Consider the following 56,168-nt stretch of genomic DNA (forward strand, 5'->3'; position numbering starts at 1 on the left):
AAGCTGCTCACCATCCTCAACGCGATGATGCGCGACCGAAAACCCTATCGGGCGGCTCCTTCAACATAACAGTTGCCGGCCTTCGCCGGGACGACGCGCGGAAGGAGCCGTGTGCTCACCACACTCCGGTGTGATCGCCGGGCGATGACACCGGAGATGAGTGGCGTAGGACAGCGAATAGCATGCCTCACAAATTGATCACCCCGCGCCGCGCGGCATGCGCGACGGCGTCGGTGCGGCCGGTGGCGTCGAGCTTGTCGAGCAGGGAGCCGACATGAAATTTGGCGGTGTGGACGGAAATTCCGAGCCGCTGCGCGATCATCTTGTTGGATGCGCCTTCGGCCAGCAGCGCCAGCACGTCGAGCTCGCGCGGCGTCAGCTCGAAGTCGCCGCCGGCGGCCTCGCGGTTACGTGCGACGATCGCGGCCGCCGCCTGCTCGCCCGGCGCGGCGAGCCGCAGGCCGGCGACGCTGCCGAGCAACGTCGCCAGCCGGTCGGCGAGGACGGGGTCGTCGATCTCGAGCGCGACGACGATGTCGGCGGCAGGCTCGCTGCTCACGTCTCGGGCCTCTCTCCGACTGTGACCTTGAAGGTCATCGGCTCGCCGCCGCGATGCACGGTGAGTTCAACGACGCTGCCGACGCTCTGCGGCCCGAGGCCGCGCGACAGCGCCCGCACGCCCGACAGCTTCTCACCGTTGACGGCAATGATCACGTCGCCCTGGCGGATGCCGGCTGTGGCCGAGGGGCCGGCCTTGTCGACATTCATCACCATCGCGCCGAGGCCGTCGTCGAGGCGGACCGGCTGCAACCCGACGCCGAGATACCCGCGCGCGATGCGGCCGCTCTTCTCGAGCTGGGCTGCGACCCGCTCGATGGTCGCGGCCGGGATCGTCAGCACGCGGCGCGGGCCGAGCACCGCCATGCCGAACGGCGCGCCCGCGGCATTCAGCGCCAATCCGCCCTGCTGGCTGTGCCGCAGCCGGACGTCGAGCTCGATCCGTGCGTCGATCTCGCCGCCGCGCAGGCTGCGCCAGGCCGGGCCCGACCGCGCGACCATGCCGAGCCGTGCGATCGGGGCGCCGCGGTCGGCCGCGACGAGCACCGCGAGCGATCCGAGCGCCGGAACTTCGGTCGATAGCTTGATCGGCGCGACGTCGCCATCGACGCGCAGCAGTGCGACGTCGGTGGTGTGGTCACGTCCAGCGACGGTCGCTGGCCGGCGGCTGCCGTCGGCGAACTGGATTTCGATCTCGCCCTCGTCAGCCAGCGCTTCGTCGGCGGTGACGATCAGGCCCGCCTTCCAGACAAAGCCCGAGGCGCGCGCGCGATGCGAATGCACGGAGACGACCGAGGGCGCAGCGCGCGCAATGGTCTCCGACAGGGCTGACGACAGCGAGGCAAGGATGTTCGGTTCGGTCATGAGAAACTCCGTTGGCTTCCCGCAATCTGGGATGTTGCGGCTGGCGGCGAAACTGGCCGGATGGGCAGGGCCAGGACGCGTTGCCCGGAACCGTCGCTCAGCTCAACCGCTGCAGGGTCGCCTTCGGGCTTTCGCCGAACTTGGCGCGGTAGGCGCTCGCCATGCGGCTCAGATGGGTAAAGCCGAGGTCGAATGCAATATCGACGATGCGCTCGCCCGGTCGCGCCGTCTTGAGACGGGCGTTGAGCTGGGCGAGGCGGATGTCGAGCAGCATCTCGGAGACGGTGGTGCCGAAGTGACGGCGGAAGCCGAGTTGCAGCGCGCGGATGCCGGTGCCCGCGATCTCCGCAAGCTCGGCGAGATCCAGCGGCTCGGTCGCGCGGGTCTCAAGATAGGCCCGCACGCGCTTCAGCGCCGCCGGCTGGGCCTCGGTGCGGCCGTTGAAGACATCGATCGCCGAGCTCAGGCTGTGCCGCTGCCCGTCGAGCAGGACGTTGAGAAACTGTTCGCGCCAATCGGCCGCCGCCACCGCGGACAACGATTTGCGCGGCCCGACCTGCTCGGCCGTCGTCACGAGTTGCTCAATCCTGGCCGAGAGCATCTCGCCGAGCGGCCCGCTCAGCGCGACGGCCGGATCGAACTCGACCGGCCGCACCGCCACGCCGCCAAGCGCCGCGGCACGATGCTCGACCAGCTTGCGGTCGAGCAGGACGATGAGCTGGGCGCAGTCGTCGCGCCAGGTCATCTCGGTCGGAATCGTCGGCGACAGCAGCGAAGCGCAGTGTTGCGGTCCGGTGGTGAGCTCGCGCGCGGCGGTCCGGATCGAGGCCGAGCCGGACAGCGGCAGCTGCAACAGGAAGAACCGGTCGAGGCAGCCCGGATTGATCGCGACCGACCCGCCATAGGCGACGTAGTTGACCGAGAAGCCGTCGAAGTCTGCGCAATTGTGGTGCGCGGAGAAATCGCGCTCGGAATGATCGACCGGCGTCAGCTGGTGCGGACAGAAGATGCGGCCGATCGCTTCGGCCGCATCGTCGACGCGCGCGGTCGCGACGCGCGCGAAATCCTTCAGCCTTGCCGAACTTGCCCTTGCCGAAACCTCGTTGCCAACAGCAGTCACGCCGGCCGTCCGAGTTGTTTGAGGTCTAAAATATCGAGCAGCCTAGTCCATTCGCGGGCAAAGGGGAACGCCGTTTCGTCGCGCAAACTGCCCGATCGGCGCGCAGGCGGATGCAGCGACTTTGGGCAGAAAGTTGCTCCCGCATTGCAGCATGATCGCGCGCGGTGCGGATTCGTTTATCGGCTAGACAGCCCCGCCGGCTGGCGACAGGCTCCGTGTCCGCAATACGCATCAAAACTGGAGAGGCTGACATGGGCACGCTCGAAAAAGGCATTACCCGCACCGGCACCGGCTACGGCGGCAAGACCTGGAATATCCTCGGCCAGGTCTACTATCCGAAGGCGGTCACCGACTCGACCTTCGCGTTCGAGACCAACAGCGATCCCGGCCAGTTCGTGCCGGTGCACATCCATCCGACCCAGGACGAGTTCATCCTGGTGCAGGAGGGCGTGCTCGACCTCAAGCTCGACGGCGTCTGGGTGCAGGCCAAGGCCGGCGACCTCGTGCGCATGCCGCGCGGCATTCCGCACGGCTATTTCAACAAGTCGGACAAGCCGGCGCGGGCGCTGTTCTGGGTGTCGCCGATGCAGAAGCTCGAGGCGCTGTTCGACAAGCTGCACAATCTGCAGGATCCCGTCGAGGTGGTGCGCATTTCCGCCGAGCACGAGGTGGACTTCCTGCCGCCGGAAGCCAACGACTAGGCCGGCTGCCAAACAGACGACGCACACGAGGCGGCGATCGTCGGAGCTTGCTCCGGCGATGACGGGGATGTGCGCGCCGACGAAATTTGCATCTGTTCATTCATATGGGAGCGGTTTCATGGTCAAGCAGAAGCATGTGTGTGTGATCGGCGCCGGCATTTCCGGGCTCGCCGCCGGCAAGGCCTTTGCCGGTCGCGGTCACAGGGTGACCATCATCGAGCGCAGCGGCGATCTCGGCGGGGTCTGGGAGCCGGCACGCTCCTATCCCGATGTGCAGACCCAGAGCCCGAAGGAGCTCTATCGCTACACCGACAAGGCGATGCCGGAAGCTTATCCGGAATGGCCGAAGGGGCCGCAGGTCCATGCATACTTGCGCGATTATGCGCGCAGCCATGGGCTCGACGGCGCGATGCGGTTCAACACCAGGGTCGAGGGCATGAAGCGCCGTGCCGACGGCAAACCGGGCTGGACGCTCGCGCTGCGCTCGACTGATGGTGCCACCGGCCATGAGGATTTCGACTTTGTTGTGGTCTGCACCGGGCAATTCAACGAGCCGCAGACGTTGCCGCTTCCCGGCGAGGACGGCTTCAAGGCGCAGGGCGGCCAGATCCTGCACTCGTCGCAATATGGCGACCCTGATCTCGCCAAGGGGCGCAAGGTGGTCGTCCTCGGCGGCTCCAAATCGGCGACCGATATCGCGGTGAATGCGGTCAATTCCGGCGCCAGCGAAGTCACCATTGTGTTTCGCGAACCGGTGTGGCGGATTCCCTACTTCATCGGCGGTCTCGTCAACTTCAAGCGTATCCTCTACATCCGCGCGCAGGAGCAGATGTTCGCGAGCTGGGGCATCGGGCCGATGGCGCGCCTCGCGCACGTCGTGGCAAAGCCGTTCGTCTGGGCGAACTGGCGCGGGCTCGAGAGCATGCTGAAGATGCAGCTCAAGCTGAAGCAGTGCGGCATGGTGCCGAAGGAACGGATCGAGGACGGCGTCAACTGCTCGGTGCCGATCGCGACCCCCGGCTTCTACCCGATGGTGGCCGACGGTCGGATCAAGGCGGTGCTCGGGACCTTCGACCGTTATGACGGCAACACCATCGTGATGAGCGGCGGCCAGCGTGTCGCGGCCGATGTTGCGGTGCTCGCGATCGGCTACAAGCTCGGGGTGCCGTTCCTGCCCGCGGAGTATCAGAACAAGCTGGTCGAGCCCGACGGGCAGTACCGGCTCTATCGGCTGATCGCCAATCCCGATCTGCCGGACATGGGCTTCGTCGGCTTCAATTCGAGCTTCTGCACCGTGCTGTGTGCGGATCTCGCCGCGAACTGGCTGGTGCGCTACGCCGACGGACAGCTCGCGCGGCAGCCGAGCGCGGCCGAGATGCACGACAACATCGCGATGATGCTGAACTTCAAGCGGGTCGAGCGTCCGGCGGCGGGCGTCTATGGCGGGCTGTGCGTCGCGCCCTATCACTTCAAGCATTTCGACGAGCTGCTCGCGGACATCGGCACCAAGGCGTCGCGCCGCAACCGGCTCGTCGAAAAGTTCACTCCGCCGGACGCGGACGCCTATGCGCGCTTCCTCGCGACCGCACCTGTGTACATGGCGGCCGCCTAATCGCGGCCGGCGTCGAGGAAGGCCTGCGCCAGGCGTTCGGGATTGGAGAAGCACAGCTCGTGGCTGCCCGGTACCTGGACCAGGCGGAACAGCCCGAGCTTCTCCGACAGCCGCGGATGCCAGGGCAGGCTGTGCGGCATCGCCGTATCCTCCGTGCAGTTGACGTAGGATTTCGCGATTGGCATCTCGGCCGGATTGGTCCGCAGCACGATCTTGTCCTCGAAGGTCTTCAGCGGGTGCGGGTTGAGCACGTCATAAGCCCGCTGCGCCGTCTCGAGGTCGGCGTCGTTGATGAAGGCCTCACGCCAGATCGGGAACGGCAGCACCACCGAGCCGTCGCCGCGCTCGGCATGGATGGCGTCGAACAGGCCGCGATAGTGCGGCGGCACCATATCGTTGAGGCACTCGCCATTGTTCGGCACGAACGCGTTCCAATAGACGAGGCGGCGGATGCGATTGGCGGCGGCGTCGGCAACGCCTGTGATGACCATGCCGCCATAGCTGTGGCCGACCAGCACGATGTCGTTCAGATTGTGCTCGGCGAGATAGTCCACGATGGACTGGATCGCCTCGGCAAGGCCGGAATCCTTCCGGTCGCCGGGCCGGTTGCCCTTGATGGTCGGGGTATGGACCACATGGCCGGCCTTGCGGATGGCTGCCGCAACCGGCTCAAACTCGGCGCCGGTATGCCAGGCGCCATGGACGAGAACATAGGTCGACATGTTGTACCTCCCTGCGTGGTTTGGTTAGATCGGTTGCGACGTCCGGGACGGCCCGGGGCACGCACCGAGTTCAAGCAGTTCCCGATGGATATTGACCCGGACCTGTGGAACGCGCTTGGCTGTAAGCGAACCGGACTTGGCTCGGAGTGAACTGATGCAGCAAATCGCCGCCGCGGATCGCTCGCGCAGGGTGAGCTGGAATACCGCGGACACCAGGCCGGGCGAGCAGTTCGCATATTATCGCGAGGCGATCTGCCAAGCCTTCATGAACCTGACGCCGGAGCCGCCGGCGACGCCGGGCTTCATTGCGCGGGTCGAGACCGTCGGGCTCGGCGACGGGGCGGTCAACCGGGTCAATTTCCCGGAGCATGTGGTGCGGCGCTCGGCTGCCGACATCGCCGCATCCAGCCGGCGCTGCTACTATCTCAACCTCAAGCTCGCCGGCCGCTGCCGCATCCAGCAGGCCGGCCGCGAGGTCAGCCTGTCGCCGGGGCAGGTCGGGATCTTCGACAGCGGTCGGCGCTTCGCGCTGCTGCACGACCGCGGACCCGCGCTGCAGGTCGCCTCGTTCTGGGTGCCGGCCGAAGCGCTGGATGAACGGCTGCCGTCGGCGCCGGAGGTGGCCCCGGCGCGGGTGTCCGATGATGCCTTCGTCGGTCATCTCATCACCGAGACCGCGCAGGTCCTGAACAATTCGGCACTCCGTGCAACTGATGCGGACAATGCCCGGCTGTTCGGCGTGCTGCTCGATCTGGTCGCGCTCAGCCTGTCGCGCAGCGGCCGCCAAGGGGTCGCCGAGAGCGCGGGCCTGGCGGATGCGACGTGGCTGGCGCTGCGCCGCGCCGTGGACCGCCGGCTGCGCGAGCCCGGGCTCGGCGTTGCCGCCATCGCGACTGCGATCGGCATCAGCGAGCGCTACGTCCATAAATTGTTCGAGCGCGCCGGCACCACGTTCGCCAGCCACGTGATGGATCGTCGCCTCGACGGCGCGGCGCGCGACCTGAGGGATCCGGCGATCGCCGCGCGCGCGATCGGCGACATTGCGTTCGACTGGGGCTTCTCCGACCTGTCGCATTTCACCCGGCGGTTCCGGCATCGCTTCGGCTGCACGCCGCGCGACTGGCGTCGCGGCTGACCAACGTTTTCGGAAATCACCATGCCGCAGCCGTTCACCTATCAAGTCAGCCCGATGCGGGTCGTATTCGGGGGCGGCACGGTCGCGCAGCTGGCGGAGGAACTCGACCGGCTCGGCATCAGGCGCGCGCTGGTGCTGGCAAGCCGGCGGCAGCAGGCCGAGCTCGGCGATCTCGCCGATTTGACCGGCGGCCGCATGGCCGGTGTGTTCGATGGCGCGGTGGTGCACACGCCGGTCGCAGTCACCGAACGCGCCATGCAGATGGTTCGCGAGTTGAAGCCCGACGGCGTGGTTGCGATCGGCGCGGGCGCGGCGACCGGATTGAGCAAGGCGATCGCGCTGCGCACCGACCTGCCGCAACTGATCGTGCCGACCAGCTATGCCGGCTCCGAGATGACGGCAGTGCTCGGCGAGACCGTGGATGGCGTCAAGACCACGCAGTCCTCGCCGAAGATATTGCCGGAGGCCGTGATCTACGACGTCAACCTGACGCTGTCGATGCCAGCGAAGTTCTCCGCGATCTCAGGCCTCAACGCGATCGCCCATGCGGCCGAGGCGCTGTATGCGCGGGACGGCAACCCGATCACCTCGCTGATGGCGGAGGAAGCGATCGCAAAACTCGCGTCATCGCTGCCGGAGGTGATCGCGCGGCCGCGCGATCTCGATGCGCGCTTCGATGCGCTCTATGGCGCGTGGCTGTGCGCGGTGTGTCTCGGCACCGTCGGCATGGCGCTGCATCACAAGCTCTGTCACACCGTCGGCGCGCTGTTCGACCTGCCGCACGCCGAGACCCATGCGGTGCTGCTGCCGCACACCATCGCCTACAACACGCCGGCCGCACGGGATGCGATCGGCCGCGCCGCGCGGGCGCTTGGCGCATCTGACGCGGCCGACGGCCTGTTCGGTCTGTCGGCAAAGCTCGGAGCGCCGCGCTCGCTCGCCGAGATCGGCATGCCCGAGGACGGCATCGCGAAGGCGGCCGCGCTTGCTACCAAAAATCCCTACTGGAATCCGCGGCCGATCGAGGAAGGCGGCATCCGTGACCTGCTCAGGCGCGCATGGTCGGGCGCGCGGCCGCAGGCCGGATAGATCACACCCCGATCGCGTTGCGCGCGATCACGTCGCGGTAGAACGCCACGCTCAGCTTCGGCACCCGCGCCTGGGTCTCGAAATCCACGCGATAGAGGCCGAAGCGCTTCGCATAGCCGAAGATCCATTCGAAATTGTCCATCAGGCTCCACAGGAAATAGCCGTGGATCGGGACGCCGTCGGCGGTCGCGCGCTGCAGCTGGGCGAGGTAGTTGCGCAGGAACATGATGCGGTCGAGATCGTAGACCTGCCCATCGGGCTCCACCTTGTCCTCGCCGGAGGTGCCGTTCTCGCTGATATAGATGCTCTTGATGTTCCACAGCTTGGCCGCGATCCGCGGCGCCCAGTAGATCGTCTCCGGCGCGATCCGCAGCCAATCCGAATTCATGTGCGGGAATGAGGCCGGCATCGGCAGCGGCTTCCAGCCCGGGGCGCTGTCGGTGGCGAGAACATAGCAGTGCGGCGCATAGATGTTGAGCCCGACGAAATCGTTGGGCTGCGCGATGATCTTCAGATCCTCCGCGGTGAATTTGGGCGCGTCGGTGCCGGCATATTGCAGGAAAGCCTCGGTGTACTTGCCTTCGAGGAGGACGCCGAGGAAACCTGCATTGAGCTCGCGCGTCGCGATCTCGGTGGCGCGGATGTTCTCCGGCGTGTTGAACGCGGGCACGCAGGCGGTGATGTTCTCGGCCGGGCCGACCCGCGTGCCGGCGCGGCCCTTGGCACGGATCGCCTGCACCGCAAGGCCATGCGCCAGCGCGACGTGGTGGCGTGCCTGGTTCACCTCGGCCGGCGGCAGCGTCAGCCCCGGCGCATCGACGCCGAGCGCATAGCCGAAGGGCAGGAAACGCCCGACCTCGTTGAGGGTGAAGATGTTCTTGACCCGGTCGGTTAGCCGCTGCGCCACATAGCCGGCATAGTCGCCGAATGCTTTCGAGGTGTCGCGCGAGCGCCAGCCGCCGACGCGGTCCTGCAGCGCCTGCGGCAGGTCCCAGTGATAGAGCGTGGCGTAGGGCTCGATGCCGTTAGCCAGGAGCTCGTCGACCAGGCGGTTGTAGAAGTCGAGGCCCTTCGGGTTCGGCGCGCCGCTGCCATCGGGAAATACCCGCGGCCAGGCGATTGAAAATCGATACGCCTTGGCGCCGAGCTCCCTGATGAGGCGGACATCCTCCTTGTAGCGGTGGTAGTGCTCATTGGCGCGATCGCCGGTCGAGCCGTCCTCGATCTTGCCCGATGTGTGGGTGAATGTGTCCCAGATCGACGGGCCGCGGCCGTCCTCATTGACCGCGCCCTCGACCTGGTAGGACGAGGTCGCGGTGCCCCAGACGAAGCCGGCGGGGAAGTTCGCGCCGTCCGGCCGTGGAGCGTGGTTCGCCGCCTGTGCCGGGGCCGATAGGCCGAGCGCCGAAAGGCCTGCGAGGCCCGCAAACTGCCGGCGCGAGAACTTACCGAACATCATTGTCTCCCGTCGACGGACGCTGCGGCTGGAATGCCAGCGGCAGGTTAGCCCTCCACCCCGCGGTTGAGCAACAACGGCCGGGAGGCCGCAGCGCGGTGGCGAACGGCGCACCAATCAACGCGACCCGTCGTGATGTCAATGTCGCGGAGTTGTCAGTTTTGTGGCGACATTTTCTCTACTAGATTGCCTGCTACGTCCTTCCGCAATGACATCCGAAAATCCCTGTGAGCCGCGCCCAATGAACAAGCCTGCCAGCGATGTCCGAGTTGCGTTGCCGCGTCGTCTTGCCACGGCAATCTGCTTGCTGCTGGTCACGGTTGTGGGCGCGCAGGCCGAGCAGACTTTTTCGTTCGACAGCACACCCGGAAAGCTGCCGAAAACGGTTGTCCCGCTCAACTACGCGATCGAGCTGACGCCTGACTTCACCAGCCTCGCGTTGCCGGGTATCGAGACCGTCGACATCGAGGTGCGCGAGGCCACCGCGCAGCTGACGCTGAATGCGGTCAACACGACGTTCGCCGAAGCCACGATCGATGACGGCGCACAGCGCGCAGAGGTTTCGACCGACGCCACTACGCAGACCGCGACCTTGACCTTCGCCAAGCCGCTCGCGGCGGGCCGGCAGAAGCTCCGCATCGCCTTCACGGCGCAGATCAACAAATTCGGCACCGGCCTGTTCTCGGTCGATTATCCGACCCCAAGCGGGATCAAGCGGCTGATCTCCAGCAAGCTCGAGCCGGCCGATGCGCGGCGGATCTTTCCGTGCTGGGACGAGCCGTCGTTCAAGGCGAGCTTTGCGCTGACCGTCGTGATCCCGCGCAATCTGCTCGCGATCGGCAACATGCCTATCGCGAGCGAGGAGCCGGTCGCCGGCGATCTCAAGAAGGTTGCGTTCGCACCGACGCCGAAGATGTCGAGTTATCTGTTCGTGCTCACGGTCGGCGAACTCGAGCGCGTGACCGCGGATGCCGGCGGCGTCACCGTCGGCGTGGTGACGACGGCGGGCAAGAGCGGGCAGGGCCGGTTTGCGCTGGATAGCGCGGTGAAACTGCTCGCCTATTACAACGACTATTTCGGCGTGAAATATCCGCTGCCGAAGCTCGATCTGATCGCCGTTCCCGGCGGGTTCGGCGGGGCGATGGAGAACTGGGGCGGCATCACCTTTTTCGAAAGCCGGCTGCTGTTCGACCCCGCGACCAACGCCGAGACCGCGCGGCGCGGCATCTTCGCCATCATCGCGCATGAGATGGCGCATATGTGGTTCGGCGATCTCGTCACCATGGCATGGTGGGACAATCTCTGGCTCAATGAAGGCTTTGCCAGCTGGATGGCGACCAAGGCGTCGGAGCAGTTCTATCCGCAATGGCAGAGCTGGCTGAACGGCTATGGCGCCAAGCAGTTTGCGATGACCCTCGATGCACGCCGGACCTCGCATCCGGTGCAGCAGCCGATCGCCGATCACAGCGAGGCGGTCACGGCGTTCGATGCCATCACCTACAACAAGGGGCAGGCGCTGATCCGTATGCTCGAGACCTATCTCGGCGAGCAGGCGTTCCGCGACGGCATCCGCAAATACATGGCCGCGCATGCCTACAGCAATTCCACCACCGCCGATCTCTGGCAGGCGCTCGAGACGTCCGGCGGCAAGACGATCACCGGCATCGCCGCCTCCTTCACCGAGCAGGACGGCGTGCCGCTGGTCGTGGCCGAGACGAGCTGTGATGGCACAGCGCAGCGCCTGACCCTGCGGCAGGACCGCTTCGTGATCGCGCCGGCCAATGATCCGCCGCTGCCGGCGCACGGCTGGCAGATTCCGGTCGCGACCGGGCCGGCGCACGGCAAGCCGTTTGACGAGATCCTGCTGAAGGGCAGCGCCGATATGCCGGCCGGCGCCTGCGGCGATGCGATCAAGGTCAATCTCGGCGACGTCGGCTATTACAGGGTGGAATACGGCCTGAAGAACCGTGCGGCGCTGCTGAACGCCTTCCCGCAAATGCAGGTTATTGACCGGCTCAATGTCGTGACCGACAGCTGGGCGCTGGTGCAGGCGGGCCGCGCCGAGCCGCCGTCCTACCTCGCGCTGCTCGACGCGCTCGATGCCGGCGATCATCGCGCAGTGTGGGACCAGGTGATCTCGACATTCGCTACGCTCAACCGTCTGTCGCGCGACCGCAGCGAGCGGCCGGTAATCCAGGCCTACGCCCGCGCCAAGCTGCGCCCGGTGCTGGATCGGATCGGATGGGACGGACGCGGTCCGGCCGATGACGACACGGCCTTGCTGCGTGCGAGCCTGATCTCGGCGCTTGGCGATTTTGGTGATGCGGCTGTCGTAGCGGAAGCGAAGCGACGCTTCGCGGCGTTCCTCGACGACCCCAGCTCGCTGCCGACCACGCTGCGCGATGCGGTCACCCATGTCGTCGGCATCACCGCTGACCGGGCCACCTATGACAGACTGCTGACGCTCGCGCGGAGCAGCACGGCGACCAATGAACGGCTGCGCTATTATTATGCCGCGGCCAGTGCCCGCGACGCCGAACTGGCGCGCGCGACGCTGGCGTTGACGCTGACCAATGAACTGCCCGACACGATCGTCACAGGGATGATCAGCACGGTTGCATCCGCAGGCGAGCAGCCGCAGCTTGCGTGGGACTTCGTCCAGGCCAATTTCGACACGCTGCTGGCCAGGCAGGGGCCGAATTTCCGCGACCAGTTCGTGCCGAACTTCATGACCAATTTTACCGATGAGGCCCATGCGGCGCAGCTCGCCGCCTTCGCGCCCTCGCAATCGACCAGCGGCGGGCGGGTGATGGTGGCGCGATCCGTGCAGGCGATCGCGATCTCGGCCGATCTCGCCGCGCGGGTGCTCCCTGCGGCGGACGCCTGGATCAGGGCGCACAAGCCGTGAGATCGCGAGGGAGTTTCCGGCGGCGCGCGATGCGGCTATGCTGCGCGGGCGGCATGCAATCAACGATGCGAGGCTGAGATGGTCAAAGGTTCCGATTTGCTGGTCGCGGCCCTCGAGAATGAGGGCGTGGAACGGGTGTTCGGCGTCCCCGGCGAGGAGAATCTCGACGTCGTCGAGAGCCTGCGCAAATCCTCGATCAAACTGATCGTGACCCGCCACGAGCAGGCCGCGGCGTTCATGGCCGCGACCTATGGCCGGCTGACTGGAAGGCCCGGCGTCTGCATCACGACACTCGGCCCGGGCGCGCTCAATTTGACCACCGGCGCGGCCTACGCGCTGCTCGGCGCGATGCCGATGGTGATGCTCACCGGGCAGAAGGGCATCCTGAGCAGCCGGCAGGCCAAGTTCCAGATCGTCGACATCGTCAACACCTTCCGACCCCTGACCAAGCTGTCGCTGCAGATCGTCAGCGGCGCGACCATTCCGACGCTGGTCCGCGACGCCTTCCGGATCGCGACCCAGGAGCGGCCCGGGCCGGTTCTGCTCGAGCTGCCGGAGGATATCGCGGGGGAAGAGACCGAACCGGTCGAGCTGGTTCATCCGCATCCGATCGAGATTCCGATCGCGCACGCCGCCGCGCTTGATCGGGCCGCCGACATGATCCTCAAAGCGCAGCGACCGCTGATCATGCTCGGTGCCGCGGCATCGCGCCCGCGCTCGACCGCGGGGATCGGCGACTTCGTGCGGCGCACGAAAATTCCGTTCTTCACCACACAGATGGGCAAGGGCACGGTGTCCGGCGGTACCAATCAATACATGGGGACCGCCGCGCTGAGCGAGCGCGACTATGTGCATGAGGCGATCGACCGGGCGGACCTGATCATCGCGATCGGTCACGACACGATCGAGAAGCCGCCCTTCATCATGGGCCCGAAGGGGCCGCAGGTGATCCATGTCAGCTACATGCCGGCCAATGTCGAGCAGGTCTATTTCCCGCAATGCGAGGTGATCGGCGATGTCGGCCCGAGCCTCGAATTGCTGGCCGATCGGGTCGAGGGCAAGCTGCCGCATGCCAGTGCGCTGCTCAGCCTGCGCGAAGGCATTTTGGCCAAGATCACCGATCGCGCCACCGAGGGCCGCTGGCCGCCGACGCCGCAGCGCATCGTGCACGATGTGCGGCAGGTCATTCCCGAGGACGGCATCGTCGCGCTCGACAACGGCATGTACAAGATCTGGTTCGCGCGCAACTACCGCACGCTGCTCGCGAACTCGCTGCTGCTCGACAACGCACTCGCCACCATGGGCGCCGGCCTGCCGTCGGCGATGATGGCGGCGATGCTTTATCCGAAGAACCGGGTGCTCGCGGTGTGCGGCGACGGCGGCTTCATGATGAACTCGCAGGAGATGGAGACCGCGGTCCGGCTCAAGCTCAATCTGGTGATCCTGATCCTGGAAGATTCCGCCTACGGCATGATCCGCTGGAAGCAGGCGGTCGACAACTTCCCCGATTTCGGCCTGACCTTCGGCAATCCGGATTTCGTCAAATACGCCGAGAGCTACGGCGCCAAGGGTTCGCGGATCGAGAGCACGGAGGCGATCGTCCCGACCCTCGAGCGGGCCTTCTCCGGCGGCGGCGTGCACCTCGTCGTGGTGCCGATCGACTATACCGAGAACAAGCGGGTGCTGGTCGACGAGCTGCGCGAGAAAGTGCAGCAGATCGACGTCGAATAGCGGATTGCCGCTGACGGCACGGAACGAAATGCCCTCGGCTTGATTGAACGTAAGCCGCCATGGTAGCACGCCGAGCGATCAAGCCTCGGCCTCACTCGTTGTGCTGACGGTCGGCGATACCAGATCTGAGAGGTCACGTGACTGCACCAAATCCTGCCGCCGGCAAACCCATCGATCCCTTAGCGCTCGCCAATGTGCCGCGGCTTGTCACGGCCTATTTCGCCGGCAAGCCCGACGCCGGCGATCCAACCCAACGTGTCGCGTTCGGCACTTCGGGCCATCGCGGCTCGTCGCTGAAGAACTCCTTCAACGAGGACCACATCCTCGCCACCACGCAGGCGATCTGCGATTACCGGCGCGAGAAGGGGCTCACCGGGCCGCTGTTCATCGGCATCGACACCCATGCGCTGGCGGAGCCGGCGCTGGCCAGCGCGGTCGAGGTGTTCGCGGCGAACGGCGTCGAGATCATGATCGACGCGCAGGGCGGCTACACCCCGACGCCGGTCATCTCGCACGCCATCCTGAGCTACAACAAGGGACGTAGCACGGGCCTTGCCGACGGCGTCGTCATCACGCCGTCACACAATCCGCCGGAGGACGGCGGCTACAAATACAATCCGCCGCATGGCGGTCCGGCCGACACCGACGTCACCGCCGTGGTCGAGAAGAACGCCAACCGCCATATCGAGGCTGGCCTCAAGGGCGTCGCGCGAATGCCGTATGATCGCGCGCGCAAGGCCGCGACCACGCATCTGCATGACTACATCACGCCCTATGTCGCCGATCTCGGCAACACCGTCGATCTGGCATCGATCAAGTCTGCCGGCGTCAAGATCGGCATCGATCCGCTCGGCGGTGCGGCGGTGCATTACTGGCAACCGATCATCGCGCGCTACGGCATCAACGCGACGGTCGTCAACAATGCAGTCGATCCGACCTTCCGCTTCATGACCGCGGATTGGGACGGCAAGATCCGGATGGACTGCTCGTCGCCTTACGCGATGGCGAGCCTGATCGGGATGCGTGATCGTTTCGACGTCGCCTTCGCCAACGACACCGACGCCGATCGCCACGGCATCGTCACCCGCTCGAACGGACTGATGAACCCGAACCATTTCCTCGCCACCGCGATCGCCTATCTGTTCGCGCACCGGCCGCAATGGAGCAAGGACGCCGCGATCGGCAAGACCATCGTGTCGAGCTCGATCATCAATCGCGTCGCCAAGAAGCTCGGCCGCAAGCTGGTCGAGACCCCGGTCGGCTTCAAATGGTTCGTCGACGGGCTCGGCAGCGGCGGCTTCGGCTTTGCCGGCGAGGAAAGCGCCGGCGCATCGTTCCTGAAGCGCGACGGCTCGGCATGGACCACCGACAAGGACGGCATCATCCTCGGCCTCTTGGCAGCGGAGATCATCGCGAAGACTGGCCGCGATCCCAGTGAATTGTTCAAGGAGCTGACCGCGGAGCTCGGCGTGCCCTATTACGAGCGCATCGATGTCGCGGCGACACCGAAGCAGAAGAACGCGCTGAAGGCGCTCGGGCCCGAGCAGCTCAACATGACCGAGCTCGCCGGCGATCCGGTGCGCGCGGTCAGGACCAAGGCGCCGGGCAACGATCAGCCGTTCGGCGGCATCAAGGTCGAGAGCGAGGCCGGCTGGTTCGCCGCGCGTCCGTCCGGCACCGAGGATGTCTACAAGATCTACGCCGAGAGCTTCCGCGGGCCGGATCATCTGAAGCAGATCCAGGGCGACGCGCAGGCCGCGATCGCCAAGGTATTCTGAAGGCGCGAGGCGGGGCGGAAGTCATGCGCGTGTTGTTGACCGGCTCTTCCGGCTGGCTCGGCCGCTTCCTTGCGCCGCGGCTCCAGCGGGCAGGCCATGATGTGGTCGGCCTCGACGTTGTCCCGGGTGCGGCGACCGATGTCATCGGCTCGGTAGCTGACCGGTCCGTGATCGACCGTGTCTTCGGCGACCACGGCATCGAGGCCGTGATCCATGGCGGCGCGCTGCACAAGCCAGATATCGCGCGGTTCGCGCCGCAGGCCTTTGTCGACGTCAATGTATCAGGCACGCTCAATCTGCTGCAGGCGGCCGCGGCCGCCGGCCATGAGCGTTTCGTGTTCACCTCGACGACCTCGCTGATGATATCGCAGGCGATCCGCGACGAGGAAGGCCATGCGGCGGTCTGGCTCGACGAGGCCTCGGCGCCGCTCGAGCCGCGCAACATCTACGGCGTGACAAAACTCGCCGCCGAAGCGCTGTGCCGGCTGTACAGCCGCGAGCATGGGTTGAACTGCGCGGTGCTGCGCACCAGCCGCTTCTTCCCCGAGGATGACGACACCATCCGCGACATCCATGGCGAGAACCTGAAGGCGACCGAGCTGCTGTACCGCCGCCTCACGGTCGAGGACGCCGCCGATGCCCATGTCGTGGCGCTGCAGAATATCCGCGGCTTCGAGGTCTTCGTGATCAGCGCGCCGACGCCATTTGCGCGCGGCGATGTTGCTGCCCTGAAGACGGACGCGGCCGGCGTGATCGCGGGCTATTTCCCCGATGCGCCGGCGCTGTTTGCAAAGCGCGGCTGGCGGCTGCCTCAATCGATCGGCCGGATCTATGACGCGAGCAAGGCCGAACGGCTGCTCGGTTTCCGTGCGGTAACCGACTTTGCAGCGGTGCTCGGCGCCCTGCGCAGCGGCGAGCCGCTTCCCTTTGCGCACGATCCCGATTATGTCTCGCCGTCAACGAGGCTTGCAAATGGCTGACTTCCACGGCGTCTTTCCATATCTGGTGTCTCCGGTCGATCCCGCAGGCCATGTCCGCACCGAGGTGCTGGGCCGGCTCTGTGACGATCTGATCAAGGCCGGCGTCCACGGCTTGACGCCGCTCGGCTCGACCGGCGAATTCGCCTATCTCAACAATGCGCAGCGCATGCAGGTGGTGGCGACCACGATCGAGGCCGCGCAGGGCCGCGTGCCGGTCGTGGCCGGCGTCGCCTCGACCTCGACGGCCGATGCAGTGGCGCAGGCCAAGGCCTACCAGAAGCGGGGTGCTGCCGGCATTCTCGCGATCCTGGAGGCGTATTTTCCGCTCAGTGATGCGCAGGTGGAATCCTATTTCCGCGCCATCGCCGACGCGGTCGATATTCCCGTCGTGATCTACACCAATCCGAATTTCCAGCGCTCCGACCTGACGCTCGATGTCATCGCGCGTCTCGCCGAGCATCCGCGGATCGGCTACATCAAGGATGCTTCGACCAATACCGGCCGGCTGCTGTCGATCATGAACCGCTGCGGCGACAGCCTGAAAGTGTTCTCGGCATCCGCTCATATTCCGGCCGCAGTGATGCTGATCGGCGGCCATGGCTGGATGGCAGGCCCCGCCTGCATCATCCCGCGGCAGAGTGTCGAGCTCTACAATCTCTGCCGCCGCACCCGCTGGGACGAGGCGATGACCGTGCAGCGCAAGCTCTGGCGCATCAACGAGGCGTTCGCCCGCTTCAACCTCGCCGCCTGCATCAAGGCCGGGCTCGCGATCCAGGGCTACGATGTCGGCGACCCCGTGCCGCCGCAGGCGCCGCTCACCGCCGAGCAACGCAAGGTGGTCGAGGCCGCTTTGCGCGATCTTGCCTGAAACTGGCTTGCGCGTTGCCTCTGGCTTGCGGGATGCATAAAGCGCATTACGCCGTCTTTCCCGGGCGTGTTGTCTCGCGCCGAAAATCCGTTAAAACCCGCCGAAATTTCTGAACTCAAGGACCATTCGATGAACATTCTTCCCGGCAATATGCGTTTTGGTGCGGGCCAGCCCGTCAAGCGTCTGGAAGACCAGCGGCTGGTCACCGGGAAGGGGCATTTCATCGACGACAAGCCGCAGGACGGCGCGCTCTGGCTGCACGTGCTGCGCTCGCCGCATGCCCACGCCAACATCAAGGCGATCGACGCCAAGGCGGCGCTGGAGATGCCCGGCGTCAAGGCGGTCTATACCGGCGCCGACCTCGTCAAGGACGATATCGGCACGCTGCCGACGCTCGCGATCTTCAAGCGGCCCGATGGCTCGCCGATGACCGTGCCGCCGCGGCGCCTGCTGGCGCATGAGGTGGTTCGCTACGCCGGCGAGGGTGTCGCGGCCGTGGTCGCGACCTCGCGGACGCTGGCGCAGACCGCGGCGGAGGCGATCGAGGTCGACTACGAGGTGCTGCCGTCGGTGGTCGATCCGGTCGAGGCGATCAAATCAGGCGCGCCGGCGGTCTGGCCGGAGGCGCCCGACAACATCGTCGCTGCGATGAGCTACGGCGACGCCGCCAAGGTCGAGCAAGCCTTCGCCAGCGCCGCCCACAAGGTGTCGCTCGATCTCATCAGCCAGCGCCTGGTGCCGTCGGCGATGGAGCCGCGCTCGACCATCGCCGAAATCGAGAAGAAGACCGGACGGCTGATCCTCCACGTGCAGTCGCAGACCCCGGGCTCGACCCGCGATCTCCTCGCGGAATCGATCCTGAAGCGGCCGAAGGACAGCGTGCGCGTGCTGGTCGGCGATATCGGCGGCGGCTTCGGCCAGAAGACCAGCCTCTATCCGGAAGACGGCATCGTCGCCTATGCCGCGACCAAGCTGAACGAGAAGATCCGCTGGCGCGGCGACCGCACCGACGAGTTCGTCGGCGGCACCCACGGCCGCGACCTCACCTCGACCGGCGAGTTCGCGCTCGACGCCAAGGGCCGCGTGCTGGCCTATCGGGTGCGCTCGATCGGCGGCACCGGCGCTTACTCGTCGGGCACCGCCAACATCATTCCGCTGGTGCTCGGCCCGTTCGTGCAAACTGGCGTGTACGATCTGCCGCTGGTGCATTTCGAGGTGAAGTCGGTGATGACCCACACCGCGCCGGTCGGTGCCTATCGCGGCGCCGGCAGGCCGGAGGCGGTGTTCATCGTCGAGCGGCTGTTCGACGCCGCCGCGCGGCAGATCGGCATGGACCCGCGCACCATCCGCAAGGTCAACTACATCAAGCCGGCGCAGCTGCCCTACACCAATGCGGTCGGGCAGGTGTACGACTCCGGCGCCTTCGCCCACATGCTGGAGCGCGCCTCCGATCTCGCCGACTGGAACGGCTTTGCCGCGCGCAAGAAGGCGGCCAAGAAGAAGGGCCTGCTCTACGGCCGCGGGCTGACCAGCTACATCGAATGGACCGGCGGCCGCGCCCACACCGAAAACGTCTCGCTGCATGCGACCGCCGAAGGCCGCATCGTCCTGCATTCCGGCACCATGGCGATGGGGCAGGGCCTCGCCACCACCTACACCCAGATGATATCAGATACGCTCGGCATTGCCATGGACAAGATCGACGTCATCCAGGGCGACACCGATCTCGCCACCGGCTTCGGCAGCGTCGGCTCGCGCTCGCTGTTCGTCGGCGGCACCGCGGTCGCGGTCTCCGCCAACGACATGATCAACAAGGCGCGCGACAGGGCATCCAACCTGCTGGAAGCCTCCGTCGAGGACATCGAATATCGCGACGGCTTCCTCACCGTGGTCGGCACCGACAGGCGCATCAGCCTGTTCGAGATCGCGAAGAAAGAAAACGGCGCCAAGCTCTCGGTCGAGAGCGAGGGCAATGTCGACGGCCCGAGCTGGCCGAACGGCACGCATATCTGCGAGGTCGAGATCGATCCCGAGACCGGCGTCACGCGGGTGGTGCGCTACACCACGGTCGACGACGTCGGCGTCGCCGTCAATCCGATGCTGGTGACCGGGCAGGTGCATGGTGGCGTTGTCCAGGGCATCGGCCAGGCGCTTTACGAAGGCGTCGCCTACAGCGAGGAAGGCCAGCTTCTGACCGCAAGCTATCAGGACTATTGCATCCCGCGCGCCTCGGACATTCCGCCGATGTCAGTGACGCTCGATCCCTCCGCGCCCTGCAAGACCAATCCGCTCGGCGCCAAGGGCTGCGGCGAGTCGGGCGCGATCGGCGGGCCGCCCTGCATCACCAACGGCGTGATGGATGCCTTGAGCGAGGTCGGGATCGCTCAGCTCAACACACCGCTGACGCCGGTGAAGATCTGGCAGGCGATCCAGGACGCGAAGGCGGGGGCCTAGCCCTGCTGTCATTTCCGCCTCGAACGTAGCCGGTAAGGCAAAGGGCCGCTAACGCGGGGGGTATTTCCAACACCTTGGCCCTAGTCGTCGCGCTCGCTTCCGTCACGCGTCCGGTTCGACAGCTCGTCGTGGCGCGCGGCGCGGGCTTGGAGCTGTTCGCCGCCCGGTGTTCCCCCAAGAATCTGGTTGACGCCGACGCATACCCCGAGCGCCGACATTGACAGATACTCCAGCGTTTCCGCGACCTCGTTGGGCCGGACGATGGGATTGGTGTCAAAGCCGGGCCCCTGGAGATCAGCGACAACGTAACGGTTGAGCGCCGTTACGGACGGGTGGGCTGAGTCCGATGAGAGCTGCGCATAGAAGATATAGCTGCGCTTGAAGTCGCCCCGGATGCCCGCGACAGCTTTCGGATTGAGCACCTTAGTAACCGGCCCATTCCGGTTGAGGTCGCGCATCTGGGTGCGCAGCCGTTCCTCAACTTTTCCGTCAAGCTGGTGCTCGCCGGAGAATATGGCCTGTCCCATGGAACGGCGATGGCTCAGTTCATCGTCGCGCATCTGTTTGACGAACGTATCACCGTCCTCCACGAGGCCGACAGTCCAATAGAGATTTTCGAGAACACAGCGCGTGATGGTGCGCGCCTCGACTATCCTGCTGGCATGCAGGAGGGTGAGCGCTGCTTTGAGGTTTGAGACTGTACGCGCGAGTAGCGTCAGGCTTAGATATGTGGGATCGGCGAAGCCTTTTTCCGTGATTTTGACGTCGGCAGTTGCGAAGATCGCATCGGCCGTTCCGCCAATCTGTTCGCAGTGTGCCTTCCAGTCCTCGATGAGAGGCGCCATCTTTCCCTGGGAGGCCATTCAAAAAACTGCCTTCAGGAAAGTGAAAGCTGCCGCAACGAGTACGCCCAATGCAACCAGGGGGCCCTTTTCGTATTCGGCGACGCGTCTTGCGACGAACTCAATGGCTGACAGCGGAAGCAGCAAAGCCGCGACGGCTACCACCGTAACGGAGAATAGGAATCCTTTCATCCCCGTAACCACACCGAAGAAAGAGACACTGGCCATTACGCTGTACAGCGCGATGAGTTGCATGTCCTTGTTGTCTAGTACCCTGCCATCATACGCGAGGAGAAGGCCACCTAGGACGGCCGCAGAGCTCACTGCAAAGTAACAGAAGAAGACGGCAACTGAAATTGCCCCGGTCAGGAGCATAGCGATGGTCATCAAAGTCGTGACGACCGGAGAGTCTTCGCGCATAGCTTTGGCAAAGCGTGTGGACAGCGCGGTAGCGCGACATTCATCCAAGAAAGACCAAGCCCGGATATTCCACAGTGCCAACGCATGCTGCTGGGCATCGGAAAGCAGAATGCTGAGGCTTGTCAAAACGAACGCCGTTGCGCTCAGCGGCATCAGACCTTTGTTCAGCATCTGACCAGCCTCCTCGTAGTCCGAATGCTACACGATTCGCCTTCCGATTTGGGCGTTCAACGCCGGATATGCCCGAGCCAAGACATAGTCGCTCTTGCGGCGCTTGCCAGTCCTGGGAAGCTACATAGACGGCTAAGGCCCTGGAATTGCCGGACATGTTCAGTGAAAGCACATCGCGGCCTTGACGCGCCTAGCCTGGCACAGCACTGGGCTTTCCATGCGCCAAGCCGGAATCCGGCTTAGTCAGCCAGTCAGATAGAAAAGCCGCTGGCCCTGTGAGGCAATTAAAAATCGCGCTAGAACGTTTCCTGCCTAATTCAACATCTGTGTTACGCATAGGCGGACTGTTGCGCGGCGGCGATGATCACAGGGGGCAGGGTCGTGGAAGACGCTTCGGATAGCTCGTCCTATCGGCTGGTAAAGCTTTGGTGGCGTCGGGCCTATAAGTGGGTGCCGATTGGCGCTGCGCTCATTGCTGGTTTGGCGGCGCTGCTGGCTAACGTACGCGCCATCGGTGAGTTTTTCGGCTTGACGCCAAGGGATGAGCCGAAACTGAAACTCGTCTTGAAAGAAGATCGGGACATGAACAACATACGGCCGCACGATACGCCGGAAGGTTTCGTTTTCAGCTTCACACTGACGAAGGTTGGCGCAGAGCTGGTGAGAAACTGCCGTATTGAAATGCTATACGACCGCGAGCCGCAGACCATTAAAGAGACGACCTGAATCGTTCTCACTTCCCTCAGGAGTCGTCAGAAGAGATATCGGCGTTACATTGGTTCCGTTCGAGTATAGGGGCTTAAGGGGTCCCTTTTATGCCTACGTCCTGTGCGACAATGTTGGCTCAGAGCAAATTGTGGCCGATGGGCGCTAGCGCGGTGTTGCCCTTGAGGAGCCGCGATGTTAGCCGCTTAAGGCCTCTCCGGCTTTAGTTTATCGAACAGGTCGGGCGTTTTCTCAGGCGGGTCGGGCAAATCCTGCAACCGGATAACCTCGAAGCCTTCCGCCTTGCCGAACCGGAAAATGTCGTCGTCGTTCGAATATATCCGCTCAGCGCCCTCGACCTGGGCAATCGCGATGATTTGCCGATCGAACTTCACCTTGGCCCAGCTTTCCGTGCCTTCCTTCTTATCCTTATTGCGCACCGCCTGGCGGTGCCGTTCAGCGGCCTCGACCGCTGCGCGCGGCCCGAACGATGCGATACGGAAGCGCGGCGTCTTGCTGAGGATCTCCAGGTACTGCGGCGCCGCATCACCCGCGCCAATCAGCACCTCGCTCAGTGCTGGCGTCGGGATGATGACGACGTCCTTCTGCCTATCGAGGGTTTCGATAAGGTGCGTGAGTTTTGCATCGACCTCGCCGACACCTTTTACGCGGGGGTCTAAGAGCGGCACCAGGAACGATGTATCGAAGACCACCACCGCCATTTAGTGACGGCCCTTGTCATCGCGCCGCAGGCCAAGAATGTCGCTTAGCGCGTCGTCGCTTTCGTGCCAGGTGCCGCCCTCGACCGCCCGCAGCTTGCCGACCACGTCGGCCATCGGGCTGTCATCTAGCACCTCGAAATCATTGATGTCGAATTGTTCGAGATTCCAGGCGCCGCTTTCCTCGCGCACCCACTTGCCGCTGCCATGCACGCGGATGACGCCGTTCAGGTAATAGGGCGCGAGCCGACGCGCGACCTCTTCGCCGCGCACGTTGCAATGATACTCAACGTCACCGTCCTTGAGCCAAACCGGAATCGTCTCATCGCGGCCGCCGATACGGATAATCCGGCCGTCGAGTGTGCCGACCTCGCGGAACGGCCCGTACTTCACGGGCTTCGGCCGGGTGCGGCCGGGGAATTCAATCACCTGGCCGACCGTCGGTCCGGTCAGCGTCGCAACGGCGCCGTCCTTGGCCAGGAGGTTGTCGATCTTCTTGAAGGCCTGCATGGCGTCTTTTGGCCCGTCGCCCCGGCTGACGCGGCTCACGCGCTCCTCAACCTTCGGGAAGGCGACCGGCTCAATGGTCGAGACGAGTACCGCGCTGCCCTTCTCCATGTGCGAGAAATGCACTCGCTCGCACTCGCCCAGCAGAACGGCCAGCTCCGCCATGTACTCCGCCAGGCGGGCCATAGGCAGGCTATCGACGCTGAAAACGTCGATTTTCAAGCGATATTGCTGCTGTTCTGCCACGTCGAAGCGTTCCTTAATTGTTCCTAAAATAACACCATCCTGGCCGAATGGTATGAGGGGGATGTCAATTTTTTCCTGACGCTGGGCGGGCGGCCACGCTGGCCTGCCTATGGCGATGTGGCGCTGGGGACCCCAAAAGGAATCTCCCTGGAGTAGCGGGGGGATGTCGTCGTCTTCACAGGCTGTAGATGTTGCCGCTGATCTTCGCGTCGGAATTGTCGAGCCCGGCAGCACGAGGTGGCTGCCGACCGCTGTCCGGCAACGACCGCGCTGGCGCGGGCCCCGGATTGACGGGGGCAGCGTTACAACCCCAACACCATCTTCGCGATGATGTCGCGCTGGATCTCCGACGAGCCGCCGAAGATCGTGTACGCCCGCCCGTTGAGATATTCCGGCACCACCGGCAGCAGCTCCTCGGGAATCGCCGGCTCGTGGTTGAGCCGGTAGAACGGCCGCGCCGGCTCGACCGCAAGGCCGTCCTGGCCGATCACGTCGACGCCGAGCCGCGTCACCGCCTGGCGGATTTCGCTGACGCGGAGCTTGATCAGCGACGACACCGCGCCGGGATTCTGCCCGGTCTGCAGCGCCGACAGCACCCGCAGCTCGGTCATCTCCAGCGCGTCGATGTCGACCTCGACCTCCGACATCCGCATCGCGATATCGGGATCATCGATGGCGCGGCCGGTGACATCTGACTCCGCGAGATCGGAGATCGTCTTCAGCGCCTCGCGCAGTTTTGCCGATGCGATGCCGGAGCCGCGCTCGAATTCCAGCAGGTACTTGCCGTAGGTCCAGCCCTTGCCTTCCTCGCCGACGCGATTGGCGACGGGCACGCGGACGTCGTCGAAGAACACCTGGTTGACCTCGTGGTCGCCGCCGATGGTCAGGATCGGGCGCGTGGTGATGCCCGGCGTCTTCATGTCGATGAGAATAAAACTGATGCCGTCCTGCTGCCGCTCGCCCTCATTGGTGCGCACGAGCGCGAACATGCGGTTGGCGTGATGCGCATGCGTGGTCCAGATCTTGGTGCCGTTGATGATGTAGTCGTCACCGTCGCGCACTGCGCGGGTCTTCAGCGAGGCGAGGTCGGAGCCGGAGCCCGGCTCGGAATAGCCCTGGCACCAGTAATCCTCGCCGGAGAGAATCCGCGGCAGATAGAAGTTCTGCTGCTCGGGCGAGCCGAAGCCGATGATGACGGGGCCGACCATCTTCACGCCCATCACGTTGACATTCGGCACGCCGGCGCGGGCGCACTCGGCCTCGAAGATCCATCGCTGCGCCGGCGTCCAGTCCGGGCCGCCATGTTCGACCGGCCAGCCCGGCGCGCCCCAGCCCTTCTTGTGCAGCGCGCGCTGCCAGGCCATGCCGATGTCGGGATCGGAGAACACCGACGGCGTCAGCGCGGTGGCGCGCTTCATCTCCGGCGTCAGACTCTCGGCGATATAGTCGCGGACTTCCTGTTCGAAGGCGCGTTCCTCGGCACTGAAGGTGAGATCCATGTGCGCTCTCCGTTATGCGTGGACGCGGCCGCTCAGCGCGGCGTGGCGGCGATAATGATGGGCGCTGCCGCCGAACAGGGTGTCGAAGGCGAGCAGCCGCTTGAAATAGGCACCGATGTCGAGTTCCTCGGTGACGCCCATGGCGCCGTGCAGCTGCACCGCCTGCTCGGCGACGAAGCGCGCGCATTTGCCGATCTTCGCCTTGGCGCCGGAGGCGGCACGGCCGCGGGCGACCGGCTCGGCATTGGCCATCAGCGCGGCGCGCAATGCCATCGAGCGTGCCTCGTCGACCTGCATCGCCACATCGGCGAGGCGATGACGGATCACCTGGTTGGCCGACAGCGGCCGCCCGAACTGTTTCCGAATTTTGGTGTATTCGAGCGTTGTGTCGAGCAGCGTCTGCATGATGCCGACCGCTTCCGCGCCGAGCGCGGCCATCGCACGGTCGACCACGGTTTCGATCGCGGGCAGCGCATCGCTGCCATCGCCGAGCAGCGCGTCGGCAGGCAGTTGCACATCCCTGAGGTCGAGATTGCAGCCGCGCCCGCCGCCGAGCCGCGCATAGTCGCGCGAGGTGAGGCCGGGCGCACCGGCCGGCACAAGGAACAAGCCAAGCTTGCCGGATGCGCCATTGGCGTTCGCGATGCGGGCGGAGACGATGATCTGGCCAGCGGCGGCGCCGTCGAGCACCGCGACCTTGCTGCCGTTCAGCCGCCAGCCGCCGGCGGATTTGGTCGCCGTCGTGTCGACATGGGCGAGGTCGAAGCGCGCAGCGCGCTCCGAATGTGCGAAGGCGAGCGTGAGCGCGCCCTCGGCGATCTTGGGCAGGATCGCCTGCTTCTGCGCCTCGGTGCCGCATTCGGCGACCAGCGCAGCACCGATCACGACGGTGGAAAGGAACGGCTCGGACACCAGGCCGCGGCCGAACGCTTCCATCAACAGCCCGATCTCGATCGCGCCGCCGCCGAGCCCGCCATGGGCTTCGGCGATCGGCAGCGCCAGCCAGCCGAGCTCGGCGAATTGTTTCCAGATCGCGGGCGAATAACCCAGTGGGTCATTCGCCGCCTTTTTGCGATGCTCTGATGTGAAGGTCTCCGCCACGAAGCGGTCGGCACTTTCGCGCAGCAGGCGCTGCTCGTCGCTGAGGGTGAGGTCCATCTGGCTTTCTACACGTTGGCGGTTTTCTTGACGGAGGGATGCAGACCGGCGGGGTCTACCACCATTCCGAATTCCTGGAGATTGTGCGCGTGGCAGAGCTGATGCAGCGCGAACGCCTGATCGATCGCCGCGGGCTGCCCCATGATGTCGATCGAGCGGTTCACCGCCTCCTTGGAGAGCTTCAGCGCAAAAGTTGGTTTTGCGGCGATCCTGCGCGCCAGCGCCAGCGTGAACGACGAGAGATCGCCGCGCGGCACCACGTGATTGACCATGCCGAGGCGATGCGCCTCGTCGGCGCTCCAGACATCGGCGGTGAACAGCATCTCCTTGGCCTTGCGCGCGCCGAGCTCCCAGGGATGCACGAACCACTCGACGCCGCAGACGCCCATCGTCACCACGGGATCGCAGAACTCGGCATCATGGCTCGCGACGATCAGGTCGCAGGCCCAGGCCAGCATCAGCCCGCCGGCGATGCACTTGCCGTGCACCTCCGCGATCGTGGGCTTGGCGAGATTGCGCCAGCGTCGCGTGATCTGCAGGTAGATCTCCTGCTCGCGCGCGAAGCGGCCATGCGCGTTGGGTTCGGCGAAGCCGCCCCAATTTCCGACAGGCGGGAAATCGACGCCCGCCTCATTCTTGGCTCCTGGCCTGAGATCGTGACCGGCCGAGAAATGCGGGCCGTTGCCGGCGAGGATGATGACCTTGACCGCGTCGTCCTGCACCGCCCGATCGAAGGCGGTGTTGAGGTCGTAGGTCATCTGCAGGTTCTGGGCGTTGCGCGCCTCAGGGCGATTCATCACGATCCGCGTAATCGCGGGGTCGGGCCGCTCGACGACAATCGTCTCGAATTGTTCAGACGCCAATGGATCCTCCCGCGATCGATTTTTTCGCCATGATGAACGGCGCAGGGAGGGATAGGCAAGGGCCATCATCCGCAAAAGCGCGCGCGAAATCCGCGCCACGGGATTATCAGGCGGAAATCTGTTACCGTGAGCGAGAATCCACCGGGAGGACCATCTTCATGCGCAAGCTTTGGACCGTGCTGGCAGCGCTGGCGACCTTGAGCCTGACCAACTGCGGCTACAACGCGATCCAGACCAATGACGAGCAGGTCAAGTCGAGCTGGTCGGAGGTGGTGAACCAGTACCAGCGGCGTGCCGACCTGGTGCCGAACCTGGTCAACTCGGTGAAGGGCTTTGCGCAGCAGGAGAAGGACGTGCTGCTCGGCGTGACCAATGCGCGCGCCAAGGTCGGCAGCATCCAGGCGACGCCCGAGGTGCTCAACGATCCCGCAGCGTTCCAAAAGTTCACGCAGGCGCAGGGTGAGCTGACCAGCGCGCTGTCGCGGCTGCTGGTCGTGACGGAGAACTACCCGCAGCTGAAATCGGATGCGCTGTTCCGCGACCTAATGGCGCAGCTCGAAGGCACTGAGAACCGCATCACGGTGGCGCGCAATCGCTACATCAAGTCGGTGCAGGACTACAACGTCGGCATCCGCACCTTTCCGAACAATCTGACCGCGATGGCGTTCGGCTATAAGGAGAAGCCGAACTTCACGGTCGACAATGAGAAGGAGATATCGACCGCGCCGAAGGTCGATTTCAATCCGGCACCGTCGCCGTCGCCGTCGAAATAGCAACGGCGGGCGCCGATCGCGATGACCGCCGCACGCGTCATCTTGTTCGCCTTGCTGCTGGGCTTCGTGTGTCCGGCGTGGGCCGAGGTTGCAGTACCTCAGCTCACCGGCCGCGTCGTCGATCAGACCGGGACGCTGTCGGCTGCTGATGTCGCATCGCTGAACGACAGGCTGAAGGATCTGGAGACCCGCAAGGGCAGCCAGATCGCGGTCTTGATCGTGCCGACGTCAGGCGAGGAGACGATCGAGCAGTTCTCGATCCGCGTCGCCGAGGCCTGGAAGATCGGGCGCAAGAAAGTCGACGACGGTGCGCTGCTCGTCGTTGCCAAGAACGACCGGCATCTGCGCATCGAGGTCGGCTACGGCCTCGAGGGCGTGCTGAGCGACGTCGTCACCCATCGCATCATCGACGAGGACATCACACCGAAATTCAAGGCCGGGGATTTCGCCGGTGGCATCTCGGCCGGCATCGACCGGATGATCCGGCTGGTCAATGGCGAGCAATTGCCGGCACCGGAGCCCGAGCATTGGCAGGCGCCCAATCTGGTCGACTTCGCCAACCCGGTGGTGATTTTCGGCGTCATCATCGTGGCAGGCTTCCTGCGCGGCCTGCTGGGGCGGCTGTTGGGCTCGGTCGCGACCGGCGGCATCGTCGGCGCATTCACCTGGATGCTGGCCGGCTCGCTCGCCACCGCGCTGGTGGTCGGCCTGTTCGCCGGCATTGCGGCGCTGATCTTTGGCGGCTTGAATTTCGGCGGTCCGGCGGCGGGCTCGGGACCGTACCGGCGCGGCGGCGGTTATTCCGGGGGCTGGTCCGGCGGCGGGGGCTGGAGCAGCGGCTCGAGTTCGAGCGACAGCGGCGGCTTCAGCGGCGGAGGCGGCAGCTTCGGCGGCGGCGGCGCTTCGGGGAGCTGGTAGGGATATGAGCATCAAGCGCATCGGCAAGCATCTGATCGAGCATCGCTGGCGCGTGCGGCGTGAGTTCCCGCCGCGCGTGCTCGATTCGATCGAGCAGGCGATCAAAGCGGGTGAGGCCACTCATTCGGGCCAGATCCGTTTCGTCGTCGAGGGCGCACTCGACGGTGTGCCGCTGTTTCGCAATCAGCCGGCGCGGGAGCGGGCACTCGACGTGTTCTCGCATTTGCGGATCTGGGACACCCATCACAACAATGGTGTGCTGATCTATCTCCTGCTCGCCGACCGCGACGTCGAAATCGTCGCCGATCGCGGCATCGACGCGAAGGTCGGCCACGCCGGCTGGGAAGCGATCTGCCGCGCGATGGAAACGGACTTTCGGGCCGGCCGGTTCGAGCAGGGCGTGATCAAGGGGATCGCGGCGGTGTCGCGGGAGCTGGCGAAGTATTTTCCGCACGCCGAGGGCGGCCCGAACGAGCTGCCGGACAGGCCGGTGGTGATTTGAGTCCGGCTCTCTCCGCGTCATTGCGAGCGAAGCGAAGCAATCCATAACTCCACTTGCGGAGAGATGGATTGCTTCGTCGCTATTGCTCCTCGCAATGACCGAGGGAGCATCTACGCCTTCACCGACGGCCGCGCGGCGACGCGGTTGAACCAGGCGACGATGTTGGCGTTCGACTGGTCCAGCGGCTGGCCGACCTGGTTGCCGAAATCGATCCAGCAGTAGAGCAGCATGTCGGCGAGCGTGAAGCGATTGCCGCAGATGTAGTTGCGGCCGTCGGCCATCTGGCTATCAAGCCACTTGATGCGGTTGGCGGCGATCATCTTCAGCCCCGGCGAGGCTTCGGGCGCGACGGGAATTCGCTTCTCGAAGAATTTCAGCGCCTCGCCGAAGCGATACCCGTTGGCAAGCGGTTCGGCGATGTTGAGGTCGACCCGGCGCGTCCACATCCGGCACTCGGCGCGCTCTTCCGGCGTGCTGCCGATCATCGCGGGCGAGGGGTGCTTCTCCTCGAGATATTCGCAGATCGCCGTGATCTCCGAGAGGTAGTTGCCGCAGTCGAGCTCGAGCGCCGGCATCTGGCCGTGCGGATTGCGCTTCAGATGCGCTTCCTCGCGGTTCTCGCCCTTGCGCAGGTCGACGGTTTCTTTGGGTATCTCGATGCCCTTTTCCGCCATGAACATGCGCACGATGCGCGGATTGGGTCCGATCGAGTCGTAAAGCTTCATGGTCCTCGCTCCCTGTTCTTCAGCGTTATTCTTGCCGCTGTTGAACAGCGCACAAGCGGGATTGTCAAATACAGCGCCGCATGCCCGGTCGCGCAAGCTCGGGCGTCAGCCGTCGTACCGGTCGCGGTCATTGCGCCGGTTGAGTTGCTACTCCCGGCACCGACGGTCGTCCGCGATAGACCGACAGACCAACGAGGCCCACCGCTGCGGCGAAGAGGATGTAGTAGACCGGAGCAGCCTTGTCGCCCGTGACCTGGACCAGCCAGGTGTTGATGAACGGCGCCAGCCCGCCGAACAGCATCACGGCAAGATTGTACATCAGCGATGCCCCGGTCGAGCGTACGCCGACCGGGAATATCTCGGTCATGAAGGCCGGCATCGGCCCGGCCAGGGCTCCGAGCAGGACCGCGACGATCTGCAACTGCCAGAGGTTCGCTGTGGTCGGCGCGGCGACGAGCCGCTGCAAGATCACATAGAACAGCAAGCTGTAGATGATGAGCGCCGGAACCAGGACTGCGCGGCGACCGATCCGGTCGGAGAGGGCACCGCAGGCCACCGCCACCGCCGCATTGATGAGGCTGACGACGAGCAGCCCGAGCTGCGCATTCAGGATCGGCAGCTTGAGCTCGGCGACCGCATAGGTCGGCAGAAAGATCGCATTGACATAGTTGATCGCCGTGCCGGCCGCGATCAGGCAGAACGAGGCAATCAACTCGCGTGGATGTTCGGAGAACAATTGGCCGAGCGTGGTCTGCCTGCCCGGCTGCGCCGTCGCGGCCCTCTCGGCGAGATAGGCCTTGAATTCGGGCGACTCGTCGCACCTTTGGCGCAGGTACCATCCGGTCGGCCCGATCAGAATGCCGAGGATGAACGGTACGCGCCAACCCCAGCTCGCGAAGGCGTCCGCCGACAGGCCGAGATTGAGGCCGATCGCCATCGCGGCGCCGAGGCCGAACGCCAGCGATTGCGACACCATCTGGAACGAGCCGTAGAAGCCGCGCCGGCCGGGCGGCGCGAACTCGATCAGCATCGCGCTGGCGCTGCCGAACTCGCCGCCGGCGGAAAAGCCCTGGATCAGCCGCGCCAGCAGCAGCAACAGCGGCGCGGCGATTCCAATCGCGCCATAGGTCGGCAGGACGCCGAGCAGGCCGGTGCCGACAGCCATCAGCGATATCATCACGACCAGCGCCTTCTTGCGGCCGTGCTTGTCGGAGTAGAGCCCGAACACCAGGCCCCCCAGCGGCCGGGCTGCAAAGGCGATCCCGAATGTCGCGAAGGTGAGCAGCAGCGAGGAATGCGGATTGTCAGCGGGAAAGAACAGGTTGCTCAGGATGCCGGCGAACAGGCCAAAAACGGTGAAGTCGAACCATTCCAGCGCATTGCCGATCGTGGAGGAGATCACCACCCGGCGGCGCATCAGCGCCATCGTGTCAGCCTGCATCCGCTTCGTCTCCCCGCTGTCGGCAACGGCTTGCATCGCCGCGGCTGTGATTCTTATCGTTGCGAGCCGATCCTAGTGCAAAGTCATGGCAGGTCACAACGGGCGGCTTCGGCTGGGACCGAGCCTCAATCGTCGAGCTTGTTGAGGTCGCGCACCGACTGCATGATCGGCTCGAAGTTCGAGCGCGCATCGAGGGCGTCGAACAGTTGCGCGGTGTCCTCGAGCAAAGCGTGCGAGCGTTGCAGTGCGATCCGCACGTCGTCCTGCGGCGTGTCGGACAGCCGGCCGTGCCCCGACAGCAGGATCTTCGAATTGAGGCCCTTCAGCCGCTCCAGCGACTGGATGTAGTCGGCAATCGAGCCGGAGCCGAACACGCCGCCCATCACGCCGCCGGGCATCAGCGTGTCGGCGGCGAACAGCAGGCCCTTGTCCTGATCGAACAGCGAGATGCAGGCCGAGGTATGACCCGGCGTGTACATCACGTTGAGGCGGAAATTGCCGAGGTCGATCAGGTTGCCTTCCTCGAGCCAGATGTCGATGTCGATCGGCACGTTCGGTTCGTTGAACATCTTGCGCAGCATCGAGAAGTCGTCGCGCAGCATGATCTTGTTGGCGGCGAGCCGGTGCGCGGCGATATAGGCCGAGCCGTGGAAATGATAGGCCGCGCCGATGTGATCGAGATGCTCGTGGCTCAGCACCACCATGTCGATCATCTCGGGCGTGACCCCGAGGTGATTGAGGCAAGCGACAAGCGACGGATAATTGGTCGACAGCCCGACGTCGATCATGATGGTCCGCTTGCTGCCGCGCACGAGATAGGCATTCGCCGCGCGGTTCTTGAAGCGGATCTGGTAGACATCGTCGGCCGCCTGGATCAGCGTGGCGACGTCGGCGTCGAACAGCGTCTTGAACGGGCTCGGCTTGCGCTCGCTCATGGTGCGGCTGCCGCTCGGTAAGTGACGGCGTTGGAGGCGCGCAGGCGTTTCGAGAGCGCATCCATCACCATCAGCGCGAAGGCCGGCTGCTGGCTGACCAGATAGACGAAGCGGGCGTGGTTGATCCGCATCACGCGCGTCGCGGGCGCGGCCGCGATGGCGGTCGCCGAGCGCGCCGAGCCGTCGATCACGGCCATCTCGCCGAAGAACTCGCCCTTGCCGAGGCTGACGATGACCGTCTTGTTGCCGCCATCGATCTTGGCGATGTCGACAGTGCCGTCGAGCACGACAAATAGTTCGCGGCCGGTCGAGCCTTCCTCAAAAATGACGTCATCGACACCAAATTCATTGATGCATTTCTCGATCGTCATGGTGCTCCCCTGCCTTCTGGCTGGAAGATGACGGCATGTTAATCGGGAAAGCGCCGCGCGCAAACGGAGCTGTCGCAGATTGCCGCAGGGCAGCATCGCCCAAATCCGGCCCGGAAAACTCCCTAAAATTTAGGTAATGGCGGAGCGGGGTAACCATTTCGCAAGCAATAAAAGTTACCGAATTCTCAACCCAGTCTGGAGACTTTGAACGTGAGTGTGCAGCAGAGCGAGCCGGTCAGCGGTCAAGCCGGCGCCGAAATGGCGGCGAAGAGCGAGCCCGCGATGGCCGTGGCCGGTGTCGAGGCTCCGCGGCTCGCGCCCGAGCAGGAAGAGACCTCGCCGAAGGCGGACGCGCCCGGCATGGATGCGCCGAAGGCCGAAGCTTCCAAGGTTGAGCCGTCCCGGCTTGATCCCGCGATCGAGGCCAGGATCGACGCCAAGATTGACCCCAAGATCGAGCCGACCAATATGGCGGTGCCCAAGGTCGAGACCGGCAAGCGTGAAGAGCCACGTTTCCCGGGCAGGCTGATGATCATGGCGCCCGGTGACCGGACCTGGGACCATGAAGCGACCGCCTCCAAGCCGGGTGCCGAGCAGGCCGGCAAGACCGCCGGCAAACCGGCCGGCACGCGCCGGTTCGGGGCGATGGCCGCGGTGATTGCCCTGGCGACCGTGGCAGGCGCCATCGGTGGCGCGCTCGCGACCGCAGGGCTCGGCCATCTCGCCGCCCCCGCCGCTGCCTCCGTCAGGGATGTGGCTGCCAACAACGACGCCGCGGCCAAGGACGCTGCAAAGGAAGCGGCCGACGCCGCGCTCGCCCGGGTCGAATCCGAGATCGCCGCGCTGAAGGCCACCGTGGAGCAGACCGCCAAGGCCGGCCAGGCCCAGTTCAGCAAGGCCAGCGACCGGATCGAGAAGGTCGAGAAGGCCCAGGCCGAACCGATCGCCAAGCTCAACAAGCTCAGCGAGACCGTCGACAAGCTCCGCGCCCCGCAGACGACCGTCGCCGCGGCGACGCCCGCCCGCGAGGTCACCGGCTCGGTCCCGCCGGCGACTGCCGCGGCAGCGCCTGCCGCCCCGAAGCCCGAGGTCGGCCGCCTACCGGTGGTCGATGGTTGGGCGCTGCGCGACGTCGGCAATGGCGGCGCGCTGATCGAGGGCCGCGGCGGCATCTACGAGGTTTATGCCGGCGATCCCGTCCCCGGCCTCGGCCGCGTCGACGCCATCCGCAAGCAGGACGGCCGCTGGGTGGTCGTCACCAGCAAGGGCCTGATCGTCTCGCGTTAAAGTTTTGACGCGTTTTCTTCACGCGAACCGGTGCCCACTTCGCTCGAAAACGCTATGATTGCCCAGAGGCGACAACACCAAGGCGCTTCACCGCGATGTGAAGCGCCTTTTTTCTTGAATAGGATTTGCCGTGCGGTGTTAGTGGGGCATGGGCCGCGCGCTGAAATGCCTCCTGCTGATGTCCGTTCTGCTCGGCGGCGTCGTGGCCGCACGTGCCGCCGAGGATCGCGCGCTCGAACGCGGCGCGGCGGTGATCGATCCCGCTGTTCTGCGCGAGCTCGATCATGGCCGCTTTGGCCTCGGCCGGATGCTCGCGCCGGAGCGCTCCGCGGATACGCCGCTGTCCAATCGCGAGTTGTTCGCCTTGCCTGCGATGGTGCCGGTGCGCGAGGCGCTCGATCGCGAATTCGATCGCTACGTCTCAAAGCACAAAGCGAGCCTGCCGGACGAGAGCATCGGGGTCGGCGACGGCTTTGCGTTCCAGCTGTTCGATCGCGGCCTGTTCGAGTCTTCTGACGTCCGCTTCGTGCTGGCCGGCATCGTCAACCGTATGGATCGCGCCTATGTGGCGCTGAAAGACTGCGGCGAGATCCGGCTGATCTACCGGCTGACCCGCACCGATGTTCCGCTGATCGGCGAGAACGCGGTGTCGCAGCGGCTGCCGATGACGCTGAACCTGGTGCTGAAGGCGAAGGGCGACGGCAATGACGCGTCGCTCAGCTGCCGCGAGATCGCACGGCGCTGGCTCACGACCGCCGGCGCTCAGCCTGCGATGGACAAATTGTTCGGCAAGGACGGGCCGCTCGATTTGATCGACGTGCGGAATATCGATCGCATCGAGACCAATCTGCAGATCGCGCACGCGCCGAAATCCGCGGTGCGCGACTTCCGAACCGATTATCTGCTGAAGGTGTTCGACTATGACGGCGCGGCAAAGCGCTTTGCCGAGGCGCCGCTCGAGAACCAGATCGATCGCGACCGCATTCTCGCGGACGACGGATTGAAGCGCGACTTCAAGGCCTGGCTGCTGGATCCCAGACATTTCGCCGAACTCGATCGCGGCACCTTGTTGGTTCCCGATCGCTTCCTGGCAACCGGCGCGGTGGCGCCGACCCCGATCGGTTTCGACATCAGCGATCTGCAGCCGGAGTTCGGGATGGTGCAGGGCGAGGGCGGGGCCGGCGATGCGGTGTTCTCGGAGGGCGACGTCGTCGGGGCCTTGCAGAAGGCTGCTGCCGACGGAACCAAGCTGCAGAACATCCAGTCACTGGCCGGCTTCGAGCGGCGCCTTAACGACGTCACCTGCGCAGGCTGCCATCAGACCCGCGGCATCGGCGGCTTCCATTTCCCCGGCGTCGACTGGATGGCGGCAAAGCCGTCGAACTCCACCGTGGTGCCGGCCTCGCCGCATTTCTTCGGCGACCAACCTCGCCGCCGCGATATCCTAGCGAGCTTACGCGACGGCAAGGCGCCGGATTTCTCACGCGGCTTCTCAAACCGGCCGCAGCAGCGCGCCGGCACCGAGCTCGCGGGCACCGAATACAGCGACGGCTGGGGCGCGCACTGCTATCTGCCGGGCGCCAAGCCGGCCGAGACCGACCGCAGCTTCCGCGGCTGGACCTGTGCCGAGGGGCTTGCATGCCAGGTTGCCGGGAAAACATCCCGCATGGGCATGTGCTTCGTGAAGGGGCGCTGATCCGCCAGCCGGAACCGGAGCGGCTGCGCGTCAATATTTGATGCGAGACTGCAGGTACGACCTGACACCGTGTAACCGGGATCGTCGAAGCGACGCCACTCGAAGACGTCTTGCGCTTGTCGACGCCGCAATTCGGCCGGACGGTCGAGTTGCGCAGTTTGTTTGAAACATGCTATAGTTGCATATGGCTTTCATGGTTGCATGAGGTGGACATCATGTCTGATGACAATCAAGCCTTCTCGTTGCCGGATCAGGTTGTTCCTCTCAACGAAAGCGATGGCGCAGTTTTCGAGGCGCTTCGGAACGTCTTGATCAAGCACGATGCAACAGATCGATTCGGGATAACGCTTCTTCACAGTCATTTTCCTCTCGACAATGACGAGACGCTGCTTGAGTCGACTGACGACGTTAATCGTGTGATCCAAATCGCGCCGCATCGAGGTGCTTTGCCAAAGGATGCGGTAGAAACGGCGTGGCGTTTTACCAAAGCCAGTGCCGCTCCGATCGCAATGCAAGCGTGCGAATGGTACTGGGACTATTCGACCAATCCGCCTACCCAACGCCACCGGGTTCGGTGACGCGACGAATTGCGGTTAAGCGGTAGCTCGGTTCGGCGACGCGATCTCCGGGACATCCGTTCGGGAGCGAACGGGCCCCCATGTCGCCGCGCTCACGCCGGTTACCGGCTGCCAGGTGACAAGCCGACGCTGACCGGAGTTTTCAGGCCTGGACATGTGCCGAAGGCTCGGTCGCCGGGAAAACATCCCGCATGGACATGTGCTTCGTAAAGGGCCGCTGATTTCAGCCGGAACCGGAGCGGCTGCGCGTCATTATTTGATGCTACACCCGAGTTGCCTGGACCTGACAGCTCTGACCGGAGACCGGCCCGATGAGTGCTTCCGAGGACAACAAGCAGCGCAACCGCGAGATCGCGGCCAACGAGGCCGAGCGTCAGGCGGTCAGCGCCGTCCGCGTCAGCAGCTGGGCGATCGGGCTCACGGTTATCATCGGCATCATCGTGGTGGCCATCGTCTGGGCCTGGATGAAGCGATAGCCAAAGCGTTTTCGAGCGAAGTGGATACTACGTAGCCCGGATGGAGCGTAGCGCAATCCGGGATCGCAACCCGTTGCGAGATCTGTCCCGGATTTCGCTTCGCTCCATCCGGGCTACTCGCAGCGGTGGTCGGTTCGCTACGCCACCGCGCCCGACGCGCGCAGCTTCTGGATCATGGCCTCGTCGTAGCCGGCTTGGCGCAGGATCTCGTCGGAATGCTCGCCAACCTCGGGCGGCTTGCGCGGCTGCACCTTCTTGGCGCCGTCGATGAAGATCGGGCTGTTGACGGTCAGCATGGTGTCGTTCTCGAAGCGCACCAGCACCTCGTTCTCGATCATCTGCTTGTCGTTCGGGATGTCGTCGAGGATGCCGACGACGCCGAACACCAGGCCGTTGCCATCGAGGATCTTGCGCCATTCGGCGAGATCCTTGCTGGCGAACACCTCGTCGAAGATCTTGATCAGCTCGACCGAGCGCCCATGGCGGTCCGCCTTGGTGGCAAAGCGCGCATCGGCAACCAGATCCTCGCGGCCCATGCAGCGCGCCAGCGTCGGCCACTGCCGGTCTTCATTGAGCAGCGACAGGATCAGCCAGCGGCCGTCCTTGCACTTGTAGTGGTTGGTGACGGCGTTCAGCGCCTCTTCGCGCGGCTTGCGCTTCTTGAACTTGGCGCCGGCGAGCTTGGCCTGCGCCAGCACGCCGTTGGCCCAGACGCCGTTGGCCATCAGATTGGTCGAGACGTGCGAGCCCTTGCCGGTCTTCTCGCGCTGGAACAGCGCGGTGACGATCGCGCCGTAGAACGCCATCGCGCAGGGATGGTCGCCCATGCCGGCGACCGAGCGCGCCGGCGTGGTGTCCTCGTCGGCGCGCACCAGATCCATCAGGCCGGAGCGGGCCCAATAGGCGTTGGAATCGAAGCCGGGCTTATTGGCTTCTTCGCCCTTCTCGCCATAGCCGGTGAAGGACGCGTAGATCAGCCGGTCGTTGAGATGGGCGAGGTGATCGTGGGTGATGCCGAGCTTCTGGCGCACCTGCGGCGGCATGTTGGTGATGAACACGTCGGCTTCGGCGACGAGCTTGTACAGCACCTCGCGCGCTTCAGGCTTGGTGAGATCGAGCGCGAGGCTCTTCTTGTTGCGGGCCTCCAGCATCCACGCGAAATTGTGCTCGCTTGCGGGATAACCCGGCAAATTGGGCAGATTGCGGTAGGGGTCACCGGCGCCGGGCGGCTCGATCTTGATGACGTCGGCGCCGAAGTCGGACAGCACGGTGGCGGCCGCGGGCGCCGCAATGAAGCTCGCGCAGTCCAGGACCTTGAGCCCGTCAAAAATGCCTTTTTCCATCGTGCCGTCGCTCCCGTGGCGCTTGTTGGTGTTTTTCCGGTAGCTGGAATTATCGTGTGCGATGATCCCGTTGAGCGGCCATTTGACCCATCTCGGGGTGATGATGCAACGGGTTGTTGACCGTCATTGCGAGCGGAGCGAAGCAATCCATACCTCATCTCGGGGATAGATGGATTGCTTCGTCGCTTCGCTCCTCGCAATGACGCGTCCGACTACTCCATCCCCGCCATCAGCGCGGCGTTGCCGCCGGCAGCGGCGGTGTTGATCGTGATCGTCTGCTCGGTCGCGAAGCGCGCAAGGTAATGCGGGCCGCCGGCCTTGGGGCCGGTGCCGGAGAGGCCGCTGCCGCCGAACGGCTGCACGCCGACGACCGCGCCGATCATGTTGCGGTTGACATAGATGTTGCCGACCTGGAGGCGCTCGATCACGTGTTCGATCGTGTCGTCGATGCGGGAATGGACGCCGAGCGTCAGTCCGAAGCCGGTCGCCTCGATCGCGGCCAGCACGTCGCCGAGCCGCTCGGCGCGATAGCGCACGACATGCAGGATCGGGCCGAACACTTCTTCGGCTAACTGGCTTGCCGACGACAGCTCGAAGATATGCGGCGCGACGAAATTCCCGGCCGGCGTCTCGCCGGCGAGATGCACCCGCGCCTCCTTTTTCATTCGCGCGATGTGCGCGTCGAGCCGCTGCTTGGCCTCCGCATCGATGACAGGTCCGATATGCGTCGACGGCTGCGATGGATCGCCGATCTTCAATTCGCGCGCGGCGCCCGCGATCATCTCGATCATGCGGTCGGCGACGTCGTCCTGCACGAACAGCAGCCTGAGCGCCGAGCAGCGCTGGCCGGCGGAGCGGAACGCCGAGGTGACGACGTCGTCGGCGACCTGCTCGGGCAGCGCGGTGGCGTCGACGATCATGGCGTTGATGCCGCCGGTCTCGGCGATCAGCGGCACGATCGAACCGTCCTTGGCCGCGAGCGTCCGGTTGATCGTGCGCGCGACCTCGGTCGAGCCGGTGAAGACGACGCCGGCAATCGCGGGATGGCCGACCAGCGCGGCGCCGATAGCGCCGTCGCCCTGGACCAGATGCAGCGCCGACGCCGGCACGCCGACCTTGTGCAGAAGAGCGACAGCTTCGGCCGCGATGCGCGGCGTCTGCTCGGCCGGCTTTGCGATCACCGCATTGCCGGCCATCAGCGCCGCCGTGACCTGGCCGAGGAAGATCGCGAGCGGGAAATTCCATGGCGAGATCGCGACGAACGCGCCGCGGCCGTGGAGCTCCAGCACGTTGCTCTCGCCGGTCGGGCCCGGCATCGTCTCGCCTTCGAACAGCTTCCGGCCTTGTGCCGCATAGTAGCGGCAGAAGTCGATCGCCTCGCGCACCTCGGAGAGTGCGTCGTCGAGCGTCTTGCCGCCCTCGCTCTGCAGCAGAGCGAGGAAGTGGGGGCGACGCTGCGCGAGCAGATCGGCAGCCTTGTCCAGCATGGCCGCGCGTTGTGCGGCCGGCGTCGCGTTCCAGGCCTTGAAGCCACCGCGCGCAGCGGCGACGGCGGCATTCGCCTGCTCGATTGTCGACGTCGCGACCGCACCAGACGCCGGTTTGGTTTCTGCTGCTATCGCCGATGTCAGCGCATCGAGCGCCTTTCGCTCGCCGAACTCGATGCCGTGCGAATTCTCGCGCTGCGGCCGATAAAGATCGGTCGGCAGCGGAATTCCGGAATGCGCCGCATTGTTGTCGGCGCCGATGATGTCGGCAGGGCGGCGCAACAGGTCCACGATCGAGACGCGATTGTCCGCCGCCAGCGCCACGAACGACGAGTTGGCGCCGTTCTCGAGCAGCCGCCGCACCAGATAGGCGAGCAGGTCGCGGTGGCTGCCGACCGGTGCATAGGTGCGGTGGGCGATCTCAGGGCGATCCTGACCGAGCTGGGCGTAGAGTGCCTCGCCCATGCCGTGCAGCCGCTGGAATTCGAAGCTATTGGGATCGTCTGACAGTTCGAGGATGGTCGCCACCGTCAGCGCGTTGTGGGTGGCGAATTGCGGAAACAGCCGCGGCCGCAGCGCCAAGAGCTTGCGCGCGCAGGCGATGTAGTTCAGGTCGGTCATCGCCTTGCGGGTGAACACCGGATAGCCGTCGAGCCCGCGCTCCTGTGCGCGCTTGATCTCGGTGTCCCAATAGGCGCCCTTGACGAGGCGCACCATCATCTTTCGGTCGAGCGCGCGCGTCAGTGCATCGACATAGTCGATCACGTCGGTGGCGCGCTTCTGATAGGCCTGGATCGCAAGCCCAAAGCCGCTCCAGCCGGCGAGCGACGGGTCGGCGAAGGCGGCTGCGATGACGTCGAGCGAGAGCTCGAGCCGGTCGGCCTCCTCGGCATCGACGGTGAAGTTGAGGTCGTAGGCCTTGGCGCGGCGCGCCAGGTCGATCAGCTGCGGCGCCAGCTCGCTCATCACCCGCGCATGGCTGACCGCCTCGAAGCGCGGATGCAGCGCGGAGAGCTTGACCGAGATGCCGGGCCGGTCGGGCAGGGGCTGATCGCCGGCCGCCTTGCCGATCGCCTCGATCGCGCGCGCGTAGGATTCGAAATAGCGGCGGGCATCGTCGGCGGTGCGCGCACCCTCACCGAGCATGTCGAACGAATAGCGCGAGCCGCGCGCGGTGTGCGATTGCGCGCGCGACAGCGCCGCCTCGATGGTCTCGCCGAGCACGAAATGGCTGCCCATCAGCCGCATCGCCTGCCGCGTCGCGGCGCGCACCGCCGGCGCGCCGAGCCGCTTGGTCAGCCGGCCTATCGTTCCCTGTGGTGTTTCACCGGGCTGGATCACGCGCGCCGACATGCCGAGCGCCCAGGCCGAGGCGTTGACCAGGAACGCGCTGGATTTGGTCTCGTGATTGACGAAGTCGCCCTGGCCGAGCTTGTCCTCGATGAACTGGTCGGCGGTGCGCGCGTCGGGCACCCGGAGCAGCGCCTCGGCCAGCACCATCAGCGCCAGCCCCTCCTTGGTCGACAGCGCGAACTCCCGCAGCATGTCCTCGACCCCGCCGAGCGGATCGTCATTGGCCCTGATTGCCTCGATCAGGCGCGTCGCGGTGCGGTCGACCCTGGCCTCCTGGTCCGCACCCAGCCTGGCGTCCCGGCGCAGGCGGCCGGCGATCGCCGTGTCATCGGGGGCGTAGGGCGCGCTGAACGGGGGCGGGAGCGGGTCTGGCATGGCGGTTCCTCGGGCAGTTCCTTGGACGGGTTGCACGGGAACACCTACGCGCCCGTGGACCGTAGTTCGATAGACAAATTAGCAGATTTGCCTTAGAAAATCTGGAGAATCTCAGTTTTGGCCGTAGGTATGACAGAGATCGACAAGACCGACCGCAAAATCCTCTCGATCCTGCAAGGGGATGGGCGGATTGCCAATGTGGAGCTGGCCGAGCGGATCGGCCTGTCGCCGACCTCGGTCGGCGAGCGGCTGAAGCGGCTGCAGCGCGACGGCTTCGTCGAGGGCTACGGCGCGCGGCTCAACCCGCACCGGCTCGGGCTCGGTCTTTTGGTGTTCGTCGAGGTGCTGCTCGACAAAACCACGCCGGACGTATTCGAGAAGTTCGCCAGGGCGGTCCAGACCGCGCCGGAAGTGCTGGAGTGTCACATGGTGGCCGGCGGCTTCGACTATCTGGTCAAGGCGCGAGTCGCCAACATGACCGCCTATCGCCGGTTTCTCGGCGAAACGCTGCTGGCGCTGCCGGGCGTGCGCGAGACGCGAACCTACGCGGTGATGGAGGAAGTCAAGCGCGATGCGCCGCTGCCGGTCGGCTGATCTGATCCACAGCCATGCGCCGGATGTCTTGGCATAGCCGCGCACCCGCGATAATTCTCCCCCAGTTTGGGGGCCGCGACATGGACGATACCAATCAGCCGATACGTGCGAAGCGAACCGGGGCTGCCGGCGCGTTATGCGCAGCGATGTTGTCCCTGTTCGCGATGACGCCGGCTCCCGCGGCCGAGCTCAGCGCCGGCGTCATGCAGCTTTATTCGTCGGTCTCGATCTATCCGCCAACGGCGTCGACGATGACGGTCTGCTACGGCTTCGTCTGCCGGCGCCGCGAGATGCTCGACTTCAGCGCGGCCGACAGAGCCGCCCTGACCCGGATCATGGCCACCGGCCGTGCCAATGCCGCCGCCGAACGCGCGGCCGTGCAAAAGGCCGTGATCTGGTTCGACCGCCGGATGGGCCCGATTCTCGGCACCAACAAGCGCGTCGCGAAAGCGGACTTCCGCGCCAACGACGACCAGCACAATTACGACTGCTGGGACACGACCCGCAACACGACCAGCCTGATGCTGGTGATGCAGACCTGGAACCTGTTCAAGTTCCACGACGTCGGGAATCCGCACTACCGCGGGTTTTCGCTGGGGCAGACGCCGCACAACACCGCCGTTCTGCTCGAACGCGCCACCAAGGTGGAGTGGGCCGTCGATCTCTGGCCACGCGGCTATCTGCAACCGCCCGACGTCATGACCGTTGCGCAGTGGGTGACGGAAGATTGAACGGCTGATCGCTTCTGCCGTGCGCGTTCCGTGGTGTTCCATCCGCATTGATTGTAGGGATGGCGGTCTGCGTCATTGACGCTGGAACCGAACTCCAGGATTCGGGTCAACATACCGCGCCGCATCACCATAAGAACCAACTGACGCGTTAAGACGGGCAGCATTCGGTCAACCCGAGGCTACGACATGCGTTCACGTTCGATTTGCATCGATGCCGCGATCAGCGGTGTTCGTTTCCCATTGTTGCCGATGCTTGCGCTGTTGTTGTGGCCTGCCTTCGCCGACCCGGCCCGCGCGGGTGACGTCGAGGATTGCGGCGGCCCACCGACGGAAAAGGCCGAGGCCGCGTGTTCGGGCATCATCAACGATGCTGCACGTTCCACTGAGGATCGGACCAAGGCGTTCACCGGCCGCTCGCGGTTCTACATCGCTCGCAACAAGATCGATCAGGCCTTGAGCGATGCCGATGCGGCGTTGCAGCTGAACCCGCAATTCGTGCCCGCGCTGATCGCGCACGGCTATCTTCGGCAGCGCAAAGGCAGTCTCGATCAGGCGCACGCCGATTTCGATCGCGCGATCGAGCTCGAGCCGAAGAATCCGTTCGGCTTCCTGGCTCGCGGCAATCTGCGCGCCGACCAGCACGCCTGGACCGAGGCGATCTCCGATTACGGCGAGGCGATCACGCTGCGGCAGGATCTTCCCGCCGCCCATGTCGGACGCGCGCGGGCCTATGTCGAATCCGGCCAGCCCGATGCGGCGCTGGCCGACGCCAATACCGCGATCGCCGTCAATGCCAGCACGCCGAACGCGTTTTACTGGCGCGGCCAGGCTTATCGTCGCAAGGGCGACATCGATCATGCGATCGAGGATTTCTCGCGCGCAATCGCGCAGGCGCCGCAGACTGAACGCAACGCCTATTTCGCCCGCGCCCAGCTCTACAGCGCCAAGGGCGACTACGTCAGAGCCATCGGCGACTTCGATCTACTGTTGAAGGTTCTTCCCGACAACAAGGAGATCCAGCAGCAGCGCCAGCAGGCACTCGCGATGCAGGCCGAGTTGGCCAAGTCAGGTGCGGCCGCGTCATCGCAAGCCGCACCTGCTCCTGGCGCAACACCCGGACGGCCAGCCACGCCGGCGCCGGCCGCGGGCAACGAGCAGATCGAGCAGGCCAGGCAGTTCGTTGCGCAGGGCAACCACGCGGGTGCCGTCGCCAATCTCACCCAGGTGCTGAGGGGCGATCCCCGCAACGAGGCCGCGCTGCGGCTGCGCGCGCTGGCCTATTCGCGGCTCGGACGGATGGCGGAGGCGCGCAACGATCTCACGGAATTGCTCAAGCTCAAGCCGAACGATCCGCAGCTGCTGGCCTTCCGCGCGCTCAATGCCGCCGGCATGCGGCAGTTCGATGACGCCATGACTGATGCCGGCCGCGCCATCACGCTCGATCCGAACAATGCGCTGGCCTATCTGGCGCGCGGCCTCGTCAAGGCCGGCACCGGCAAGGTGCAGGATGCGCTCGCCGACTACGACCATTCGATCTCGCTCAATGCCAAGGAGGCGCTGGCCTACACCGAACGCGGGCTCGTCTATGTCGGGCTCAACCAGCTCGACAAGGCGCTGCTGGATTTCGATCAGGCGCTGGCGCTGGTGCCGACCAATCTGGTCGCCAAATCGTGGCGCGGCCTGGCGCTGATGCTCAAGGGCCGTACCGATGAAGGGCTGGTCGATATCGACGGCGTGCTGGAGCGAAGCCCCAACAATCCGACGGCCCAGCTCGGCCGCGGGCTTGCAATGCTGACGTCTTCGCAATTCGATCGCGCCGTCGCCGCGCTCGATCAGATCGTCACGAAGACACCCAACGACGCCTTTCCGCATGTGCTGCGCGCGCGCGCCTATCTCGGGCTGAAGAAACCGGACGACGCGATGAAGGATCTCAACTTCGTGCTCGCGGCGCGGCCGGATTACCTGCCGGCGCTGACGTTGCGCGGCATCACCTGGTCGGCGCTGCGCAATTACGACAAGGCGGTCGAGGATCTCGATCGGGCGATTGCGCAGAAGGAGACGGTGGAGGGGCTGTTCGCCCGCGCCAAGGCGCATGAGGCGCTCAATCACACCGACAAGGCCACCGAGGACTTCCGCAAGGCGACGCAGCTCGCACCGTCGAGCGTGTTCGACGTGCTGGCGCAAGCGGAGTCGAAGCGCAAGATCGAGGAATTGTCGAAGCGGGTGCCGTGCGGCACCGGGCAGGGCGGCACCTGTCTGTGACGCGCCAACGCAGCAGCAGCACGTCTTCCCGGCGCAAAGGATAGGCGTCGGCACGCGATCGATGGCGGCCGGAAAAAGTACAATACCGTGGCGCGCGGGCATCGTGCCCGCTCCGCCGAACGTCACGCATGTGATGTTGGATCGGCCCTCACTCCCGGATGGTGTCCGAGAGTGCGCCGCTGGATCTCGCGCGGAGCGCTAGACCTTGAGGTTCTCGGCTGACGTCTTGCCGCGATTCGCGATCTCTTCGTATTCAACCGACTGGCCTTCGTTGAGGCTTTGAAGGCCGGCCTTCTGAACTGCTGAAATATGCACGAAAATGTCCTTGCCGCCCGTTGCGGGCTGGATGAATCCATAACCCTTGGTCGGGTTGAACCACTTCACTGTACCTTTGGGCATTCCAGTCGTCTCCGCGGAATCAATCGAAAACAGACCTGCCGGTCCCCGCACAAACCGGCTTGTCCGTGCCGCACAGGATAGCAGTTTGAAAAAAGCTGGGTAGATCAAACCACGGTGTGTTTTTGCCCGGAAACAACCCGCTTTGCAGGGTTTTGGTGCCGGATTGCCTGTTTCGTGGTCAATTGATGCAGTGCAAAAGACCGGCTTCCGCTGACCCGAATTGGATCAATGGCCCCGCGCGCTGCCTTCTGGCGGGCGCGCGGGGATTGACCGACCCGTCTCAATAGGTCGCGGAAAGATACTCGACGATCTTGCCGACGTCGGCCTGGTCGATCGGCGCACCGTAGACCTTGATCATCTTGGTCACCTCGGCCTGCCAGAAGTCTTTCTTGAACTTCTCACCCTGCGGCTGGGTCTTGATGTAGTCCGCCGAGTGGCAGCCGGAGCAATTGCTCTGCACCACGTCGAGGTTGGGACCCGGCTTGAAGGCCGCGGTCTCCTCGGGAAGCGTGTAGTTGACGGGCGCGGCGATCGCAGCGCCGATCGAGAGTGTCGCGATCGCAGCGAGAGAGGCAAGCAGCTTGCTGGTCATGATGCTTCTCCTCACGCCGCGGTGACGCGCACGGTTTCGACGACGTTGCGCAGATAGCCCGCCGGATTCCACAACGGGTCCATCGGCTGGGTGTCGCCGGCATTGTTGGTGGCGCGCACCTTCAGCTCCGAAGGGCCGGCGGGAAGTGCGACCTTCAGCTTCCATTCACGGAAGGCGTATTTGCCGAGATCCTTGCCGAGCTTCGCCGGTGTCCAGCTCTTGCCGCCATCGGTCGAGACCACGACCTCCTTGATGCCCTTGCCGCCGTCGAAGGCGATGCCGCGCAGCGTGGTGCGGCCGGCCTTCAGCTTGGCGCCGTCGGCAACGCTTGTCATGAACGAGCGCACCGTGAAGCGGTTGATCGGGATCGTGGCCTTCGGTGCGGTGCCGGGCTCGACCGCGTTGTTCGGTGTATCCGGAATCCGGTAGGCGGACTTCATCCAGAAGCCGTCGAACACGCTGTCGATCACGGTGATCTCGTTGAGGTGCTTCACCCAATAGGTGCCGTAATAGCCCGGCACCACGAGGCGGAGCGGGAAGCCGTTGAGGAACGGCAGGTCCTCGCCGTTCATGCCCCAGGCCAGCATCACCTCGCCGTCGCGCGCGTGATCGATGTCGAGCGCCTTGACGAAGTCGGGCGTCGTCTCCATGACGGGGCCGTCCATGCCGTTGAAGGTGACCTGCTTGGCGCCGGCCTGCACGCCGGCCATGTCGAGCACAGTCTTCAGCGGCACGCCGTGCCAGCGCGCGCAGCCCATCGCGCCGTTGGCAAGCTGGCCGCCGGCGACGCGCGGATTGAAGAAGCCGCGGCTGTTGCCGGAGCACTGGTTGACGGCGACGAGCTCGATGGCCTTCAGCTTCCGGAGGTCCTTCAGCGACAGCGCTAGCGGCTTGTCGACCTTGCCCTTGATCTCAAGCGTGAACTTGTCCGGATCGAGCTCGTAGGGGATGCCGGCGAGGTGATAGCGGACGAAGAACGCGTTGTTCGGCGTCAGTGGACCGTCGTTGAAGATCGCAAACGGGGTTTCGAGCTGCGGCGGCCGGCTGGTCAGGCCGATCATCGGGCGCTTCTGCGGGTAGCGTACCAGCGGCCGTTCGCCGTTGTCGAAGGGCAGTGTCACGGTGTCGAGGGCGAACGCGCCCCTTGATCCCAGCCCCGTCACCAAAGCCGCCAACCCGGCGCGCTTCATCAAGTCTCGTCGATCGAGCATTCCGCTTCCTCCGAAGCTGTTCTGTCCCGAGCCGGTCATCACCAGGCTCAGATTGCGTTGCGCGCCTTCGCATCATGGAATGCGCGCGGCGACAAATGTCGCACCTGACAACCCCAAGTCAATTGAGCTTTCGCCGCGGTGCGTCGCAACAACGAAAAGCCCCGGCCGCATCAGGCGACCGGGGCATTTCGATTCCACAGTAAGGGTCGATCAGTAGCAGACGTTCACGGTGCGATAGCGATAGCCGTAGGGCGTCATCACCAGGCGGGTGACGTAGCAGCCGGAGTCGACGAAGCCGACGGAGATGCCCGGGCCACCCCAGAAGTGATGGTGGTACGGATGCCAGAAGAACGGCTTGGCGGACGCCGAGGTCGGCGCCAGCGCGGCGGCGCCGAGGGTTGCTGCAGTAGCGAGAGCAAGCGTGACTTTGCGAAGCATGGTCGTCTCCTTCAGATGCGCGTTGAGCTCTGTCGCGGCGCGGTTGCAGTGTTACCCATCGCCAGTCAGTCGCATCCGGCACGGGACGCGTTCGAGCATCGCCGTTGAACGCATCCGCGGATGTGCGGCAGGTCACACTCGGTGAAGGGGGTGAACCGGTCAGGCGGCGACGGCACGCCGGTCGTCGACCAGCGCGGACAGCACCCGCGTTGCCTCGACGGTGCGCACGGTCATCGGCTCGTTGCGGCCGCGGATCGCGACCTCCTGCGCCGGCAGGGCATCGACGGCAAGGCCCGCTGTGACGCGCACCTCGTCGGAAATGACGGCCTCGCAGGCCAGCGCCTTGGTCATGTCCTGCAGCCGCGCCGCGACGTTGACGGCGTCGCCGAGCGCCGTGAACACCATGTGGTCGCGATAGCCGATATCGCCGACGATCACCTCGCCGCCATGGATGCCGATGCCGAAGCGGATCGGCTCGCGCAGATCGTGGCTCAGAAACTGGTTCAGCTCGTCGATATTGGCGGCGATCATTGCCGCGGCGCGTAGCGCCTGGCGGCAGGCCTCGTGCCGGTCGGTCGAGAGCCCGAACAGCGCCAGCATGCCGTCGCCGATGAACTGGTTCGGCCGCCCGCCGGCCTCCAGGACCGCTTGCGACACCGCGCCGAGGAAGCGGTTGACGATGAACACGGTGTCGAACGGCAGCCGCTTCTCGGCGAGTTGCGTCGAGCCGCGCATGTCGACGAACATGCTGACCAGATAGCGCTCCTGGCCGACCCGCGTCGGATTGCCGGCATGCGCGTTCGCCGACGTCGTGCTCGGCAGGAACAGCTGGAAGAAGGTCAGGTCGCCGGTCGGCCGCAATTGGCAGGCCAACCGGATCGACGGATCGTCGGTGCCGACCCGGTGCAGCACGAAGGCCTCGCGCGGCGAAGGCTCGGGCAGCGTGGCGTGATCGCCGATGATGCGGATGCGGCAGGTCGAGCAGCGCGCGCGGCCGCCGCAGACGCTGGCATGCGGCACGTTGTAACGCAGGCTCGCTTCCAGCACGCTCAGCCCCTTCGGCACCCGCAGCGTGCGGCCGTTGCCATAGGACAGCGCGATCATGCCGCCGCGGCGTTCGAGCAGGGTCCGCGCCCCGCGCGCGAGCAGCACCAGGCCGAGCAGGCCGAGATAGCCGATCGTCAGGTCATCGGTGATCTTCTCCAGCATGGCCCCTTGCGCCGCCGTGCCGAGCTTCTGCACCGACAACTCCTCGCGCCGCCAGTCGGGATCCTGGTAGTCGGCGATCGTGGCGCGGCCGGCCTGATAGATGCCGAGCATCGCCAGCGTCGGGATCAGCACGGCTGTCGCGAGCAGGAAGGGCGCCGCGCGCTTGAAGAACGCGCGCATCCGCAGCCAGAAATACAGGCCGATGCAGCCATGCACCCAGGCGATCACCAGCACCGCCAGCATCGTCCACAGCCGGTTCGGCGACGCGATGAAGAACGTGTAGAGCTCCTGCGGATAGAGCTTCTCGTGCCCGTACAGGGTCTGGCCGAGCCGGACGCCGACGACGTGCGCAACGATCAGCATCGGGACGCTGAGGCCGAGCGTGAGCTGCAACGGCTCGATCGCCTTCCAGTGGAACTCGCGTCGCTCAAACAGCGTCCAGATACCGAGCGCGGCATGCACCAGGCAGGCGGAGTAGAACACGATGGCGACCGGCAGGAACTGCCAGAACCTGGTGTGGTAGTGCACCCCGATCGCCAGCGCCTCGGTCGAGATATTGCCCAGCGCATGGTTCAGGAAATGGCTGATCAGGTAGGCGAACATGATCGCCCCCGTGACCAGGCGGACCTGCCGCTGGCCGATGCCGCGGGCCATGTCCTGCAGGTGCTCGCGCGAGGGGGAGGCCATGTGATTCATGATCGGCAAGTCTAATGTTTAATTCCCGCGCTGAACACCACCACGGGTCCGGCCGCGCCGGGATGGCGGGCCGGGCGGAACGTTGACACTCCGTTAAGAGTCGAACAAAAAGCGCGCCGTGACGATAGCCCCTTCCAATAACATCGGTGTTAAACCGGCCCGTTCGCGCACGCCGGACTGGCGCGGCGTCATCGCCGTAATCGTTGCCATGACCGCGATGCGGCTGGTCTATGCCCATGCGCTCGACCTGCGCACCGACGAGGCCTATTACTGGACCTGGTCGAAGGAAAACGTGCTGTCCTTCCTCGACCATCCGCCGATGGTCGCCTGGTTTATCCGCTTCGGCACTGCAATCCTTGGCGACAGCAATCTCGGTGTCCGGCTCGGCGGCATCGTGGCGATGCTGGCCACCCAGCTTCTGCTCGCCGACATCGTCCGCCGCGTGACATCGAACAATGTCCGCGCCGTGATGCTGGCGCTGCTGCTGCCGGAGGCGGCGCTCTATTACGGGCTGTTGATGGCCAAGGTCGCGCCGGATACGGCGCTGATCCCGTTTTCGGTGGCGATGCTGTGGTCGCTGGTGCGGCTCGCGCAAGGCAATGACGGACGCTGGTGGCTTGCCGCGGGGCTGTTTGCCGGGCTGTCGCTGCTGTCGAAGTTCACCGCGGTCACGTTCGTGCCGGCGGTGCTCGCCTTCGCGCTGGTGCCGGACTGGCGCTGGCGCTGGCTGCGCAGCCCGTATCCGTACCTTGCCGCGCTGATCGCGATCGTCGTGTTCTCGCCGGTACTGATCTGGAATGCCGAGCATGCCTGGGCCTCGTTCCGCTTCCAGGCGGTGCGCGCCACCGTCGAACGCGATCTGACGCTGCGCACCCTCGGCGAATTCGTCGGCATGCAGTTCGGCCTGGTCGGCTTCGTGCTGCTGCCGGTAACGCTGTTCGCAACAGGGCTGACGGCATGGCGCGGCTATCGCAAGCGCGAGCCGGTCGCGATCCTGCTGGCGACCGCGGTGCTGGTGCCGTTCGTCTATTTCCTCTGGAAGTCGCTGACCTTGCGGGTCGGTGACACCTGGCCGATGTTCCTGTGGCCAGCAGGCTTTGCCGCGGTTGCCATCAACGTGACGCGGATGCCGTTCGAGGGCTGGTCGGTCGGGCTGGTCAAATCGACGGTGTATTGGGCACGGACGGCGATTTCCACCGGCATCGTGTTCGTGGTCTGCGTCTTCCTCTATTACATGTTCGCGCCGTGGAATCTGATCGGCCGTACCGATCCGATCGGCACCGAGGCGGGCTACGATGCGGTGGCTGCGCGCACGCTGGCGCAGGTCGAGGCGACCGGCGCGACCTGGGTCGCGACCACGGACTACCGCACCTACGCGATGCTGCGTTGGATGCTGCGCGGGCGGGTGCCCGTGATCGAGATCAATGAGCGCGGCCGCTTCCAGGGTTTTGCCGATCCCGGCATCGGCAAGATCCGCGATCATATCGGCGTCTATGTCGGGCGCGAGCCGGAGAACAATCTGCCGCTGTGGAGCGAGACATCAGCGGTGCGGCAGCCGCTGGAGCGCGTGACGCGGAGCTGGCGCGGCATGGTGATGGACACCTATGCGCTGGAGAAGATCTCAGGCTGGACCCCCGATCTCTCGCCGCCGCCGGACACCACCTTCTTCCGCTGGCGCGTGCTGGCGATGCTCTCAGAGCCTTGCGAGATCACCTTCTCCCCTTGTGGGAGAAGGTGGCAGCCGAAGGCTGCCGGATGAGGGGTCTCGCTCCGCGGGTGAAGCTTGCGGAGAGATACTCGCGTAACACACTCGATGTCGTCCCTGCGAAAGCAGGGACCCATAACCACCGATGCCGGCTGTCTTGCGTTGCTGTAACGGCGAGCGCCGTTCACAATATCCGCTGCGGCGTATGGGTCCCTGCTTTCGCAGGGACGACAGCTGTGTTTGTCGCGACCACGACGTAGATGGTGGGCACGGCGCAAACGTGTCTTTGCCGACCCTGCGCCGTTATTCGTCCTCCTCGCGCTTGCGGATCAGGTCTTTCGCCAGATCGGTCAGCGCCGGGCGCGGCAGGGCGTTGAAGGGGAGCGGGCGGGTGACGTCGATCGCGGCGAGGCCGAGGCGGGCGGTCAACAGGCCGTTGAGCATGCCTTCGCCGAGGCGTTGTGACAGTTTCGCCGCGATGCCGTGGCCGAGCATCTGCTGGATCAGGCTGTCGCTCGCCGCCATGCCGCCGGTGATCGCGAGATGCGCGATGACGTGGCGGAGCAGGCGGATCATGCCGAGCGCGCCGGGCCGGCCGCCATAGAGCCGCGCCAGCTGCCGGATCATCCGCAATGACGCCACGAACACGAACAGCACGTCGAACAGCGCGCGCGGGCTGACCGCGGTGACGACCGAGACGCGCTGCGCGGCCGACGATACCAGCCGCCGCGCCTCCTCGTCGAGCGGCGTCATCAGCTCGCGCTCGGCGAGGCGGATCATGTCGGCACCGTCGATGATGTCATCGGTGTGGCTCTGCAGAGCGCTGCGGGCGCGGGCGAGCTGCGGGGTCCGGTGCGCGAGCTTGAGCAGATCGGCGACCACAGTGCGGCTCGCGGCCCGGTCATCGCTGATCAGCACCTCGGCGGCGCGCAGATGCAGTTTCTCGATGGTGGCAAGCCGCGCGAGGCCGACGAGCTCGCGCGTGGTGACGACCGCGAGCGCCACCGCGGCGACGAGCGCGAGCGCGAGCCCGAGGAAGCCGAGGCCTTCGTTGCGCGCGAACAGGTCCTCGACCAGGTTGAGCACGCCAAGCCCGGTGCCGAGCACCACGAGGCCCGCGACCGCGCTCCAGAACAGGGTGCCCCAGCGGAAGCCGCGGCGCGCCGGCAGCAGCGGCGTATCGACCGGCACCGGCAGCTGTGCGGGCTCCGCTTCAGGCACGATCTGGATCGTACCGCGCATGAGGCGGCCGCTGTCGTCCGGATCCATCACGACCACGCCGGGATCGTCGAGCTTGAACGTCGCCGGCCGCCGCGGAGGCGTCTTCTCGTTCATTGCAGTTTGTCTCCGATCAGGAACTGGAGGACGCGGTCAAGGCGGATGTGAGGCAAGGTCGGCTCCGCATCGCTGCTGCGTTCCAGCTTCGGCGGGCGGAAACGCAGGAAACGATAATCGGCGGCCTCGGCGCCCGAGCTCGAGAGGCCGCGGAATCCGCCGTTGAACAGCTCCTCGGGATTGTCGGGCAGGTCGCCCGGAAAGGTGGCGACTTCGGTCTCGCCGTCCAGGATCTCGCCGTTAGCGACTTCGCCCGGTGCCGGCGTGCCGAGGATCGACGGCAGCTTGTCCCGGCCGCGCTGAACCTGCGCCTCGCGCGTGGCGCGCACCGCGGCGAGCGCCACCACGTCGATCCCGGCGCCGGCATATTCGGCGCGCTCGGCGGCCCTGGCCACGATCCGCCGCAGCACGGCCTCGAGGCGGTCGTGGCTCTGGTGATGCAGGTGGTCGGCCTTGGTTGCCGCGAACAGGATGCGGTCGATCCGCGGCCGGAACAGCGCGCTCAGGATCGTGCTGCGGCCGATCCGGAAGCAGTCGAGGATGCCGGCGAGCGCGGCCTCGAGATCGTGCAGCGCCTCGGGACCGGCATTGAACGCGGCGAGCGCATCGGCCAGCACGATCTGGCGATCGAGCCGCGCGAAATGATCGCGGAAGAACGGCCGCACCACGACGTCCTTGTAGGCCTCGTAGCGCCGCCGCATCATCGCCCATAGCGAGTGATCCGGCGCACTGCCGTCCACGGACACGTCGAGCGGAGCGAAGGTCAGCGCCGGTGTGTCGGCGAGATTGCCCGGCATCAGGAAGCGGCCCGGCGGCAGCAGGCTCATCGCGAAACGCTCGTCGCGGCAGGCGCGCAGATAGTCGGTGAACAGGCGTGCTTCGGTGAGCGCAGCCTGCTCGTCCTCGCGGGCCTCGGGCTTCAGCGTTGCGAGATGGGCGTGCCAGGGCGCGGCGAGTTTTGCGCGCAGCGGCTCGCGCGACAATGCAAGGCTCTCCGCCGACCATTGCTCGTAGCTCTTGCTCAGCAGCGGCAGGTCGAGCAGCCACTCGCCGGGATAGTCGACGATGTCGAGGGTCAGCGTGCGGTCCGCGCCATTTTGCCGCTGATACTCGATCACCAGGCGAAGCTCGGAGATGTCGGTGGTCGAGCTCGGCCAGGTCAGCTCCTCGACCAATGTCCGGACATGGTTCTCATAGGCGAAGCGCGGCACCGCATCGTCGGGCTGCGGGGCGAGATAGGCGCGCGCGATCCGTCCCGAGGCATAGGCCTCGAACACCGGGAAGCGGCCGCCGCGCGTCAGCCCATGCACCAGCGCGGTGATGAACACGGTCTTGCCGGCCCGCGACAGGCCGGTGACGCCGAGCCGCACGGTCGGGTTGAAGAAACCCTCGCCATAGTCGAGCAGTGCCCGCGCCGAGAGACGGGCTTCCTCGACGATATCAGAGAAACTGGGGGGCATGGAGGGTTAACGACAAACCCGGCAGGAGGGACCAAAAAGGCGGGCGATCATCCGCAAGGTGGCGATTATCGGGCCAAAATCAAGCTTCACATTTCCGGCGCCTTTGCAGGCGAGGGATGGTGAGGGAATTGAACGCATCACATCACCCGCGCTACCCATATTCATCGGCCCACAGGAAAGCCTGCATGACGGTCTTTCGCCTGAAGCAACTTGCCTCGACCTCGATCCACGCGGCCGGCGCCGCGCTGTGGAACTACGACCGCGCCGAGCTGATCGCCGACGGCGTCGTTCATCTCGTCGGCGTCGCTTTCGGGCTGGTTGCCGCCACCGCGCTGATCGTGCTGACCGCGGTCTATGCCGGCCCGTTCGACGTTGCCGTGGTGTCGGTCTATGTCGCAGGCCTGCTCGGGATGCTGACGCTGTCGGCAACCTATAATCTCTGGCCGGTGTCGCGCGCCAAATGGGTGCTGCGGCGCTTCGATCACTCCGCGATCTACCTGTTGATCGCCGCGACCTACACGCCGTTCATCGTGGAACTGAAGGACAGCTATTTTGCGATCGCGCTGCTTGTCGGCGTGTGGTGCGTGGCGATCGTCGGCATCTGGCTGAAGCTGCGTTATCCCGGCCGCTTCGACCGGCTCTCGGTCGGGCTTTATCTCGCGATGGGCTGGAGCGGCATCATGCTCTACGACCGCGTCGTCAAGGCGCTGCCCACGATGGCGCTCGGCTTCGTGCTCGCGGGCGGCATCCTCTACAGCCTCGGGGTGATCTTCCACTCCTGGCGGCGGCTGCGCTTCCAGAACGCGATCTGGCACTGCTTCGTGCTGCTCGGCGCCGCCTGCCACTATACGGCCGTGTTCGACGTCGTGCTGGCGAGCTGAAGTTCTCGCCATCAGCCGTAGATGGGCTATCATGTTCTCGATAGGCCCATTCAACCCTCTCACCGTCGCCCTGAGGAGCCGCGTAGCGGCGTCTCGAAGGGTCGACGGCCACCAGCCTGGCCGTGCATCCTTCGAGACGCGCTACGCGCTCCTCAGGATGACGGGAGGCGCAGGGTTGGGTGAGCAAATTGACAACGTGCAAGCAAAGATATCGGGAGGATGGCCATGCAGGTGGCAGGGAAAGTGGTGGTGGTCACCGGCGGTGGCAATGGCATCGGCAAGGCGCTGTGCGAGGCGTTCCACGCCGCGGGCGCGTCCAAGGTCGTGGTGGTCGACCTCGATCATGCGGCGGCCGAGAAGGTCGCAGCCACAGTCGGCGGCGCCGCCTTCAAATGCGACGTCGGACAGGAGAAGAACATCCTGCATGTGATCGAGGAGACCGAGCGCATGTTCGGCCCGATCGCGCTGTTCTGCTCCAATGCCGGCATCGGCGGCGGCTTCGATCCGCTGTCGAAGAATGCCGGCGGCACCTCGGACGAGCCATGGTCGCGGAGCTGGGCGATCCATGTGATGGCGCATGTCTACGCGGCGCGGCATCTGGTGCCGCGCATGAAGACGCGCGGCGAGGGCTACTTCCTCAACACGATCTCGGCCGCGGGCCTGCTGTCGCAGGTCGGCAGCCCGGCCTATTCCACCACCAAGCACGCCGCGGTCGGCTTCGCGGAAAACCTCGCGATCTCGCACCGCGCCGACAACATCAAGGTCTCGATCCTCTGCCCGCAGGGCGTCGACACCAACATGCTGCGCTCGATCCCGAAGGGTCCGCAATCCGGCGACGGCGATCTCACCGCGGAGCAGGTCGCGCAGGATGCGCTCAAGGGCATCGAGCAGGAGACCTTCCTGATCCTGCCGCACCCGCAGGTGCTCGGCTACATGCGCAAGAAGACCGAAAACTACGACCGCTGGATCGGCGGCATGGCCAAGATCCAGGCCAAGATGCGGGAAGCGCACGGGAAGTGACTCGTGGCTGAGACTGATCGCGCATGTCTCGGTGATGTGAGGTGAGCACCCTCGTCAGGCTCCCTCTCCCCTTGCGGGAGAGGGTGGGGAGAGGGGTGGCCCCGGGCGAGATGATCGATCGAAGCGTCGCTATCGCAATCTCGCTCGCGTGCCGCTGCGACAATCGAGAGAGCACCCGTGTGGTACCCCTCTCCCCAACCCTCCCCCACAAGGGGGGAGGGAGCCCAACCGCTGGTGACCTCCTCACTTGTGCGTGCGGAGGTTCATCA

The 56,168-nt window shown here is 65.3% G+C and carries 50 protein-coding genes (1 of these 50 running past the window's edge); 24 read left to right on the top strand and 26 right to left on the bottom strand.

Annotated features, from left to right (window positions below; genetic code table 11):
• Nucleotides 1-187: 187 nt before the first annotated feature.
• From FBZ93_RS37090 to FBZ93_RS37100, 3 genes are all read right to left on the bottom strand, one after another.
• Nucleotides 188-559, bottom strand: coding sequence for a response regulator transcription factor (locus FBZ93_RS37090; protein WP_146992408.1), 372 nt, complete (start codon nt 557-559; stop codon nt 188-190).
• Entirely contained in the window at nt 556-1,422 is an 867-nt protein-coding gene (locus FBZ93_RS37095; protein WP_146992410.1) for a S1C family serine protease, read from the bottom strand. Before FBZ93_RS37095 ends, FBZ93_RS37090 begins: the two co-directional genes overlap by 4 nt.
• Nucleotides 1,423-1,519: 97 nt before the next feature.
• The gene (locus FBZ93_RS37100) at nt 1,520-2,542 is read right to left on the bottom strand and encodes an AraC family transcriptional regulator (protein ID WP_167529402.1); all 1,023 of its coding nucleotides are present in this window, start codon (nt 2,540-2,542) and stop codon (nt 1,520-1,522) included.
• Between the two features lie 251 nt (nt 2,543-2,793).
• On the opposite strand from FBZ93_RS37100, the gene FBZ93_RS37105 reads away from it, so the two are divergent.
• On the top strand, nt 2,794-3,243 hold the full coding sequence (locus FBZ93_RS37105) for a cupin domain-containing protein (RefSeq protein ID WP_050424788.1): 450 nt from the start codon (nt 2,794-2,796) through the stop codon (nt 3,241-3,243).
• A 118-nt stretch (nt 3,244-3,361) separates the two neighbouring features.
• Nucleotides 3,362-4,855, top strand: a complete 1,494-nt coding sequence (locus FBZ93_RS37110) for a flavin-containing monooxygenase (protein ID WP_146992411.1) — start codon at nt 3,362-3,364, stop codon at nt 4,853-4,855.
• Here the strand turns inward: FBZ93_RS37110 and FBZ93_RS37115 are convergent.
• On the bottom strand, nt 4,852-5,577 hold the full coding sequence (locus tag FBZ93_RS37115; RefSeq protein WP_146992413.1) for an alpha/beta hydrolase: 726 nt from the start codon (nt 5,575-5,577) through the stop codon (nt 4,852-4,854). The two genes, FBZ93_RS37110 and FBZ93_RS37115, sit on opposite strands and share 4 nt — an antisense overlap.
• A gap of 154 nt (nt 5,578-5,731) precedes the next feature.
• Here FBZ93_RS37115 and FBZ93_RS37120 point away from each other — a divergent pair, with 154 nt between their 5' ends.
• Together FBZ93_RS37120 and FBZ93_RS37125 are read left to right on the top strand one after the other, a co-directional pair.
• On the top strand, nt 5,732-6,712 hold the full coding sequence (locus FBZ93_RS37120) for a helix-turn-helix domain-containing protein (protein ID WP_146992415.1): 981 nt from the start codon (nt 5,732-5,734) through the stop codon (nt 6,710-6,712).
• A gap of 21 nt (nt 6,713-6,733) precedes the next feature.
• Entirely contained in the window at nt 6,734-7,801 is a 1,068-nt protein-coding gene (locus tag FBZ93_RS37125; protein ID WP_146992417.1) for a maleylacetate reductase, read from the top strand.
• Between the two features lies 1 nt (nt 7,802).
• Here the strand turns inward: FBZ93_RS37125 and FBZ93_RS37130 are convergent, their stop codons facing one another.
• Complete coding sequence (locus FBZ93_RS37130) at nt 7,803-9,257, bottom strand: GH1 family beta-glucosidase (protein ID WP_146992418.1); 1,455 nt, start codon at nt 9,255-9,257, stop codon at nt 7,803-7,805.
• A 241-nt stretch (nt 9,258-9,498) separates the two neighbouring features.
• Here FBZ93_RS37130 and FBZ93_RS37135 point away from each other — a divergent pair, with 241 nt between their 5' ends.
• The 6 genes from FBZ93_RS37135 (at nt 9,499) to FBZ93_RS37160 (ending at nt 19,976) form a co-directional block, all read left to right on the top strand.
• Nucleotides 9,499-12,165 (top strand): M1 family metallopeptidase, encoded by a 2,667-nt coding sequence (locus FBZ93_RS37135; protein ID WP_146992420.1) that lies wholly within the window; start codon nt 9,499-9,501, stop codon nt 12,163-12,165.
• A gap of 78 nt (nt 12,166-12,243) precedes the next feature.
• A complete protein-coding gene (locus FBZ93_RS37140; protein WP_146992422.1) occupies nt 12,244-13,896 on the top strand; it encodes an acetolactate synthase large subunit in 1,653 nt (550 codons plus the stop codon).
• 137 nt (nt 13,897-14,033) lie between these two features.
• Nucleotides 14,034-15,674: a phosphoglucomutase (alpha-D-glucose-1,6-bisphosphate-dependent) gene (gene pgm, locus FBZ93_RS37145; protein ID WP_146992423.1), complete on the top strand. Its 1,641-nt coding sequence runs from the start codon at nt 14,034-14,036 to the stop codon at nt 15,672-15,674.
• Between the two features lie 23 nt (nt 15,675-15,697).
• Nucleotides 15,698-16,654, top strand: a complete 957-nt coding sequence (locus tag FBZ93_RS37150) for an NAD-dependent epimerase/dehydratase family protein (RefSeq protein WP_146992425.1) — start codon at nt 15,698-15,700, stop codon at nt 16,652-16,654.
• Entirely contained in the window at nt 16,647-17,522 is an 876-nt protein-coding gene (locus FBZ93_RS37155) for a dihydrodipicolinate synthase family protein (protein WP_146992427.1), read from the top strand. Before FBZ93_RS37150 ends, FBZ93_RS37155 begins: the two co-directional genes overlap by 8 nt.
• A 129-nt stretch (nt 17,523-17,651) precedes the next feature.
• The gene (locus FBZ93_RS37160; protein WP_146992429.1) at nt 17,652-19,976 is read left to right on the top strand and encodes a xanthine dehydrogenase family protein molybdopterin-binding subunit; all 2,325 of its coding nucleotides are present in this window, start codon (nt 17,652-17,654) and stop codon (nt 19,974-19,976) included.
• Between the two features lie 80 nt (nt 19,977-20,056).
• Here FBZ93_RS37160 and FBZ93_RS37165 read toward each other — a convergent pair whose 3' ends face one another.
• Both FBZ93_RS37165 and FBZ93_RS37170 read right to left on the bottom strand, forming a co-directional pair.
• Complete coding sequence (locus FBZ93_RS37165) at nt 20,057-20,839, bottom strand: DUF5677 domain-containing protein (protein ID WP_146992431.1); 783 nt, start codon at nt 20,837-20,839, stop codon at nt 20,057-20,059.
• On the bottom strand, nt 20,840-21,409 hold the full coding sequence (locus FBZ93_RS37170; protein WP_146992433.1) for a hypothetical protein: 570 nt from the start codon (nt 21,407-21,409) through the stop codon (nt 20,840-20,842).
• A gap of 381 nt (nt 21,410-21,790) precedes the next feature.
• Here FBZ93_RS37170 and FBZ93_RS37175 point away from each other — a divergent pair, with 381 nt between their 5' ends.
• Nucleotides 21,791-22,135: a hypothetical protein gene (locus tag FBZ93_RS37175; protein WP_146992435.1), complete on the top strand. Its 345-nt coding sequence runs from the start codon at nt 21,791-21,793 to the stop codon at nt 22,133-22,135.
• 185 nt (nt 22,136-22,320) lie between these two features.
• Here FBZ93_RS37175 and FBZ93_RS37180 read toward each other — a convergent pair whose 3' ends face one another.
• The 5 genes from FBZ93_RS37180 to FBZ93_RS37200 form a co-directional block, all read right to left on the bottom strand.
• Entirely contained in the window at nt 22,321-22,836 is a 516-nt protein-coding gene (locus FBZ93_RS37180; RefSeq protein ID WP_146992436.1) for a type II toxin-antitoxin system VapC family toxin, read from the bottom strand.
• Nucleotides 22,837-23,586 (bottom strand): hypothetical protein, encoded by a 750-nt coding sequence (locus tag FBZ93_RS37185; RefSeq protein WP_246667797.1) that lies wholly within the window; start codon nt 23,584-23,586, stop codon nt 22,837-22,839.
• Between the two features lie 302 nt (nt 23,587-23,888).
• On the bottom strand, nt 23,889-25,085 hold the full coding sequence (locus tag FBZ93_RS37190) for an acyl-CoA dehydrogenase family protein (RefSeq protein ID WP_146992438.1): 1,197 nt from the start codon (nt 25,083-25,085) through the stop codon (nt 23,889-23,891).
• A 12-nt stretch (nt 25,086-25,097) separates the two neighbouring features.
• On the bottom strand, nt 25,098-26,243 hold the full coding sequence (locus tag FBZ93_RS37195) for an acyl-CoA dehydrogenase family protein (RefSeq protein ID WP_146992440.1): 1,146 nt from the start codon (nt 26,241-26,243) through the stop codon (nt 25,098-25,100).
• Nucleotides 26,244-26,251: 8 nt separating this feature from the next.
• Nucleotides 26,252-27,106 (bottom strand): enoyl-CoA hydratase, encoded by an 855-nt coding sequence (locus FBZ93_RS37200; RefSeq protein ID WP_146992442.1) that lies wholly within the window; start codon nt 27,104-27,106, stop codon nt 26,252-26,254.
• A gap of 158 nt (nt 27,107-27,264) precedes the next feature.
• Here FBZ93_RS37200 and FBZ93_RS37205 point away from each other — a divergent pair, with 158 nt between their 5' ends.
• The 3 genes from FBZ93_RS37205 to FBZ93_RS37215 are packed head-to-tail and all read left to right on the top strand — an operon-like array spanning nt 27,265 to nt 29,299.
• A complete protein-coding gene (locus FBZ93_RS37205) occupies nt 27,265-27,879 on the top strand; it encodes a LemA family protein (protein WP_146992444.1) in 615 nt (204 codons plus the stop codon).
• A gap of 21 nt (nt 27,880-27,900) precedes the next feature.
• Nucleotides 27,901-28,797, top strand: a complete 897-nt coding sequence (locus FBZ93_RS37210) for a TPM domain-containing protein (protein WP_146992446.1) — start codon at nt 27,901-27,903, stop codon at nt 28,795-28,797.
• Nucleotides 28,798-28,801: 4 nt separating this feature from the next.
• Nucleotides 28,802-29,299 carry a TPM domain-containing protein gene (locus tag FBZ93_RS37215; RefSeq protein WP_146992448.1) on the top strand — a complete coding sequence of 166 codons (498 nt, stop codon included), beginning with the start codon at nt 28,802-28,804 and terminating at the stop codon, nt 29,297-29,299.
• Nucleotides 29,300-29,409: 110 nt separating this feature from the next.
• Here FBZ93_RS37215 and FBZ93_RS37220 read toward each other — a convergent pair whose 3' ends face one another.
• The 4 genes from FBZ93_RS37220 to FBZ93_RS37235 all read right to left on the bottom strand — a co-directional run bounded on the left by FBZ93_RS37220 (nt 29,410) and on the right by FBZ93_RS37235 (nt 32,771).
• Entirely contained in the window at nt 29,410-30,024 is a 615-nt protein-coding gene (locus tag FBZ93_RS37220) for a glutathione S-transferase family protein (RefSeq protein WP_146992450.1), read from the bottom strand.
• A gap of 127 nt (nt 30,025-30,151) precedes the next feature.
• The gene (locus FBZ93_RS37225; protein WP_246667798.1) at nt 30,152-31,465 is read right to left on the bottom strand and encodes an MFS transporter; all 1,314 of its coding nucleotides are present in this window, start codon (nt 31,463-31,465) and stop codon (nt 30,152-30,154) included.
• A gap of 125 nt (nt 31,466-31,590) precedes the next feature.
• On the bottom strand, nt 31,591-32,400 hold the full coding sequence (locus tag FBZ93_RS37230) for an MBL fold metallo-hydrolase (RefSeq protein ID WP_146992452.1): 810 nt from the start codon (nt 32,398-32,400) through the stop codon (nt 31,591-31,593).
• Nucleotides 32,397-32,771 (bottom strand): Crp/Fnr family transcriptional regulator, encoded by a 375-nt coding sequence (locus FBZ93_RS37235; protein ID WP_146992454.1) that lies wholly within the window; start codon nt 32,769-32,771, stop codon nt 32,397-32,399. Before FBZ93_RS37235 ends, FBZ93_RS37230 begins: the two co-directional genes overlap by 4 nt.
• 204 nt (nt 32,772-32,975) lie before the next feature.
• Between FBZ93_RS37235 and FBZ93_RS37240 the strand changes: the two genes are divergently transcribed.
• From FBZ93_RS37240 to FBZ93_RS40930, 4 genes are all read left to right on the top strand, one after another.
• A complete protein-coding gene (locus FBZ93_RS37240) occupies nt 32,976-34,058 on the top strand; it encodes a hypothetical protein (protein WP_146992456.1) in 1,083 nt (360 codons plus the stop codon).
• 148 nt (nt 34,059-34,206) lie between these two features.
• Nucleotides 34,207-35,754, top strand: coding sequence for a hypothetical protein (locus tag FBZ93_RS37245; protein ID WP_146992457.1), 1,548 nt, complete (start codon nt 34,207-34,209; stop codon nt 35,752-35,754).
• 215 nt (nt 35,755-35,969) lie between these two features.
• A complete protein-coding gene (locus tag FBZ93_RS37250) occupies nt 35,970-36,332 on the top strand; it encodes a hypothetical protein (RefSeq protein WP_146992459.1) in 363 nt (120 codons plus the stop codon).
• 311 nt (nt 36,333-36,643) lie between these two features.
• On the top strand, nt 36,644-36,808 hold the full coding sequence (locus FBZ93_RS40930; protein WP_167529403.1) for a hypothetical protein: 165 nt from the start codon (nt 36,644-36,646) through the stop codon (nt 36,806-36,808).
• Nucleotides 36,809-36,945: 137 nt separating this feature from the next.
• Here the strand turns inward: FBZ93_RS40930 and FBZ93_RS37255 are convergent, their stop codons facing one another.
• Both FBZ93_RS37255 and putA read right to left on the bottom strand, forming a co-directional pair.
• On the bottom strand, nt 36,946-38,151 hold the full coding sequence (locus tag FBZ93_RS37255; RefSeq protein ID WP_146992461.1) for a CaiB/BaiF CoA transferase family protein: 1,206 nt from the start codon (nt 38,149-38,151) through the stop codon (nt 36,946-36,948).
• A gap of 212 nt (nt 38,152-38,363) precedes the next feature.
• Nucleotides 38,364-41,366 (bottom strand): bifunctional proline dehydrogenase/L-glutamate gamma-semialdehyde dehydrogenase PutA, encoded by a 3,003-nt coding sequence (gene putA / locus FBZ93_RS37260; RefSeq protein WP_146992463.1) that lies wholly within the window; start codon nt 41,364-41,366, stop codon nt 38,364-38,366.
• Nucleotides 41,367-41,495: 129 nt separating this feature from the next.
• Between putA and FBZ93_RS37265 the strand changes: the two genes are divergently transcribed.
• The 3 genes from FBZ93_RS37265 (at nt 41,496) to FBZ93_RS37275 (ending at nt 44,953) form a co-directional block, all read left to right on the top strand.
• Entirely contained in the window at nt 41,496-41,960 is a 465-nt protein-coding gene (locus FBZ93_RS37265) for an Lrp/AsnC ligand binding domain-containing protein (protein WP_018273295.1), read from the top strand.
• A gap of 80 nt (nt 41,961-42,040) precedes the next feature.
• The gene (locus FBZ93_RS37270; protein ID WP_146992465.1) at nt 42,041-42,691 is read left to right on the top strand and encodes a hypothetical protein; all 651 of its coding nucleotides are present in this window, start codon (nt 42,041-42,043) and stop codon (nt 42,689-42,691) included.
• 186 nt (nt 42,692-42,877) lie between these two features.
• Entirely contained in the window at nt 42,878-44,953 is a 2,076-nt protein-coding gene (locus FBZ93_RS37275) for a tetratricopeptide repeat protein (RefSeq protein ID WP_146992467.1), read from the top strand.
• A gap of 198 nt (nt 44,954-45,151) precedes the next feature.
• Here FBZ93_RS37275 and FBZ93_RS37280 read toward each other — a convergent pair whose 3' ends face one another.
• From FBZ93_RS37280 to FBZ93_RS37300, 5 genes are all read right to left on the bottom strand, one after another.
• Complete coding sequence (locus tag FBZ93_RS37280; RefSeq protein ID WP_021079749.1) at nt 45,152-45,352, bottom strand: cold-shock protein; 201 nt, start codon at nt 45,350-45,352, stop codon at nt 45,152-45,154.
• Between the two features lie 280 nt (nt 45,353-45,632).
• Complete coding sequence (locus tag FBZ93_RS37285) at nt 45,633-45,944, bottom strand: c-type cytochrome (protein ID WP_146992468.1); 312 nt, start codon at nt 45,942-45,944, stop codon at nt 45,633-45,635.
• 11 nt (nt 45,945-45,955) lie between these two features.
• Nucleotides 45,956-47,155, bottom strand: coding sequence for a molybdopterin-dependent oxidoreductase (locus FBZ93_RS37290; RefSeq protein ID WP_146992470.1), 1,200 nt, complete (start codon nt 47,153-47,155; stop codon nt 45,956-45,958).
• Nucleotides 47,156-47,365: 210 nt separating this feature from the next.
• Nucleotides 47,366-47,593, bottom strand: a complete 228-nt coding sequence (locus tag FBZ93_RS37295; RefSeq protein WP_021079752.1) for a hypothetical protein — start codon at nt 47,591-47,593, stop codon at nt 47,366-47,368.
• Between the two features lie 159 nt (nt 47,594-47,752).
• A complete protein-coding gene (locus FBZ93_RS37300) occupies nt 47,753-49,498 on the bottom strand; it encodes an adenylate/guanylate cyclase domain-containing protein (RefSeq protein WP_433995475.1) in 1,746 nt (581 codons plus the stop codon).
• Between the two features lie 208 nt (nt 49,499-49,706).
• Here FBZ93_RS37300 and FBZ93_RS37305 point away from each other — a divergent pair, with 208 nt between their 5' ends.
• Entirely contained in the window at nt 49,707-51,257 is a 1,551-nt protein-coding gene (locus FBZ93_RS37305; RefSeq protein WP_246667808.1) for a glycosyltransferase family 39 protein, read from the top strand.
• A 249-nt stretch (nt 51,258-51,506) separates the two neighbouring features.
• Here FBZ93_RS37305 and FBZ93_RS37310 read toward each other — a convergent pair whose 3' ends face one another.
• Together FBZ93_RS37310 and FBZ93_RS37315 are read right to left on the bottom strand one after the other, a co-directional pair.
• Nucleotides 51,507-52,538, bottom strand: a complete 1,032-nt coding sequence (locus FBZ93_RS37310; RefSeq protein ID WP_146992472.1) for a YcjF family protein — start codon at nt 52,536-52,538, stop codon at nt 51,507-51,509.
• Nucleotides 52,535-53,998: a YcjX family protein gene (locus FBZ93_RS37315; protein WP_146992473.1), complete on the bottom strand. Its 1,464-nt coding sequence runs from the start codon at nt 53,996-53,998 to the stop codon at nt 52,535-52,537. The genes FBZ93_RS37310 and FBZ93_RS37315 overlap by 4 nt, the downstream gene beginning before the upstream one ends.
• Nucleotides 53,999-54,183: 185 nt before the next feature.
• Between FBZ93_RS37315 and trhA the strand changes: the two genes are divergently transcribed.
• Both trhA and FBZ93_RS37325 read left to right on the top strand, forming a co-directional pair.
• Nucleotides 54,184-54,879, top strand: a complete 696-nt coding sequence (trhA, locus tag FBZ93_RS37320) for a PAQR family membrane homeostasis protein TrhA (protein WP_050423782.1) — start codon at nt 54,184-54,186, stop codon at nt 54,877-54,879.
• A gap of 225 nt (nt 54,880-55,104) precedes the next feature.
• Entirely contained in the window at nt 55,105-55,899 is a 795-nt protein-coding gene (locus tag FBZ93_RS37325) for an SDR family oxidoreductase (protein ID WP_146992475.1), read from the top strand.
• A gap of 266 nt (nt 55,900-56,165) precedes the next feature.
• Here FBZ93_RS37325 and FBZ93_RS37330 read toward each other — a convergent pair whose 3' ends face one another.
• On the bottom strand, nt 56,166-56,168 hold the 3' end of the coding sequence (locus tag FBZ93_RS37330; RefSeq protein ID WP_146992477.1) for an isochorismatase family protein. Its footprint extends 531 nt past the window's final position; the window shows 3 of its 534 coding nt (coding positions 532-534); its start codon lies off the right edge, out of view — the gene reads right to left on this strand; it ends in the stop codon at nt 56,166-56,168.

It is taken from the genome of Bradyrhizobium macuxiense (genome assembly GCF_007993935.1).
Taxonomy (GTDB): Bacteria; Pseudomonadota; Alphaproteobacteria; order Rhizobiales; family Xanthobacteraceae; genus Bradyrhizobium; species Bradyrhizobium macuxiense_A.

Bases quoted from the DNA above. Each gene is read 5' to 3' on its own strand.
- FBZ93_RS37095 (WP_146992410.1), bottom strand. From the start codon at position 1,422: ATGACCGAACCGAACATCCTTGCCTCGCTGTCGTCAGCCCTGTCGGAG.
- FBZ93_RS37105 (WP_050424788.1), top strand. From the start codon at position 2,794: ATGGGCACGCTCGAAAAAGGCATTACCCGCACCGGCACCGGCTACGGC.
- FBZ93_RS37110 (WP_146992411.1), top strand. From the start codon at position 3,362: ATGGTCAAGCAGAAGCATGTGTGTGTGATCGGCGCCGGCATTTCCGGG.
- FBZ93_RS37115 (WP_146992413.1), bottom strand. From the start codon at position 5,577: ATGTCGACCTATGTTCTCGTCCATGGCGCCTGGCATACCGGCGCCGAG.
- FBZ93_RS37120 (WP_146992415.1), top strand. From the start codon at position 5,732: ATGCAGCAAATCGCCGCCGCGGATCGCTCGCGCAGGGTGAGCTGGAAT.
- FBZ93_RS37125 (WP_146992417.1), top strand. From the start codon at position 6,734: ATGCCGCAGCCGTTCACCTATCAAGTCAGCCCGATGCGGGTCGTATTC.
- FBZ93_RS37130 (WP_146992418.1), bottom strand. From the start codon at position 9,257: ATGTTCGGTAAGTTCTCGCGCCGGCAGTTTGCGGGCCTCGCAGGCCTT.
- FBZ93_RS37135 (WP_146992420.1), top strand. From the start codon at position 9,499: ATGAACAAGCCTGCCAGCGATGTCCGAGTTGCGTTGCCGCGTCGTCTT.
- FBZ93_RS37140 (WP_146992422.1), top strand. From the start codon at position 12,244: ATGGTCAAAGGTTCCGATTTGCTGGTCGCGGCCCTCGAGAATGAGGGC.
- FBZ93_RS37150 (WP_146992425.1), top strand. From the start codon at position 15,698: ATGCGCGTGTTGTTGACCGGCTCTTCCGGCTGGCTCGGCCGCTTCCTT.
- FBZ93_RS37155 (WP_146992427.1), top strand. From the start codon at position 16,647: ATGGCTGACTTCCACGGCGTCTTTCCATATCTGGTGTCTCCGGTCGAT.
- FBZ93_RS37160 (WP_146992429.1), top strand. From the start codon at position 17,652: ATGAACATTCTTCCCGGCAATATGCGTTTTGGTGCGGGCCAGCCCGTC.
- FBZ93_RS37165 (WP_146992431.1), bottom strand. From the start codon at position 20,839: ATGGCCTCCCAGGGAAAGATGGCGCCTCTCATCGAGGACTGGAAGGCA.
- FBZ93_RS37170 (WP_146992433.1), bottom strand. From the start codon at position 21,409: ATGCTGAACAAAGGTCTGATGCCGCTGAGCGCAACGGCGTTCGTTTTG.
- FBZ93_RS37180 (WP_146992436.1), bottom strand. From the start codon at position 22,836: ATGGCGGTGGTGGTCTTCGATACATCGTTCCTGGTGCCGCTCTTAGAC.
- FBZ93_RS37190 (WP_146992438.1), bottom strand. From the start codon at position 25,085: ATGGATCTCACCTTCAGTGCCGAGGAACGCGCCTTCGAACAGGAAGTC.
- FBZ93_RS37195 (WP_146992440.1), bottom strand. From the start codon at position 26,243: ATGGACCTCACCCTCAGCGACGAGCAGCGCCTGCTGCGCGAAAGTGCC.
- FBZ93_RS37205 (WP_146992444.1), top strand. From the start codon at position 27,265: ATGCGCAAGCTTTGGACCGTGCTGGCAGCGCTGGCGACCTTGAGCCTG.
- FBZ93_RS37210 (WP_146992446.1), top strand. From the start codon at position 27,901: ATGACCGCCGCACGCGTCATCTTGTTCGCCTTGCTGCTGGGCTTCGTG.
- FBZ93_RS37215 (WP_146992448.1), top strand. From the start codon at position 28,802: ATGAGCATCAAGCGCATCGGCAAGCATCTGATCGAGCATCGCTGGCGC.
- FBZ93_RS37220 (WP_146992450.1), bottom strand. From the start codon at position 30,024: ATGAAGCTTTACGACTCGATCGGACCCAATCCGCGCATCGTGCGCATG.
- FBZ93_RS37225 (WP_246667798.1), bottom strand. From the start codon at position 31,465: ATGCAGGCTGACACGATGGCGCTGATGCGCCGCCGGGTGGTGATCTCC.
- FBZ93_RS37230 (WP_146992452.1), bottom strand. From the start codon at position 32,400: ATGAGCGAGCGCAAGCCGAGCCCGTTCAAGACGCTGTTCGACGCCGAC.
- FBZ93_RS37235 (WP_146992454.1), bottom strand. From the start codon at position 32,771: ATGACGATCGAGAAATGCATCAATGAATTTGGTGTCGATGACGTCATT.
- FBZ93_RS37245 (WP_146992457.1), top strand. From the start codon at position 34,207: ATGGGCCGCGCGCTGAAATGCCTCCTGCTGATGTCCGTTCTGCTCGGC.
- FBZ93_RS37250 (WP_146992459.1), top strand. From the start codon at position 35,970: ATGTCTGATGACAATCAAGCCTTCTCGTTGCCGGATCAGGTTGTTCCT.
- FBZ93_RS40930 (WP_167529403.1), top strand. From the start codon at position 36,644: ATGAGTGCTTCCGAGGACAACAAGCAGCGCAACCGCGAGATCGCGGCC.
- FBZ93_RS37255 (WP_146992461.1), bottom strand. From the start codon at position 38,151: ATGGAAAAAGGCATTTTTGACGGGCTCAAGGTCCTGGACTGCGCGAGC.
- putA (WP_146992463.1), bottom strand. From the start codon at position 41,366: ATGCCAGACCCGCTCCCGCCCCCGTTCAGCGCGCCCTACGCCCCCGAT.
- FBZ93_RS37265 (WP_018273295.1), top strand. From the start codon at position 41,496: ATGACAGAGATCGACAAGACCGACCGCAAAATCCTCTCGATCCTGCAA.
- FBZ93_RS37270 (WP_146992465.1), top strand. From the start codon at position 42,041: ATGGACGATACCAATCAGCCGATACGTGCGAAGCGAACCGGGGCTGCC.
- FBZ93_RS37275 (WP_146992467.1), top strand. From the start codon at position 42,878: ATGCGTTCACGTTCGATTTGCATCGATGCCGCGATCAGCGGTGTTCGT.
- FBZ93_RS37280 (WP_021079749.1), bottom strand. From the start codon at position 45,352: ATGCCCAAAGGTACAGTGAAGTGGTTCAACCCGACCAAGGGTTATGGA.
- FBZ93_RS37285 (WP_146992468.1), bottom strand. From the start codon at position 45,944: ATGACCAGCAAGCTGCTTGCCTCTCTCGCTGCGATCGCGACACTCTCG.
- FBZ93_RS37290 (WP_146992470.1), bottom strand. From the start codon at position 47,155: ATGCTCGATCGACGAGACTTGATGAAGCGCGCCGGGTTGGCGGCTTTG.
- FBZ93_RS37295 (WP_021079752.1), bottom strand. From the start codon at position 47,593: ATGCTTCGCAAAGTCACGCTTGCTCTCGCTACTGCAGCAACCCTCGGC.
- FBZ93_RS37300 (WP_433995475.1), bottom strand. From the start codon at position 49,498: ATGAATCACATGGCCTCCCCCTCGCGCGAGCACCTGCAGGACATGGCC.
- FBZ93_RS37305 (WP_246667808.1), top strand. From the start codon at position 49,707: ATGACCGCGATGCGGCTGGTCTATGCCCATGCGCTCGACCTGCGCACC.
- FBZ93_RS37310 (WP_146992472.1), bottom strand. From the start codon at position 52,538: ATGAACGAGAAGACGCCTCCGCGGCGGCCGGCGACGTTCAAGCTCGAC.
- FBZ93_RS37315 (WP_146992473.1), bottom strand. From the start codon at position 53,998: ATGCCCCCCAGTTTCTCTGATATCGTCGAGGAAGCCCGTCTCTCGGCG.
- trhA (WP_050423782.1), top strand. From the start codon at position 54,184: ATGACGGTCTTTCGCCTGAAGCAACTTGCCTCGACCTCGATCCACGCG.
- FBZ93_RS37325 (WP_146992475.1), top strand. From the start codon at position 55,105: ATGCAGGTGGCAGGGAAAGTGGTGGTGGTCACCGGCGGTGGCAATGGC.